At 67.5% G+C, this 56,698-nt stretch carries 54 protein-coding genes (1 of these 54 cut by a window edge); 34 read left to right on the top strand and 20 right to left on the bottom strand.

Annotation, left to right across the window (positions count from 1 at the left end):
• From Q7V15_RS13820 to Q7V15_RS13805, 4 genes are all read left to right on the top strand, one after another.
• Window positions 1-532, top strand: the 3' end of a protein-coding gene (locus Q7V15_RS13820; RefSeq protein ID WP_304756291.1) for an NAD(P)/FAD-dependent oxidoreductase. The gene continues 818 nt to the left of window position 1, outside the view; the window shows 532 of its 1,350 coding nt (coding positions 819-1,350); its start codon lies beyond the left edge, outside the window; it ends in the stop codon at window positions 530-532.
• A complete protein-coding gene (locus Q7V15_RS13815; protein ID WP_304756290.1) occupies window positions 529-1,323 on the top strand; it encodes a DUF1365 domain-containing protein in 795 nt (264 codons plus the stop codon). The genes Q7V15_RS13820 and Q7V15_RS13815 overlap by 4 nt, the downstream gene beginning before the upstream one ends.
• A 187-nt stretch (window positions 1,324-1,510) precedes the next feature.
• Complete coding sequence (locus Q7V15_RS13810; protein ID WP_304756289.1) at window positions 1,511-3,355, top strand: ABC transporter ATP-binding protein; 1,845 nt, start codon at window positions 1,511-1,513, stop codon at window positions 3,353-3,355.
• Window positions 3,352-5,235, top strand: a complete 1,884-nt coding sequence (locus tag Q7V15_RS13805) for an ABC transporter ATP-binding protein (protein ID WP_304756288.1) — start codon at window positions 3,352-3,354, stop codon at window positions 5,233-5,235. The genes Q7V15_RS13810 and Q7V15_RS13805 overlap by 4 nt, the downstream gene beginning before the upstream one ends.
• Window positions 5,236-5,245: 10 nt before the next feature.
• Here the strand turns inward: Q7V15_RS13805 and Q7V15_RS13800 are convergent, their stop codons facing one another.
• Window positions 5,246-5,719, bottom strand: coding sequence for a helix-turn-helix domain-containing protein (locus tag Q7V15_RS13800; RefSeq protein WP_304756287.1), 474 nt, complete (start codon window positions 5,717-5,719; stop codon window positions 5,246-5,248).
• A 91-nt stretch (window positions 5,720-5,810) separates the two neighbouring features.
• On the opposite strand from Q7V15_RS13800, the gene Q7V15_RS13795 reads away from it, so the two are divergent.
• The 9 genes from Q7V15_RS13795 to Q7V15_RS13755 all read left to right on the top strand — a co-directional run bounded on the left by Q7V15_RS13795 (window position 5,811) and on the right by Q7V15_RS13755 (window position 14,512).
• Window positions 5,811-6,551, top strand: a complete 741-nt coding sequence (locus tag Q7V15_RS13795; RefSeq protein ID WP_304756286.1) for an SDR family NAD(P)-dependent oxidoreductase — start codon at window positions 5,811-5,813, stop codon at window positions 6,549-6,551.
• Window positions 6,552-6,568: 17 nt separating this feature from the next.
• On the top strand, window positions 6,569-7,171 hold the full coding sequence (locus Q7V15_RS13790) for a 2-hydroxychromene-2-carboxylate isomerase (RefSeq protein ID WP_304756333.1): 603 nt from the start codon (window positions 6,569-6,571) through the stop codon (window positions 7,169-7,171).
• Between the two features lie 85 nt (window positions 7,172-7,256).
• A complete protein-coding gene (locus Q7V15_RS13785; protein ID WP_304756285.1) occupies window positions 7,257-7,946 on the top strand; it encodes a LemA family protein in 690 nt (229 codons plus the stop codon).
• Complete coding sequence (locus Q7V15_RS13780) at window positions 7,943-8,746, top strand: YgcG family protein (RefSeq protein WP_304756284.1); 804 nt, start codon at window positions 7,943-7,945, stop codon at window positions 8,744-8,746. Before Q7V15_RS13785 ends, Q7V15_RS13780 begins: the two co-directional genes overlap by 4 nt.
• Window position 8,747: 1 nt before the next feature.
• Window positions 8,748-9,443: a TPM domain-containing protein gene (locus Q7V15_RS13775; RefSeq protein ID WP_304756283.1), complete on the top strand. Its 696-nt coding sequence runs from the start codon at window positions 8,748-8,750 to the stop codon at window positions 9,441-9,443.
• A gap of 138 nt (window positions 9,444-9,581) precedes the next feature.
• The gene (locus tag Q7V15_RS13770; RefSeq protein ID WP_304756282.1) at window positions 9,582-10,043 is read left to right on the top strand and encodes a (2Fe-2S)-binding protein; all 462 of its coding nucleotides are present in this window, start codon (window positions 9,582-9,584) and stop codon (window positions 10,041-10,043) included.
• A gap of 5 nt (window positions 10,044-10,048) precedes the next feature.
• Window positions 10,049-12,235: a xanthine dehydrogenase family protein molybdopterin-binding subunit gene (locus Q7V15_RS13765; RefSeq protein ID WP_304756281.1), complete on the top strand. Its 2,187-nt coding sequence runs from the start codon at window positions 10,049-10,051 to the stop codon at window positions 12,233-12,235.
• A 152-nt stretch (window positions 12,236-12,387) separates the two neighbouring features.
• Window positions 12,388-13,539, top strand: coding sequence for a hypothetical protein (locus tag Q7V15_RS13760; RefSeq protein ID WP_304756280.1), 1,152 nt, complete (start codon window positions 12,388-12,390; stop codon window positions 13,537-13,539).
• Between the two features lie 46 nt (window positions 13,540-13,585).
• Entirely contained in the window at window positions 13,586-14,512 is a 927-nt protein-coding gene (locus Q7V15_RS13755; RefSeq protein ID WP_304756279.1) for a hypothetical protein, read from the top strand.
• Window positions 14,513-14,519: 7 nt separating this feature from the next.
• Here Q7V15_RS13755 and Q7V15_RS13750 read toward each other — a convergent pair whose 3' ends face one another.
• The 4 genes from Q7V15_RS13750 to Q7V15_RS13735 form a co-directional block, all read right to left on the bottom strand.
• Window positions 14,520-15,902, bottom strand: a complete 1,383-nt coding sequence (locus Q7V15_RS13750) for a VWA domain-containing protein (RefSeq protein WP_304756278.1) — start codon at window positions 15,900-15,902, stop codon at window positions 14,520-14,522.
• Between the two features lie 10 nt (window positions 15,903-15,912).
• A complete protein-coding gene (locus tag Q7V15_RS13745; protein WP_304756277.1) occupies window positions 15,913-16,848 on the bottom strand; it encodes a MoxR family ATPase in 936 nt (311 codons plus the stop codon).
• Window positions 16,849-16,999: 151 nt separating this feature from the next.
• A complete protein-coding gene (locus Q7V15_RS13740; protein ID WP_304756276.1) occupies window positions 17,000-17,938 on the bottom strand; it encodes an alpha/beta fold hydrolase in 939 nt (312 codons plus the stop codon).
• 69 nt (window positions 17,939-18,007) lie between these two features.
• Window positions 18,008-19,090 carry a hypothetical protein gene (locus Q7V15_RS13735; protein WP_304756275.1) on the bottom strand — a complete coding sequence of 361 codons (1,083 nt, stop codon included), beginning with the start codon at window positions 19,088-19,090 and terminating at the stop codon, window positions 18,008-18,010.
• Between the two features lie 187 nt (window positions 19,091-19,277).
• Here Q7V15_RS13735 and Q7V15_RS13730 point away from each other — a divergent pair, with 187 nt between their 5' ends.
• From Q7V15_RS13730 to Q7V15_RS13710, 5 genes are all read left to right on the top strand, one after another.
• Window positions 19,278-20,552, top strand: coding sequence for a cytochrome P450 (locus tag Q7V15_RS13730; protein WP_304756274.1), 1,275 nt, complete (start codon window positions 19,278-19,280; stop codon window positions 20,550-20,552).
• 2 nt (window positions 20,553-20,554) lie between these two features.
• Complete coding sequence (locus Q7V15_RS13725) at window positions 20,555-21,583, top strand: phosphotransferase family protein (RefSeq protein ID WP_304756273.1); 1,029 nt, start codon at window positions 20,555-20,557, stop codon at window positions 21,581-21,583.
• Window positions 21,580-22,026: a hypothetical protein gene (locus Q7V15_RS13720; RefSeq protein WP_304756272.1), complete on the top strand. Its 447-nt coding sequence runs from the start codon at window positions 21,580-21,582 to the stop codon at window positions 22,024-22,026. Before Q7V15_RS13725 ends, Q7V15_RS13720 begins: the two co-directional genes overlap by 4 nt.
• A gap of 95 nt (window positions 22,027-22,121) precedes the next feature.
• Window positions 22,122-22,529, top strand: a complete 408-nt coding sequence (locus Q7V15_RS13715; protein WP_293316211.1) for a Zn-ribbon domain-containing OB-fold protein — start codon at window positions 22,122-22,124, stop codon at window positions 22,527-22,529.
• A 10-nt stretch (window positions 22,530-22,539) separates the two neighbouring features.
• A complete protein-coding gene (locus Q7V15_RS13710; protein ID WP_304756271.1) occupies window positions 22,540-23,676 on the top strand; it encodes a hypothetical protein in 1,137 nt (378 codons plus the stop codon).
• 53 nt (window positions 23,677-23,729) lie between these two features.
• Here the strand turns inward: Q7V15_RS13710 and Q7V15_RS13705 are convergent, their stop codons facing one another.
• The 12 genes from Q7V15_RS13705 to Q7V15_RS13650 are packed head-to-tail and all read right to left on the bottom strand — an operon-like array spanning window position 23,730 to window position 33,628.
• Entirely contained in the window at window positions 23,730-24,209 is a 480-nt protein-coding gene (locus Q7V15_RS13705) for a hypothetical protein (RefSeq protein ID WP_304756270.1), read from the bottom strand.
• Window positions 24,206-24,802 carry a response regulator gene (locus tag Q7V15_RS13700; protein ID WP_304756269.1) on the bottom strand — a complete coding sequence of 199 codons (597 nt, stop codon included), beginning with the start codon at window positions 24,800-24,802 and terminating at the stop codon, window positions 24,206-24,208. Before Q7V15_RS13700 ends, Q7V15_RS13705 begins: the two co-directional genes overlap by 4 nt.
• A gap of 11 nt (window positions 24,803-24,813) precedes the next feature.
• Window positions 24,814-25,194: a hypothetical protein gene (locus tag Q7V15_RS13695; protein WP_304756268.1), complete on the bottom strand. Its 381-nt coding sequence runs from the start codon at window positions 25,192-25,194 to the stop codon at window positions 24,814-24,816.
• Window positions 25,194-25,751, bottom strand: a complete 558-nt coding sequence (locus Q7V15_RS13690) for a chemotaxis protein CheD (protein ID WP_304756267.1) — start codon at window positions 25,749-25,751, stop codon at window positions 25,194-25,196. The genes Q7V15_RS13695 and Q7V15_RS13690 overlap by 1 nt, the downstream gene beginning before the upstream one ends.
• Window positions 25,748-26,137 carry a response regulator gene (locus Q7V15_RS13685; RefSeq protein WP_304756266.1) on the bottom strand — a complete coding sequence of 130 codons (390 nt, stop codon included), beginning with the start codon at window positions 26,135-26,137 and terminating at the stop codon, window positions 25,748-25,750. Before Q7V15_RS13685 ends, Q7V15_RS13690 begins: the two co-directional genes overlap by 4 nt.
• Window positions 26,137-27,174: a chemotaxis response regulator protein-glutamate methylesterase gene (locus Q7V15_RS13680; RefSeq protein ID WP_304756265.1), complete on the bottom strand. Its 1,038-nt coding sequence runs from the start codon at window positions 27,172-27,174 to the stop codon at window positions 26,137-26,139. The genes Q7V15_RS13685 and Q7V15_RS13680 overlap by 1 nt, the downstream gene beginning before the upstream one ends.
• Window positions 27,171-28,061 (bottom strand): protein-glutamate O-methyltransferase CheR, encoded by an 891-nt coding sequence (locus tag Q7V15_RS13675; RefSeq protein WP_304756264.1) that lies wholly within the window; start codon window positions 28,059-28,061, stop codon window positions 27,171-27,173. Before Q7V15_RS13675 ends, Q7V15_RS13680 begins: the two co-directional genes overlap by 4 nt.
• The gene (locus Q7V15_RS13670) at window positions 28,058-28,525 is read right to left on the bottom strand and encodes a chemotaxis protein CheW (protein ID WP_304756263.1); all 468 of its coding nucleotides are present in this window, start codon (window positions 28,523-28,525) and stop codon (window positions 28,058-28,060) included. Before Q7V15_RS13670 ends, Q7V15_RS13675 begins: the two co-directional genes overlap by 4 nt.
• 2 nt (window positions 28,526-28,527) lie before the next feature.
• Complete coding sequence (locus tag Q7V15_RS13665) at window positions 28,528-30,900, bottom strand: chemotaxis protein CheA (RefSeq protein WP_304756262.1); 2,373 nt, start codon at window positions 30,898-30,900, stop codon at window positions 28,528-28,530.
• Between the two features lie 47 nt (window positions 30,901-30,947).
• Entirely contained in the window at window positions 30,948-31,313 is a 366-nt protein-coding gene (locus tag Q7V15_RS13660; protein ID WP_304756261.1) for a response regulator, read from the bottom strand.
• The gene (locus Q7V15_RS13655; RefSeq protein WP_304756260.1) at window positions 31,310-31,609 is read right to left on the bottom strand and encodes an STAS domain-containing protein; all 300 of its coding nucleotides are present in this window, start codon (window positions 31,607-31,609) and stop codon (window positions 31,310-31,312) included. The genes Q7V15_RS13660 and Q7V15_RS13655 overlap by 4 nt, the downstream gene beginning before the upstream one ends.
• A gap of 45 nt (window positions 31,610-31,654) precedes the next feature.
• On the bottom strand, window positions 31,655-33,628 hold the full coding sequence (locus tag Q7V15_RS13650; protein WP_304756259.1) for a methyl-accepting chemotaxis protein: 1,974 nt from the start codon (window positions 33,626-33,628) through the stop codon (window positions 31,655-31,657).
• Window positions 33,629-33,720: 92 nt separating this feature from the next.
• On the opposite strand from Q7V15_RS13650, the gene Q7V15_RS13645 reads away from it, so the two are divergent.
• Together Q7V15_RS13645 and Q7V15_RS13640 are read left to right on the top strand one after the other, a co-directional pair.
• On the top strand, window positions 33,721-34,176 hold the full coding sequence (locus Q7V15_RS13645; protein WP_370689819.1) for a PleD family two-component system response regulator: 456 nt from the start codon (window positions 33,721-33,723) through the stop codon (window positions 34,174-34,176).
• Window positions 34,173-34,649, top strand: a complete 477-nt coding sequence (locus tag Q7V15_RS13640) for a hypothetical protein (RefSeq protein ID WP_304756258.1) — start codon at window positions 34,173-34,175, stop codon at window positions 34,647-34,649. The genes Q7V15_RS13645 and Q7V15_RS13640 overlap by 4 nt, the downstream gene beginning before the upstream one ends.
• Before the next feature lie 25 nt (window positions 34,650-34,674).
• Here the strand turns inward: Q7V15_RS13640 and Q7V15_RS13635 are convergent, their stop codons facing one another.
• Window positions 34,675-35,136 carry an Lrp/AsnC ligand binding domain-containing protein gene (locus Q7V15_RS13635; RefSeq protein WP_304756257.1) on the bottom strand — a complete coding sequence of 154 codons (462 nt, stop codon included), beginning with the start codon at window positions 35,134-35,136 and terminating at the stop codon, window positions 34,675-34,677.
• A 105-nt stretch (window positions 35,137-35,241) separates the two neighbouring features.
• Here Q7V15_RS13635 and putA point away from each other — a divergent pair, with 105 nt between their 5' ends.
• From putA to Q7V15_RS13615, 4 genes are all read left to right on the top strand, one after another.
• The gene (gene putA / locus Q7V15_RS13630) at window positions 35,242-38,319 is read left to right on the top strand and encodes a bifunctional proline dehydrogenase/L-glutamate gamma-semialdehyde dehydrogenase PutA (RefSeq protein ID WP_304756256.1); all 3,078 of its coding nucleotides are present in this window, start codon (window positions 35,242-35,244) and stop codon (window positions 38,317-38,319) included.
• Between the two features lie 151 nt (window positions 38,320-38,470).
• Window positions 38,471-40,039: an FAD-dependent oxidoreductase gene (locus tag Q7V15_RS13625; RefSeq protein WP_304756255.1), complete on the top strand. Its 1,569-nt coding sequence runs from the start codon at window positions 38,471-38,473 to the stop codon at window positions 40,037-40,039.
• Window positions 40,040-40,094: 55 nt separating this feature from the next.
• Complete coding sequence (locus tag Q7V15_RS13620; protein WP_304756254.1) at window positions 40,095-40,583, top strand: RidA family protein; 489 nt, start codon at window positions 40,095-40,097, stop codon at window positions 40,581-40,583.
• Window positions 40,584-40,682: 99 nt separating this feature from the next.
• Window positions 40,683-41,939 carry an SLC13 family permease gene (locus Q7V15_RS13615; protein ID WP_304756253.1) on the top strand — a complete coding sequence of 419 codons (1,257 nt, stop codon included), beginning with the start codon at window positions 40,683-40,685 and terminating at the stop codon, window positions 41,937-41,939.
• Between the two features lie 15 nt (window positions 41,940-41,954).
• Here Q7V15_RS13615 and otsA read toward each other — a convergent pair whose 3' ends face one another.
• Both otsA and Q7V15_RS13605 read right to left on the bottom strand, forming a co-directional pair.
• Window positions 41,955-43,337, bottom strand: coding sequence for an alpha,alpha-trehalose-phosphate synthase (UDP-forming) (gene otsA / locus Q7V15_RS13610; protein ID WP_304756252.1), 1,383 nt, complete (start codon window positions 43,335-43,337; stop codon window positions 41,955-41,957).
• Window positions 43,337-44,545, bottom strand: a complete 1,209-nt coding sequence (locus Q7V15_RS13605) for a mechanosensitive ion channel family protein (protein WP_304756251.1) — start codon at window positions 44,543-44,545, stop codon at window positions 43,337-43,339. The genes otsA and Q7V15_RS13605 overlap by 1 nt, the downstream gene beginning before the upstream one ends.
• Window positions 44,546-44,764: 219 nt before the next feature.
• On the opposite strand from Q7V15_RS13605, the gene Q7V15_RS13600 reads away from it, so the two are divergent.
• From Q7V15_RS13600 to Q7V15_RS16520, 10 genes are all read left to right on the top strand, one after another.
• Window positions 44,765-45,568, top strand: coding sequence for an ion channel (locus tag Q7V15_RS13600; RefSeq protein WP_304756250.1), 804 nt, complete (start codon window positions 44,765-44,767; stop codon window positions 45,566-45,568).
• Window positions 45,569-45,866: 298 nt separating this feature from the next.
• Entirely contained in the window at window positions 45,867-47,351 is a 1,485-nt protein-coding gene (locus Q7V15_RS13595) for a hypothetical protein (RefSeq protein ID WP_304756248.1), read from the top strand.
• A gap of 77 nt (window positions 47,352-47,428) precedes the next feature.
• Complete coding sequence (locus tag Q7V15_RS13590; RefSeq protein ID WP_304756247.1) at window positions 47,429-50,020, top strand: TonB-dependent receptor domain-containing protein; 2,592 nt, start codon at window positions 47,429-47,431, stop codon at window positions 50,018-50,020.
• Between the two features lie 174 nt (window positions 50,021-50,194).
• A complete protein-coding gene (locus Q7V15_RS13585; protein WP_304756245.1) occupies window positions 50,195-51,004 on the top strand; it encodes a type II secretion system protein N in 810 nt (269 codons plus the stop codon).
• A complete protein-coding gene (gene gspD / locus Q7V15_RS13580; RefSeq protein WP_304756244.1) occupies window positions 51,001-53,019 on the top strand; it encodes a type II secretion system secretin GspD in 2,019 nt (672 codons plus the stop codon). Before Q7V15_RS13585 ends, gspD begins: the two co-directional genes overlap by 4 nt.
• Window positions 53,020-54,513, top strand: a complete 1,494-nt coding sequence (gspE, locus tag Q7V15_RS13575; RefSeq protein ID WP_370689818.1) for a type II secretion system ATPase GspE — start codon at window positions 53,020-53,022, stop codon at window positions 54,511-54,513.
• Entirely contained in the window at window positions 54,500-55,705 is a 1,206-nt protein-coding gene (gene gspF, locus Q7V15_RS13570) for a type II secretion system inner membrane protein GspF (protein WP_304756243.1), read from the top strand. Before gspE ends, gspF begins: the two co-directional genes overlap by 14 nt.
• Window positions 55,706-55,732: 27 nt before the next feature.
• Window positions 55,733-56,179 carry a type II secretion system major pseudopilin GspG gene (gene gspG, locus Q7V15_RS13565; protein WP_304756242.1) on the top strand — a complete coding sequence of 149 codons (447 nt, stop codon included), beginning with the start codon at window positions 55,733-55,735 and terminating at the stop codon, window positions 56,177-56,179.
• Entirely contained in the window at window positions 56,154-56,651 is a 498-nt protein-coding gene (locus Q7V15_RS13560; protein ID WP_304756241.1) for a GspH/FimT family pseudopilin, read from the top strand. Before gspG ends, Q7V15_RS13560 begins: the two co-directional genes overlap by 26 nt.
• Window positions 56,611-56,698 (top strand): prepilin-type N-terminal cleavage/methylation domain-containing protein (locus Q7V15_RS16520; RefSeq protein WP_370689820.1); only part of this gene is annotated, 88 nt, incomplete at its 3' end. The genes Q7V15_RS13560 and Q7V15_RS16520, both read left to right, overlap by 41 nt.

The raw sequence follows: 56,698 nt of genomic DNA, 5'->3' as shown, positions 1-56,698 counted from the left end.
CGCCCTGCTGGAAGACCCCGGCGTCGAAGAGACCCGACTGCTCTCAGCCTTCCGCTACAGCCGCAACCTGACGGTGCTGCACACGGATCAGGCCCTGATGCCCCGGCGTCGGGCGGCCTGGACCAGCTGGAACCATATCGGCCGCCGCGGTTCGGCCGAGGAGGGCTGCGTCACCTACTGGATGAACAAGCTGCAGAGCCTGCCGGCCAAGCCGGAGCTTTTCGTCACCCTCAACCCCACCCGTGAGATCGCCCCGGAGGCGGTGATCCGCACGGAGGTCTACGAGCACCCCCTGTTCGACGCCGGCGCCCTGGCCGCCCAGGATGAGCTTTGGTCCCTGCAAGGCGCCAACCGGACCTGGTTCTGCGGCTCCTATTTCGGCCACGGCTTCCATGAGGATGGGCTGCAGTCGGGCCTGGCGGTGGCCGAACAGCTGGGCGGCGTCCGGCGTCCCTGGTCGGTGGCGGGCGAATCCAGCCGCATCCGGCTGGGCGACCCACCGGCGCAGGTCCCAGCCGAGGCGGCCGCGTGAGCCAGCCGGCCTCAGGCCTCTATCTCGGCCGCGTCGTCCATGGACGGACACGGCCCCGGGCGCATGCCTTGAGCTATCGCATCTTCATGCTGCTCGTGGACCTCGACGAGGGGCCTGACCTGGCCCGGGACTTGCGCCTCTTGGGGTTTGACGCCCCGGGCCTGCTGAGTTTTCACGGCGCTGACCATGGAGATGGCTCCGACCGCCCCCTGAAGGCGCAGGTGGAGGCCCACCTGGCGGCGGCAGGCCTGGAGAGCAGCGGACCTGTGCGCCTGCTCTGTATGCCGCGGATTCTGGGCGCGGTGTTCAACCCGATCAGCGTCTATTTCTGCCACCGCGGGGACGGAAGCCTCAGCGCCATCCTCTATGAGGTGAACAACACCTTTGGCGACCGCCACAGCTATCTGATCCCGGCGCCGCTCGATGCGGCCGGTGCGATGGTTCGCCAGGCGACGGACAAGGTCTTCTATGTCTCTCCCTTCATGGACATGGCCCTCAGCTACGCCTTCACGATCCGGCCGCCGGGGGCGAAGGTGGCGGTGAACATCACGGTGTCCGACGGGGCAGGCCCGCTGCTTTCGGCCAGCTTCGCGGGCGACCGCCGCCCGCTCAGCGACCAGGCCCTGCTGCGCGCCTGGCTCACCCATCCCTGGATGACCCTTGGGGTCATGGGCGCCATCCACTGGGAAGCTCTGAAGATCTGGCTGAAGGGCGAACGGTTGCGGCCGCGCCCCCAGGCGCCGGAACATCCAGTGACCGTGGCGCCACAGGCGCAACCTCAGGGCGCCTGACGCAACTTGTCGGGTCAATCCGGCGCCCCGGGCGGGGACGGATGTCACGTAGGCTGACTATTTGGCGGCGGCGTCAAAAGACGGTGGCGCGACCCCTGGTGGCGCCGCATGATGGCGTCATACCAAGATTGGACATTTTCAGATGAGTGATTCACGCCCCTCCCCCAGGGAAGCGGCGGCGGATTCTGTGTCGATTGACGTCTCGGCCATGCCCCGGGTCCTGCGCAGAATCATGGGATTGGCCCTGCGCTATCCGGGCCTGGTCGCCCTGGCCGTCGGCTGCTCCATCGGCGCAGCCCTGTTCAGCCTCACCCTGCCCCGGCTGTTTGGCCAGGCGGTGGATCAGGCCCACCTGCTGCTGGCCAGCGAGAACGCCAGCGTCGACGATGTGCAGAGCGCCCTGGTCACCACCGCCCTGCTCGTCCTGGGCGCCGCCAGCCTGCGGGGCCTGCTCACCGGCTATGGGGGCTATGTGGCTGAAAAGGTCAGCCAGAAGGTGGCCTATGACCTGAGGCTCGCCTTTTTCCAGCAGCTCCAGCGCCTCTCCTTCGGCTTTCACGACAAGATCCATTCCGGCGACCTGGTGACCCGGGGCATGCTAGACCTGGAGGGCACGCGAGCCTTCATCCAGGGCGGGATGATGCAGACCCTGACGCTCGTCATGCTGCTGTCGGTCTCGGCCTTCATGATGTTCTCCACCGACGTGACCATGGCCTTCCTGGCGCTGGCCTTCGTGCCGATCGCCGGCTGGTTCCTGGCGCGGATGGGCTTTCTGCTGCGGGTGACCTGGCTGCGGGTCCAGCAGCTGATGTCGGTCCTGACGCTGACCATGGAGGAGAACCTCCAGGGCATCCGGGTGGTGCGCGCCTTCTCGGCCAAGGCCTTCGAGATGGCCAAATTCGACGTCGCCGCCGACAACGCCCTGCAGTATTCGTTCAAGCGCATCACCCTGCGCTTCCGCGCCATCACCGCCATGACGCTCAGCTATTACGGCTCCATGGCCCTGCTGCTCTGGTATGGCGGCCATCAGGTGATCGCCGGCGCCATGTCGGTGGGCCGGCTCACCGAATTCCTCACCTACATGACCCTGTTGCAGGCCCCGATCCGGCAGATCGCCATGATCTTCGCCTCGGCTGCTCGGGCCACCTCGTCCGGCGGCCGGGTGTTTGAGGTGCTCGACCTGGAGCCCGAGATCGCCGATGCGCCCGGCGCCCAGCCGCTGGCCCCGACCCAGGGGATCCTGCGCTTCGAGCATGTGGACTTTTCCTATGACGAGGGCCGCCCGGTGCTCAGCGATGTCAGCTTCGAGGTCCGGCCCGGCCAGACCCTGGGCGTCGTCGGCGCGCCGGGCAGTGGCAAGTCGACCATCGCCAACCTGATCCCCCGCTTCTACGACGTCACCGGCGGTAGGATCACCATTGATGGCCAGGACATCCGCGAGGTCAGCCTGGCCTCCCTGCGGGAATATGTCGGCCTGGTGCAGCAGGAGGCCTTCCTGTTCGACACCACGGTGACCAACAATGTCGCCTATGCCGATCCCTGGGCCGAGGAGGACCGCATCGTCGGCGCCGCCCGCACCGCCCAGCTGCACGACTATATCGCCGGCCTGCCCGTCGGCTACACGACCCGGGTCGGCGAGCGGGGCGTGGCCCTGTCCGGCGGCCAGCGCCAGCGGATGTCCATCGCCCGCGGCGTGGTGCCGGGTCCGGGCGTGATGATCTTCGACGACTCCACCGCGGCCATCGACGCGGTGACCGAGCGCAAGGTCCGCGACGCCCTGGCCAGCGCCACCAAGGCCAAGGCGACCGTGATCATCGCCCACCGCCTGTCCTCCCTCATGCACGCCGATCAGATCATCGTGCTGGACGAGGGCCGGGTCGTGGAGCGGGGCGACCACCAGAGCCTGGTGGCCGCCGGCGGCGTCTATGCCGACCTCTACGCCCTGCAGACCCGGGCCGATGGCGGCGCCCTGACGGAGGATCCGCCCCCTGACGCGCTCGCCGCCAATCAGACCGAAGGGGTGCGGGCATGAGCGACTTTGTCTTCGACCGCGGAACCGACGTCGCCTCTCAGACGCCGCGCAAGGCCCGGGCGACGCTCGGCAGCGACGACGCCGAGGAGATCTTCGCTTCGATCAATCCGAAGATCCTCGGCCGCTTCGTCCACTATCTGAAGCCGCACAAGGCCTTCGTCATCGGCGCCCAGATCGCCGTGCTGATCTCGGCGGCCACGGCCATCGCCATCCCCTACATGATCGGCCAGGCGGTGAACGCAGCGGTCGGCGGCGGCGATGACGCCCGCCTCGACACCATCATCGCCATCTTCGTGGGCGTGGTGATCCTCAACGCGGCCGCCTTCTTCCTCGAGCAGTGGATGAGCTCGCGGCTGGCCCAGCGGGTCATTTTCGATGTCCGCCGCTCCATGTTCAGCCACTTCCAGGACGTGTCCCTGTCCTTCATGGACAAGACCCATGTGGGCCGGATCATGGCCAGGCTTCAGGGCGACGTGAACGCCCTGCAGGAGTTCCTGGAGAGCACCACAGGCGCTGTCGGCGACATCGCGCTCTTGATTGGCATCACCGTCGCCCTGCTCAGCATGGACCTGCAGCTGGGCCTGCTGACCCTGACCGTGATCCCGGCCCTGATCGTGGTCCGGGCCATCTGGCTGCCCTTCTCCAAGAAGACGTTCCGGGAAGCCCGGGACGCCTCCTCCACCGCCAACAGCGCGCTGGCCGAGAACATCCAAGGCGTCCGCACGGTCCAGGAGAGCCGCCGCGAGGCGATGAACTTCAAGCTCTATGAGGAGAAGGCCCGGGAGAACATGACCGCCCAGAACGGCTCGGCGGCCATGACCCAGGTGATGGTCCCCACGGTCGACGTCCTGACCGGCCTGGCCATGGGCATCGTCATCGTGGTCGGCGGTAACGCCGTCCTGGGCGGACGCCTGGATGTGGGCGTCATGGTCGCCTTCATCTTCTATGTGCAGCGCTTCTTCGATCCGGTCCGCATGCTGTCCATGCAGTACACCATCATGCAGCGGGCCATGGCGGCCGGTCACCGCATCTTCGAGGTGCTGGATGTGCCGGTGACCATCGTCGACAAGCCCGGCGCCGAGCCCCTGGCCGACTTCGAGCCGACGGTGGAGTTCCGCGATGTCACCTTCGGCTATGACCCGGCCCGCCCCGTCCTGCACAATGTGAGCTTCGAGGTGCAGCCCCGCCAGGTGGTCGCCCTGGTCGGCCCCACCGGCTCGGGCAAGACCAGCATCATTGCGCTCGCCCACCGCTTCTATGAGGTGGACCAGGGCCAGGTGCTGATCGGCGGCCGCGACGTGCGCGACGTGACCCTGGAGTCCCTCGGCCGCAATATCGGCATGGTGCTGCAGGAGCCCTTCCTGTTCAGCGGCACCATCGAGGAGAACATCCGCTACAACACTGAGGGCGCCACCCGGGAGGACGTGATCTCGGCGGCCAGGTCGGTCTCGGCCCACGACTTCATCATGCGTCTGCCCGAGGGCTACGACACCCAGCTCGGCCAGCGAGGGCGCAACATCTCGCTCGGCCAGCGGCAGCTGTTGTCCTTCGCCCGCGCCCTGGTCGCCGACCCGCAGATCCTGATCCTCGATGAGGCCACGGCCAATATCGACTCTTTCACCGAACAGGCGATCCAGAAGGCGCTGAAGGTGCTGTTCGCAGGGCGCACTTGCATCGTCATCGCCCACCGGCTGGCCACCATCCGCGACGCCGACAAGATCATCGTCCTCCAGCAGGGCCACATCCTGGAGCAGGGACCCCATGACGTGCTGATGGCCAACCAGGGGCTCTATTCCCGGCTCTATACCTCAGCCCACGCCTCCTTCGACGACGCCCAGGTGGCGGCCACCGGCGATGCGGAGTTCGCCACGCGGACCTGAGGGCGGATGCTCAGGCGACCGGCTTGGCCTCTGGGGCCACGCCGGGTCCTGGCCGCGCCTCCACGTCGCGGGCGGTGACGGGCTCGCCGCATTCGGAACAGACCTGGACGGCGTGGAAGTCGCAGCCGCAGCCCTTGTGGCGCCGCAGGATCGGCGGGCCGACCGCGCCAGCATAGTGGCGGTCGCCCCAATCGACGAGGGCCATGATCACCGGATGCAGGTCGAGGCCCTTGTCGGTCAGGCGGTATTCGTGGCGCACCGGCCGGTCCTGATAGGGGCGACGCTCCAGGACGCCTTCGGCGACCAGCAGGTTCAGCCGTTCGGTGACGATGCTGCGGGAAATGCCGAGCCTGGCTTGGAAGGCCTCGAACCGTCGGACGCCCAGAAAGACGTCGCGCAGGATCATCAGGGTCCAGCGGTCGCCGATCACCGCCAGGGACCGCGCCACCGAACAGGGCTCGCGGGCCAGATCATCCCATTTCATCGCGCGCCGCCTCCAGTCGCTGAGCCATGATGCGATTGACTCCATCCAGATTCAATACGAACCTAAGTTCAGATAATGAACGGAGTAGCCCATGGCCGATGAACCGAGAGGCGCTTGTGTCGTCATTGGCGCCGGGGACGGGGTCGGCGGGGCGATCGCCAAGGCCTTCGCCGCCGAGGGCCTCGTGGCCTGTGTGACGCGGCGGCCCCGCAACGGCGACCAGCTCCAGAGCCTGGCCGATGAGATCATCGCCGCTGGCGGCCAGGCTAGGGCCTATGGGGTCGACGCCCGGGACGAGGCGGAGATGGCTGCCCTGTTCGACCGCATCGAGGCCGAGGTCGGTCCCATCGAGGTGGTGGTGTTCAACATCGGGGCCAATGTCCGCTTCCCCATCCTGGAGACCACCAGCCGCGTCTTCACCAAGGTCTGGGAGATGGCCTGTTTCGCAGGCTTCCTCACCGCCCGCGAGGCCGCCCGGGTGATGACGCCCCGGGGACGCGGGACGATCCTGTTCACCGGCGCCACGGCCTCGGTCCGCGGTCGCGAGGGGTTCGCCGCCTTCGCCGCGGCCAAGCATGGCCTGCGCGCCATCGCCCAGAGCCTGGCCCGGGAACTGGGGCCTCAGGGGATCCATGTGGCCCATGTGGTGGTGGACGGCGCCATCGATGGCGTCTTCAGTCGCGCGAACATGTCCGACATCGAGCAGCGCCTGGCCGATGATCGTGTGCTCAAGCCCGCCGATATCGCCGCCACCTATGTGGCCCTGCACCGCCAGGCCCGTTCGGCCTGGACCCACGAGCTTGATATTCGTCCGTGGACGGAGACCTGGTGAGCAAGGAGAGAGCGCCGATGGCCGCCACCCTGGAATTCCTGTTCGATTTCGGCAGTCCCAACGCCTACCTGTCCTGGAAGGCCCTGGCGCCCATCCTGGCGCGCACCGGGGCGAAGCTGGAGGTGAGGCCGGTCCTTCTGGGCGGGCTGTTCAAGCTGACCAACAACCGCTCGCCCATGGAGGCGTTCGGCGAGGTCAAGGGCAAGCTCGCCTATGAGAACCTGGAGACGAAGCGCTTCGTCGCCCGCCATGGCCTCGCCGCCTTCCAGATGAACCCGCACTTTCCGGTCAACACCCTGCTGATCATGCGCGGCCTGGTCGCCGCCCGGCGAGCCGGCGTTGAGGCCCCCTATATGGAAGCCGTGCTGGCGGCCATGTGGGAGCAGGGGCGCAAGATGGACGACCCGGCCGTGGTCGCCGAGGTCCTCTCCGCTGCGGGCCTGGACGCCCAGGCCCTGCTGGCGGCCACCCAGGATCCGGAGGTCAAGGCCGAGCTGATGGCTGCGACCGAAGCCGCCGCCGCCCGGGGCGCCTTCGGCATCCCCACCTTCTTTGTGGGCCAGGAGATGTTCTTCGGAAAGGACCGCCTGGACCAGGTGGAGGAGGCGCTCAGCGCCTGAGACGCGCGCCCCCCATTGCGTCAGGTCAAGGCGCAGCCCACATTCGCGGCGAAACTGCGCCATCGCCGCTTTGGAGCGCCCCGCCTTGTCCAGACTGTTCGCCCGCCTCGCCCGCGCCGCCGTCCTGATCGCCGTCCCGCTGGCGCTTGCCGGCTGCGGCATCAACACCATTCCCACCAAGGATGAGCGGGCCAAGGCCGCCTGGGCCGAGGTCCAGAACCAGTATCAGCGCCGCTCGGACCTGATCCCCAACCTGGTCTCCACCGTCCAGGGCTTCGCCGCCCAGGAACGTGAGGTCCTGGTGGCCGTCACCGAGGCCCGCGCCTCGGCCACCCAGGTGCAGGTCAATGCCGACACCATCACCGATCCCGAGCAGTTCCAACGGTTCGCCCAAGCCCAGAACCAGCTGTCGGGGGTGCTTGGCCGGCTGATGATGATCCAGGAGCGCTATCCGGAGCTGAAGTCCAACCAGAACTTCCTGGCCCTGCAGAGCCAGCTGGAGGGCACCGAGAACCGCATCGCCATCGCCCGGCGCGACTACAATGAGGCCGTGCGCGACTACAACACCGAGATCCGCACCTTCCCGGGCGCCATCTGGGCCAACACCGTCCATGGCTGGGCAGAGCCCATGCAGACCTTCGAAGCCGCCGCCTCGGCCCAGACCGCGCCGACGGTGACCTTCGAACAGCCCGCAGCGCCGGCGCCTGCGCCCCTGCCGGCCCCTGCGCCAGCCCCGCTTCCGGCGCCTGCGGTTGAGCCTGCGCCCGCCCAATGAGGTCGTTCGGCGCCGCCTGCGCCCTGGCCATCGGTCTCGTCCTGGCGCTTGCCGGGACGGGACACGCCCAGACCGCGCCCAGCTTTCCGGCGCTGAGCGGCCGCGTCGTCGACGGCGCGAACATGCTCTCGCCGCAGACCGAGGCCCAGCTCACCGAACAGCTCGCCGCCCTGGAGACCGCCAGCGGCCGCCAGCTGGTGGTGGTCACCCTGGCCGATCTGCAGGGCTATGAGATCGAGGACTTCGGCTATCAGCTGGGCCGCCACTGGGGGATCGGCGAGGCCGAGACCGACTCCGGCGCCCTGTTCATCGTCGCCCCCAACCAGCGCAAGGTCCGCATCGAGGTGGGCTATGGCCTGGAGCCGATCCTCACCGACGCGCTCTCCTCCACCATCCTGCAGGCCGTGGTCCTGCCGCAGTTCCGCGCCGGCGAGATGGAGGCCGGCGTCATCGCCGGAACCCAGGCCATCATCGACCAACTGGCCCTGCCGGAGGACGAGGCCCTGGCCCGCGCCGCGGCGGCGGCCGAACAGTCCCATGGGGAAGAGGGCCTGACCGCCCCGATCATCTTTGTCCTGTTCATCGTGCTCTGGATCATCGGCGGCTTCATGGGCGCCTTCGGGCGGGGTCGCGGACGCCGCGGCCGGGGCTCCAGCCTCTGGTGGCTCCTGCCTCTGCTGATCTCCAGCAGCAGCGGTCGTGGCGGCGGCGGCTTCGGGGGTGGCGGCGGCTTTGGCGGCGGGGGCTTCTCCGGCGGCGGCGGCGGTTTCGGCGGCGGCGGATCCTCGGGGAGCTGGTGAGATGCTGAACGATCAGGAAACCCAGGCGGTCAAGGCCGCCGTCCGCGCCGCTGAGACCCGCACCCGCGGCGAGCTCTATTGCGTCATCGCCGAGGAGTCCTCGGACTATCGCGAGACCCCCTTCCTGTGGGCCGGGCTCACGGCCCTGGCTGCGCCGGCCATCCTGCTGCTGGCCGGCGTCCAGGTCTCGGTGCCCGACGCCTTCGCCCCCTGGACCGCGGCCCAGGCCGGGGCGGCGGTGGAGCTGGCCGTGCGCGGCGCCCTGACCACCACGCTCGTGCTGCAGGCGGTGCTGTTCATCCTGGTGGCGGTGATTGGCTCTGTGGGCCCCGTGCGCCGTTTCATGACGCCTCGCAGCGTCAAACTCGACCGCACCCGCCGTCACGCCCAGGAGCTGTTCCTGGCCCGCAACCTGCACCAGACCCGGGAGCGCACCGGGGTGCTGATCTTCGTCTCCCTGGCCGAGCATGGGGTTGAGCTGATCGCTGACGAGGGCGTCGCCGCGGTGGTCGACCAGAGTCGCTGGGACGCCGCCATCGCCGCCCTGGTGGCGCAGGCCAAGGCCGGGCGCACGGCTGACGGCCTGGTGGCCGCCGTCACCCAGGTGGGCGATATCCTGGCCGAGCACTTCCCCGCCGACCCCACCGACAACCCCAACGAGCTGCCTGACGCGGTGATCCTGATCCCCCGCCTCTAGAGCGCGTTCCGAAAAGCGGGCGCCGGCTGTCGGATGAAACGCGCGCAAGGCTAGAGCGCAAATTCGAACAGCCGTTTACCTGCAGGCCCGGCGCCCGTACTCTTGGTATCTGAGGAAACCAGAACAGGGGAACGGGGCATGGCCTACCAGCTCAACGTCAACGGCAAGGCGATGACCGCCGATGTCGAGCCCGACACCCCACTCCTGTGGGTGCTGCGCGACACCCTCGGCCTGGTGGGGACCAAGTATGGCTGCGGGATCGCCCAGTGCGGCGCCTGCACCGTCCATGCTGACGGCGCCCCCATCCGCGCCTGCATGACCCCCATCGAGGTCATCGGCGACGCCAAGATCACCACCATCGAGGGCGCCAGCGCGCTGCCGGTCGGCGCCCGGGTCCAGAAGGCCTGGAGCGAGCTGGACGTGGCCCAGTGCGGCTACTGCCAGCCGGGCCAGATCATGTCGGCCACGGCGCTCCTGTCCCAGAACCCGAGCCCCACCGACGACGATATCGACGCGGCCATGGCGGGGAATATCTGCCGTTGCGCCACCTATGTTCGCATCCGCGCCGCCATCAAGCGCGCCGCCGGCCAGGAGGCCTGAAGACCATGGGCGTCATCTCCAACATCACTGAAGGCTTCTCCCCCTCCCGCCGGGCCGTGCTGGCCTCGGGCGCCGCGGGCGGCCTGGTCCTGGCCTTCTCCTTCGCGGGCAAGGGCGCAGCGGCCGATAGTCTCGCCAAGCTCAACGCCTATGTGCAGATCGCCCCGGACGGCATCGTCACCATCGTCTCGAAGAACCCGGAGATCGGCCAGGGCATCAAGACCTCCCTGCCCATGCTGATCGCCGAGGAGCTGGACGTGGACTGGGCCAATGTCCGCACGGTCCAGGCCGGCAATGATCCGGTCGCCTATGGCCGCCAGTTCGCCGGCGGCTCCATGGCCACCCCCCTGCACTGGGACCAGCTGCGCCAGGTGGGCGCCGCCGGCCGGGCCATGCTGATGGCGGCGGCGGCCGCCGACTGGGGCGTGGACGCCGCCAGCCTGACCACTGAGCCGGGCGTCGTGGTTCACGCCGCCAGCCGCCGCCGGGCGACCTATGGGTCGCTCGCCGCCAAGGCCGCCGCCCAGACCGCGCCGGAGCTGTCGAGCCTCAAGCTCAAGGACGCCTCGGCCTACCGCATCATCGGTCAGCCGATTCCGCAGGTGGACACCGCCGCCATCGTCACCGGACAGCCCCTGTTCGGCATCGATATGCGCCTGCCGGGCATGCTCTACGCCGCCTACGCCAAGGCCCCCGTGTTCGGGGCCAAGGTGGCCAGCGTCGACCTCGCCGCCGCGCAAGGGATCAAGGGCGTGCGCAAGGCCTTTGTGGTCGAGGGCGGGACCGAACTCGACGGCCTGCTGCCCGGCGTGGCCGTGGTCGCCGACTCCTGGTGGGCGGCTGAGAAGGCCCGGCAGGCTCTGAATATTCAGTGGGCCGATCATCCCACCTCCAGCCAGTCGACGCCGGGCTATGCCGGCCAGGCTCGCAGCCTCACGGCGGCCAAGGGCGGCAAGACCCTGCGCAGCGACGGCGATGTGGAGGCCGCGCTGGCGGCCTCAGCCAAGACGGTGGAGGCCGACTACTTCTATCCCTTCCTGTCCCACGCCACCCTGGAGCCGCAGAACTGCACGGCCCACTTCCATCACGGCAAGATGGAGATCTGGGCCCCGACCCAGCTGCCCGAACCCGGCCGCCAGCTGGTGGCCACGACGCTCGGCATCGCGCCGGAAAATGTCATCGTCCACATGACCCGCTCAGGCGGCGGCTTCGGTCGCCGGCTGATGAACGACTACATGGTCGAGGCCGCCTGGATCGCCCGGGAGGCCGGCGCCCCGGTCAAGCTGGTCTGGACCCGGGAAGACGACATGCGCCACGACTTCTATCGTCCGGCCGGCTTCCACCACTTCCGCGGCGGGGTCGACGCCTCAGGCAATATCACCGCCTGGGCCAATCACTTCGTCACCTTCGGCGAGGGCGAGGCCACCGCCCGCAGCGCCGGCATGGCCCCGACCGAATTCCCCGCCCAGTTCCTCGGCAACTACAAACTCGACGTCTCCATGATGCCCCTGGGCGTGCCGACGGGGCCCCTGCGGGCGCCGGGCAGCAACGCCATCGCCTTTGTGGTGCAGTCCTTCATCGACGAGCTGGCCCATGCCGGCGGGGTCGATCCGGTGGAGATGCGCCTGCGCCTGCTCGGCAACGCCGCCGCGGCCGACGGCCAGGGCGGCCTCAACGCCGAACGCATGGCCGGCGTCGTGCGCCTGGCCGCTGAAAAGGCCGGCTGGGGCAAGACCACGCTCGGCCCCCGCCAGGGCCAGGGCATCGCCTTCCACTACAGCCATCTGGGCTATTTCGCCGAGGTGGCCCAGGTGGCGGTCGCTGACGATGGGACGGTGAAGGTGGAGAAGGTCTGGGTCGCCGCCGACGTCGGCCGCCAGATCATCAATCCCGTGGGCGCGCTCAACCAGATCGAAGGCTCGGTGATCGACGGCATCTCGGAGATGTTCGGCGAGATCACCATCAAGGACGGTCAGGTCGAACAGGCCAATTTCGACACCTTCCCCCTGCTGCGCATCCATGACGCCCCGGTGATCGAGACCCACTTCCTCAAGTCCGACAATCCGCCCACGGGCCTCGGCGAACCTGCCCTGCCGCCGGTGGTTCCGGCCGTCACCAACGCCATCTTCGCCGCGACCGGCAAGCGGGTGCGGAGCCTGCCGCTGAAGGCGTCGGAGCTAGCGGCGGGGTAGGGCCCGGCGGCGCGCGAGAGAGATGTTCCTATTTTGTTCTGGACGCTCGTTCTCTTTGTGGCAGGATTAGACCGCTGACGTGCTGAACGCACGCCGAGTGTAAGCCTTCCACACCTTGAGGGACGGCTGGCTGCGCCAGCCGCAGAATGTCCATGTTAACTCAGGCGGTTGCCCTTCGAGAGAAGTTGGCAAAAGTCGAAGCTGCGCGCTTGAATGCGCAAAGAAAGCTCGCCGTAGCGGTTCGAGGATCTCCGACCCTGCGCAAGGCTAGCGCTTTGGCTCAGCAAGGGGCGATGCAGATCGATACGGCCGTGAGGGGGGCGGCAAATGTCATGACCCTCGGAGGCGCGGACCGACTTGCCGCCGGAGCCAATGCGCTCTTCCAGGCGGCAAATGGGGCAGATCTGGGAGAGAGCTTCCGTTCAAACCTTCGGGATGAGCAGACGAGAGGTCGTCTGGACGCCGATCAGCGTCCCATCGCCAAGGGCGTAGGCAATGCAGGCGGCGCTGTCATGGGTGTCGCCGCGACCGCTGCGGCAGCGCCTGCCATGGGCGTTGTCGCCGCCGCCCCTCGACTGGCTGGCGCAGCCGCACTGACAGGCAGAGAAATCGCCGCCATTGTCGGCGGCGGAGGCGTGGCGGGGCTTGGCGTGCAGATTGGCACGGATACCCTACAGGGGCGGACATCGACCGCCGCCGATAGCGTCGGCGCCGCTATAGGCGGTGCCGTCGGCGCAGCGGCGCTGCCGGCAGGCCCGGTCCGCGCTGGTGCATTCGGCGCGGCGGCTACAACAACGGCGCAAGACTATTTGAATGGTCGAACTCCGTCATCGGAGAATGCGGGCCAGGCGGCGGTTCTGGGCGGTGCATTTGGTGGATTCTCTGACGGCTTCGCTCAGCGTTGGTCCAATGGGCTTTCAACGAAGGGGAAGGGGAATCTCGGCGATCTTCTCGGCATCACGCGAAGTAAATTGAATGGAGAGCCCAGGCCATTGGTTGGCTATTGGCCAAGAAATGGTGATGAAGTTCTTGATGCAGAAGATTGGATGCCTATAACAAAAAAACGGGATTTTCTCAATGAAGAAAGAACGCGGTATTGGTATCCGGATGGTGTATCGGAAAACCTGATCCGGTTTGAGGATAAATTTGGTTTTGACGTGCGTCTGACTCCAAATCAGATTTTGGCCCAAGAGCTTCTTGGGGATAAATTTATTCTATATCATACCGTGCCGCCAGACGTGGGCAAAGCCGCTTCTGCTGTTTCGAGTCCTTTCGCACCTCCAGTATTGGATCAAAGAAAGTAATAGCCGTAGACGGCAAACCATGTTCCTGGGGAAAAGGGGGCGACCGATGGGCCTTAAGCTTAGCTGGGTGGCGGTGAAGGCGGAGCGGCGGCAGGCGCTGCTGGAGTGTCTGAGGCTGGAGGTCGCGGGCGAGGTGAGCCAGGAGGTCGGCGTGGGGCTGGTGATGGCTGACCTGCCGTCCGGCTGGCTTGTCCTGGTTGGAAGCGCCTCTGACGATCTGCTGGCCGAACTTCCCCGCGTTTCTGGGGCGTGTGGGGAGGCCCTGGGGGCCGAGATCATCGATACCGCGAGCTTCACCCGGGCGAAGGCGTATCGGGATGGCCAGCTTCAGTGGTTGCTAGCTTCCGCGGAGGACGCAGGCGAACCGATGTCGATGGGCGAGCTGCCCCCCATTCCGCCAGACGCGGATGAATACGAGGCGCCCCTCGTCTTGGCTGAAAGCCTGTGTGGTTATCGTGCGGGGGAGACGGACGGTCTCGAATGGATCAGGCTGGCGCGGCGAGCCACGTCCCGCACGACGCCGCCTGAGACCTCCCTACGCGAAGCCATGCGGGCGGAATTGCTGCCCCTGTTGCAGGATCTCGGCTGGTCATTTCCGCCCCGGCCGGCCATGGCCGAGGCCGGCGTCATCACCCGCGAACTCCATGGCCGACAGCAGTCGATCTGGTTCGGCTACAGCAGCGGCGTAGAGACCTACATCAACGTCCGCTTTCGGAGCCAGGAGGTCAACGATGGCGAGGCGTCCGGCGTATCGGGCGGTGTCGGGCCGCCGCGGGTCAAGCTTTCTTTCTGGCAGAGGTTCAGCTGGAAGCGCCTGGGCGAGGCGACCAGCTATCCCTCACCGTCTACCGACCGGATCGGTGCGGCGATCGCTAAGGCGCGGGAAGAGATCGCCGTGGCCGACGCCTATCTCCGCGGCGGGTTCACCGACAGCCGGATCTACATTTCCCACCGCTGGCCGCGCCGGGACTGACCACCCCTCAGTGCGGGACGTACTGGCGCAGGACGTCTTCGATGATGCGTTCGAGCTGGTCGAGCGTGTTGCAGGTCTTGGCCAGGTGGCAGAAGGGCAGGTAGCGGTTCATGACGCTGTCGCCCTGGTTCCAGTAGCTCTCCGGCTCCGGGTTCAGCCAGATCACCGAACGGGACCGCTCGTGGATGGTGCGCATGATGTCCAGGCGCGGATCGGCATAGTTGGACCGGGCGTCGCCTAAGAAGATCACCGTGGTGTGGCGGTCGAGCTTGTCGAGATGGTTCTCGGCGAAGTCCTGCAGGGCGCGGCCATAGTCGGTCTGCTGGAAGCCGATCAGCTTCAGGACCTCCAGGATCGCCTTGTCCACCCCGTGCTCGTCCAGGATCTGGTTCACCGGGATCATGCGGCCGGAAAAGGCGTAGGCGTCCATCCGGTCGACCACCTCATTGAGGCTGTAGAGGAAGGTCAGCAGGAACTGGGCGGCCGCAGCCACCGACTTGGAGACGTCGCAGATGGCGATGATCTTGGGTTTGTCGACCCGCTCGGTCTTCCAGACGACATTGAACGGCACCCCGCCATAGGCCATCGACTGGCGCAGGGTCCGGCGCACGTCCAGGTGACCCCTGCGGGCCCGGTTGCGGCGACGCGAGTAACGGTCGGCCAGGCGCTTGGCCATCTTGCGCACCAGGGCCTGCATCACCTGCAGGTCGACGGGATCGATGCCGCCCTCGGCGTTCAGCGCCTTTCGGGCCAACAGCTCCTCGCGCAGCTGGCGGCCGCTCTCCGACGCATAGAGGTCATGCTGGCGCTGGACATAGCGCTGGGCTTCGGCCGCCACGATCTTGCGGCCGGCCTCCAGCCGGTCGGCCAGGGCGTTTCCGCCTTCGCCTTCCAGCCTGCGGGCCTGGCTGATGATCTTCTCGATCTCGGCCACGCCCATCTCGTCCAGCAGCCGCCTCGTCAGGCGGCTCTTCTGGGTGGAAAGCCTGATCTCCGAGACCTGGGCGGCCTGGGCGGCGCGTTCCATGGCCTGGCTGAGCGCGGTGGAATCGCCCGCCAGAATGATCTGGGCGAGTTCTGAGCCTGCGGCCTCTTCGGACACGTCTTCCAGCCTCGCCTCGGGCGGCGGGGCCTCGCCCCCCTCCGGCGGCGGGGGCGGTGTGGCGAAGTCGAAGGGATCGCGGGCGAAGAAGTTGTCGAAGGCTCGGTCGAACCGGGCCACCTCGTCCTCGCTCTTGGCGAGCGTCGCGCACAGCGCGTCCTTCAGCAGCTCGCGATCGGCGTAGCCGATGCGGGCCACGGCCTCGTGGGCGTCGATGGACTCAGCCGGCGAGACCTTCACATCGGCGGCCCGAAGGGCGCGGATGAAGTCCTCCATCTGGTGCTGCATGGCGCGGCGCCTACGGTGTCGTCTGGGCCGTCCGCAGCAGTTCGCTCACCTGCGGCTCGACCATCTGAATATCCTGCTCGTATTTCAGGATCACGTTCAGGGTGTCGCGCACCATGGCCGCGTCCAGGCTGTCGGCGTGCATCAGGATCAGCGCCCGGGCCCAGTCCACCGTCTCGGAGATCGAGGGCGATTTGCGCAGGTCCATCTGCCGCAGGGCCTGGACGAAGCCGACCAGCTGGTGGGTCAGGCGTTCTTCGATATTCGGCACCCGGCTGGCGACGATGCGGCGCTCCAGGCTGGCCTCGGGCAGGGGGATGTGCAGGTGCAGACAGCGGCGCTTCAGCGCGTCGCCCAGGTCGCGCACATTGTTGGAGGTCAGGAAGACGATGGGCGGGGTCTTGGCCTTGATGACGCCGAGCTCAGGCACCGAGGCCTGATAGGCCGACAGCACCTCCAGCAGGAAGGCCTCGAAGGCCTCGTCGGACTTGTCGATCTCGTCGATCAGCAGGACGCAGCCATCGTCTTCCCGCAGGGCCTTCATCAGGGGCCGGGGCTCCAGGAAGGGCTCGGAGAAGAACATGTCGCCCATGCCGTGCAGGCGCTCCATGGCCTCGTCCATGCCGGCCGCATCCGCCAGTTCGGCCCCCATGCGGTCCTTGAGGATCTGGGTGTAGAGGAGCTGCTTGCCGTACTTCCACTCGTACAGGGCCTTGGACTCGTCCAGGCCCTCATAGCACTGCATGCGGATCAGCGGCAGGCCGAGCAGGGTGGCGGTCGACAGCGCCAGTTCCGTCTTGCCGACGCCGGCGACCCCTTCCACCAGGATCGGCTTCTGCAGGTGGACCGACATGTAGAGCGCCGTGGCGATACGGCGCGAGGCGATATAGCCGACGCCAGCCAGCCCCTGGACGAGGGCGTCCACCGAGGCGAAGGAATCCGAATCCATCGACGGCGAGGCGTTCGCCGCCTGAGCCAAAATCGTCAAAGTCTCAATCTCTCAAAAATTGGGCCGGCGCTTGAAAAGTGCGGCCCCCTTCGGTGCAATCTGACGATAGTGCCAAGGCCAGAGCCCCAAAGGCAAGCTGCATCGCCTCGGGTCAGGGGGCGTCGGCCAGGAAGTCGGTGATCGCCTTGCGGGCGGCGGGCTCATCCAGGGTGGGGGCGTGGCCAACCCCGTCGATGTCGATCCGGCGCAGCTGCGGGGCCAGGGACTGCATGCGCGCGGCCGTGTCCTCGGCCAGCAGGTCCGACGCCCCGCCACGCACCAGCAGCATCGGCCGGTTGATGGCCAGCGCCATGAACAGGGGCCAGAGGTCGGGACTCGGGGTTCCGGCCGGGGCGGCGGCGAAGGCCTGGGCGATGGCCGGGTCGTAGTCGAGCACCAGCTTGCCGGGCTCGGCCTCCCGCCAGGTGCGCCTGGCGAACCGGTCCCAGTCGGCGTCGGTCAGGTGCGGCTGGGCCGAGCCATTGATCGCCCGGGTCCGCTCGGCGGCCTCGGTCCAGCTGGCGGCGGGACCGCCAGAGCCCACATAGCCGCTGATCCGGGTCAGGCCCTCGGTGGCGATCTCCGGGCCGATGTCGTTGAGGATGGCGCCGGCGATCAGGTCTGGCCGCATCGTCGAGAGCGTCATGGTGATCAGCCCCCCCATCGACGTGCCCAGGAAGATGGCCCGGGCGATCCCGGCCTCGCCCATCAGGCTCGCCACGTCGCCTGCATAGACGGCCGGGTTGTAGTTGGTCGGGTTGGGGTCATAGGCAGAGCGGCCGCGGCCCCGCACGTCCAGGGCCAGGACCCGGCGGCCGGTGGCGGCGATCGCCGGCGCTACATCCTCAAAGTCCCGGGCATTGCGGGTCAGGCCGTGGATGCAGATCACCGGCAGCCGGGCTGGCCCCCCTGCGCCGCCATAGTCCTGGGCCGACAGCCTCAGGCCATCGCTGGAGACCCAGGTGCGCTCGACGCCGGCCGCATCCGTCGCCGCCGGCCGCGGCGTGGCGCCCGCCTGTGGCCCGAACATCTTGGCGAAAAAACCCCGCATGGATCACCTCCCTCTGCGATGAAGGCTCAGCCGATCAGTCCAGGGGCCGCTTGGCAAGTCCCGCGGGGCTCAGCCGAGACCGTAGGGCTTGTAGGGGCCGGCGATCAGCTGCTCGAACACCCCCATGCCCGACTGCTCGGTCCCGTCGGGCTCGATCAGGGTCACCCGGGACAGGGCCTGGATGTGGACATGCTCAGGCGCCCCCATGTCGGCGGCGGCCAGGTCGATGTCTTCGCGCTCGACCACCAGCTCACCCTTGTAGGCGCCGTGTCGCCAGGCGCCGGAATAGCCGATTCCGCGCATCAAAAAGGTCAAAAATGGCGCGAAATGCACCCTTTTGAGCCCCCCCTCAGAGGGGATTTCCAGCACCCCGCCCCGGGCGTGCCGCGTGCCGGGAACCAGTTCCACCTCCGTCATCCGCGCCGCTGAGGTGTGAAACCCGCTCCCCTGCGGCGCCCCGTCCGGCAGGATCACCGCCCGGGTGTTCCAGGCGCTCCCGTCCGGATCGGCGTTGACGTGGAAGAAGACGCTGCGGTCGGCGAAGTTCAACGGGGTCCACTGCCAGAAAAAGCCGCTCATGGTCATGGGGACCGGCGGCTGGGGATCAGGCGCCCCCACCGGCCGGATGCCCCAGGAGCGGTCGCGGGAGCCCACGGTTCCCGCCGGCAGGTCCTGACGATAGCCGTCCACCTCGATCCAGCCGGCGCAGCGGACGTTCTGGGTCAGGCGGGTATAGTCCATGAAGGCCCGCGGGCCGATGCGGCGGGTGAAGCGCGGCTCCTCGATGGGGAAGGCGCGGCCGCTGAAGGTGATCTCGGCGGCCAGGCCCTCGCCGTCCTTCACCGTCACCTTCAGGGTCTGCAGCGGCTCGACCACGGTGATGGAGATGGGCCCGACCTGAAGATCCAGCCGTTCGGAATGCAGGACCTTCGAGGCGTGCACACAGTGCTGCACCCCGTCGCGGATGACGCTGAAATGGGCGTCGGCGATGTTCAGGTGCGGATAGACCCCGAAGGCGATGGCGAAATAGGTGGCCCCGTCAGGGCTGTAGCCGTTGAAAAAATAGCGGTCGTAGAAGTTCCGGTCGGTCCCCGCATGGGCCACCGGCTCCGGCGTCTGGTGGATGGGAAAGTCGTCGGCCTTGGTCAGCATGGGCGGTTCCTCCGGACGCAATTTCTACAGCGGTTTGATTGTCGGTATTGCGACGTCGCCTGTGCTGGCAGTATCAATTGTTCAAGTAGAACAAGGCAAGGGAGGCGTCGGCGTCCTAACGTTACGGAACGAAATTGCTGCCCTTGGGTAAGCATTCCGCAGCGTAAGGGGTCCCGCAGGAGCGATCATGACTGAGTCAAACGTGCGCATACCGCAAGAACATGCGCAAACTCTGGTGGACCCCAAGGCCTATGCCGATGGGCGCATACACGAAACCTATGCCTGGCTGCGGGCCAATAACGCGTTCGGACGGGCCGAGCCGGAGGGCTACGAGCCCTTCTGGGTCGCCACGCGCCACGCCGACATCCTGGAGATCAGCCGGCAGAATGCGCTCTTCCTGAACGGCGCCAAGTCGCCGACCATCGTCAATCAGGAAACCGACGCCAAGATCCGCGAGATGACCGGTGGCAGCCCGCACCTGCTGCGCACCCTCATCCACATGGACGAGCCCGATCACCACAAATACCGCGCCCTGACCCAGGCCTGGTTCATGCCGCAGAACCTGCGGTCCATGGAGGATCGCATCCGCGGGGTGGCCAAGGCGGCCGTGGAGCAGATGGCCGCCACCGGGGGCAGTTGCGACTTCGTCCGCGAAGTGGCCCTGCATTATCCCCTTCGGGTGGTCATGGAGATCATGGGCGTGCCCCGCGAAGACGAGCCGCGGATGCTGATGCTGACCCAGGAGCTGTTCGGCGCCGCCGATCCGGAACTGGCCCGCAAGGAAGAGGTCGATCCAGGCGCGAAGCTGACCCCGGGCGTCATCACCGACTTCTTCGAGTATTTCCGCAAGCTGTCGGCCGACCGTCGGGCCAATCCGACGGACGACCTGTCCAGCGTGATCGCCAACAGCATGATCGATGGCCAGCCGATCTCCGAGTTCGAGGCGATGAGCTACTACATCATCGTCGCCACCGCCGGCCACGACACCACATCCTCCTCCACCGGCGGCGCGATCTGGGGCCTGGCGGAAAATCCGGGGGAGCTGGCCAAGCTGAAAGCCGATCCGTCCCTGATCGCGGGCCTGGTGGATGAATCCATCCGCTGGACCACCCCGGTGAAGACCTTCATGCGCACCGTGGCCGAACCCACCGAAATCGGCGGCCGGGCCCTGGCGGCCCAGGACTGGCTGATGCTCTGCTATGCCTCGGGCAACCGCGACGAGGCGGTGTTCGACGATCCCCAGGCCTTCCGGGTGGACCGCAAGCCCAACAAGCATCTGGCCTTCGGCTATGGCGCCCATCTGTGCCTGGGCCAGCACCTGGCCAAGATGGAGATGCGGATCCTCTGGGAGGAGCTCATTCCGCGCCTGGAGTCCCTGGAACTGGCCGGCGAACCGCAGATGTCCCAGGCGGTGTTCGTCAACGGGCCCAAGACCCTGCCCATCCGCTTCAAGATGAGCTGAGCATGGAGGAGCCTGAGCTCGTCCAGCGCCTGGGCGCCTACGCCGCGGCGAGGATGCCGCAGGCGCAGGGCGTGGCGGTCACCGAGATCGCCCGCATCACCGGCGGCGCCTCGCGCCAGACCTATCGCTTCACCCTGGTCTGGACCGAGGGCGGGGAGACCCGGCGACGGGGGCTGATCCTGCGACGCGATCCGGCCGACAGCCTGATCGACACCGAGCGACGGGTGGAGTTCGAGGCCTATCGCGCCTTCCATGGCACCGAGGTGCCAGTGCCCGAAATGCTCTGGCTGGAGGAGGGGGACACCGCGCTTGGCAGCCCCTTCTTCGTGGCCGAGGAGATCGCCGGCTTCCAGGCCGGGACCGGCCCCCTGTGGACGACGCCCTATCTGGACAGCCTGCCGGCGCTGGGGCGGCGCAAGTGGACGATCCTGGGCCAGATCGCCCGGGCCGATCCCGCAGCGCTCGGCCTGGCGGCGGTTCTGCCCGCCACCCAGGCCGACAGCGTCTGGCTTCGCGAACTCGACCATTGGGAAGGGGTGCTGGACGCCGACGAGACCGAGCCCCTGCCGGTGATCCGGGCGGCCGTTCGCTGGCTGCGGGCCAACCCGCCGCCGCCGGCCCAGAAGGTGGCGGTGGTGCATGGCGACTACCGCACCGGCAACTTCCTCTATGACACCGAAGGCCAGATCCACGGCGTCCTCGACTGGGAAATGTGCCATCTGGGCGACCCGCTGGAGGACCTGGGCTGGAGCTTCAATCCCGTCTGGTCCTTCGGTCGCGGGCATCCCGGCGGGCTCCTGCCCCGGGATGAGGCGATCGCCGCCTGGGAGGCCGCCAGCGGCCTCACCGCCGCGCCGGAAGCCCTGAAATGGTGGGAGCTGTTCGCCTGCGTGAAGGGCCAGGCCATCTGGGTGTCCAGCGCCAAGACCTGGCTGGACGGGGCCAATCGCGATCCGATCCTGGTCTATCCGGCCTGGGCGCTGATCGACGCCCAGGACCGGGCCGCGCTGAAAGTGATGGGACACCTATGACCCCTGCCGTCTCCCAGGTGCTGGCCGATCTGGCCGGCCGCGTGGCCCGCAACGCCGCGCCCAATATCCCGGCCGCCGAACGGGCCGGGGAGCTTGGTCTCTCGGCGCTCCTGCTGGGTCTAGCCGCCGAGATGTGGGACGGGGCGGCCGAGATCCTGGCCCGTGAAAACGCTGACCTCCGGGCCCTCCTGGGGGCGGGGGCCAAGGTCTGGGATGAGGATTCCCGCCGCCGCTGGCTGCACGCCCTCGCCGAGGGACGGGACGAAAGCCTGCGGCTCAGCGCGCTGCAAAGCGCCAATGGCGAGCTGAAGGTGGCCCTGATCGCCCTGCACGCCGAGCTGGAGCGCAGGGACGATCCCGCCGCCAAGGCCCTGGAGTCTGAGGTCTGGCGGGCCCTGGTCGCGGCCAGCGACCGGCGACGTCTTTCGGGCTCTCCGGTCTAAGCCGGTCGACAAGCGCCTCGCACTCGTCTTTTCTGGCGCCCGCTCGGCCGGAACAGGTCGGGATTTTTGAAAACATTTTTGAGGGATGGAGACGTATGCCGCCTCGCATTTTGCCGGAGCCGACTCCGGAGACCCAGCATTTCTGGGACGGGACCCGCAACGGGGAGCTTCTGCTCCAGCGTTGCAAGGAGACCGGTGAAGCCTATTTCCCCCCGCGCCCCTTCGCGCCCAAGACCGGCTCGCGCAATGTCGAGGTCTTCAAGGCCAGCGGTCGCGCCACCCTCTATTCCTACGTGATCAACCATCGCCCCCGCCCGGACATGGGGACCGAGCCCTACGCCATCGCCGTGGTGCAGCTTGAGGAAGGCCCGCGGATGATGACCAACATCGTCGGCTGCCCCCAGACGCCTGAGGCCCTGGTGCTCGACATGCCGCTGGAGGTCGTCTTCGAGAAGATGAGCGACACCATCACGCTGCCGTTCTTCCAGCCGGCCAAGGGGTAAGGCGACCATGATGCAGAAATCTGTTGCGGTCGTAGGCGCCGCTGAGACCACCAAGATGGGCAAGATTCCGGACGTGTCCGTGATCGGCCTGCACGCTGACGCGGCGCTCAACGCCCTGGCCGACGCCGGCCTGAAGCCCACCGACATCGACGGCGTGGCCTGCGCCGGCATCTCGCCGGTGGAGCTCGCCCAGTATCTGGGGATTACGCCCACCTATGCCGACGGCACCAGCGTCGGCGGCTGCTCGTTCATGCTGCATGTCCGCCATGCGGCCGCGGCCATCAATGCGGGCCTGTGCACCACCGTCCTGATCACCCACGGCGAGTCCGGCCGTTCGCGGGTCGGCGCCGGCGGCTTTGGCCGGGCGCCGTCCAGCCTGATGGGGCAGTTCGAAATGCCCTATGGGGTCACGGCCCCGCCGACCATGTTCACCATCCCGGTGCTTCGCTACATGAAGACCTATGGGGTGACCGAGGAAGACCTGGCCAATGTGGCGGTGATCCAGCGGGAGTGGGCGGCCAAGAACCCGCGCGCCTCCTATCGTGACCCGATCACCATCGATGATGTCCTCAACTCCGACATGATCGCCTGGCCGTTCCGCAAGCTGATGTGCTGCCTGGTCACCGACGGCGGCGGCGCGCTGATCCTGACCAGCGCCGAGCGGGCCAAGGACTTCCCGCAGAAGCCGGTCTATGTGCTGGGCACGGGCGAGAGCGTGGAAACCCCCCTGGTCAGCCAGATGGAGGACTTCACCACCTCCAAGGCCTTCCGCGTCTCGGGCAAGAAGGCCTTTGACGAGGCCGGCATCAGCCACGGCGATGTGGATCACCTGATGATCTATGACGCCTTCGCCCACCTGCCGCTCTATGGGCTGGAAGACCTCGGCTTCTGCAAGCCGGGCGAGGCCAAGGACTTCATCAATGGCCGCAACACCGCCATCGGCGGCAAGCTGCCGCTGAACACCAATGGCGGCGGGCTCTCCTACATGCACTCAGGCATGTACGGCATGTACGCCCTGCAGGAGAGCGTGCGCCAGATGCGCGGCATTGCGCCGGCCCAGGTGGACGGCGCGAAGATCAGCGTCTGTCACGGGGTCGGCGGCATGTTCGCCGCCTCGGGCACGGTGATCTTCACCAACGAGGCCTGATCGGCCGCAGGTTTGTCGCCGGGGGCCTGAGGGCTTCCGGCGACAACTCGTGCTCAGGCAGCCGGCGCTTCGGCCTCGCCGTCACCGATGCTCAGATGTTCGGTCAGGCTCCAGAGGCCTTCGACCATGGCGTTCAGACCCTCGCGGTCCGCCTCGGCGGTGTTCCAGATCAGCCGCATGCCGTTCACATGGATCTTGATCGGCGCCCAGTCCGCCGCGCCCCGGGTGCGGAGCTTGTCGGCCAGTTCGCAGAGGCTGTAGGCGGCGCGGCACAGCTGCTTGTCATCGAACAGCCCGGCGATATCGAGCACGGTGGTCGACAGGTCATAGACCGAATCCATCGGCGCGGACTTGTCCTGGCAGAGCCATTCCAGGGTCTCCAGGGCTTCGCCGATAGCCTCATAGGACTTGCCCTGCTGGGCGGCCAGCTCACGGGCGGCGCGCGAGCCGGCCATCCCGGCGGTCATGCCCCCCGGCTCGCTCACATGGTTGGCCAGGCGGTTGCGGACCTTGAAGATCTCGGCGTCGCTCATAGGGCGGCCCTTTGCGGCTTCAGCAGGTTGTCGATCTCGTCCTGGTCCATGTTCGGATCCTTGGCTATCCCGACGTGGGCCGACAGATCGTCCTTACGGCGGCCCTTGACGCCGAGCGGCGGCCCTACGTTCCGGAAGCGGCGGTCGGGGCCCACATAGGAGTCGCTGCGGACCATGGAGCGTTCATCCTTCGCCACCCAGTAAATCCGCTGCAGCAGGACTTCGGGTGTGAAGGGTTTAGAGACGATGAAATTGGCGCCGCAGTCGCGGCTGCTTTCGATGGTCGAGCGCGCCGCGTGGCCGGTCAGCATGATCACAGGGGCGAAGCGCGCCTCCTCAGGACCTTCCCGCCGCAGCCAGCGGACGAAGCTGTAGCCGTCCATGTCGGGCATGACCGTGTCGCAGACGATCAGGTCGATCTCGCGGCTACGCAGCACCGCCTGGGCGTCGGCGGCCGAGCCGCACTTCACCTGCCGGTGGACGCCAAAGCCGCGGAAGATGGAGGCGAGCACTTCCAGGGCCTGTTCATTGTCATCGATGAGCAGGACATTGGAGCGTGCCAGGTTCAGCCGGACATCGGGGTGGAGGCTCACGGCGGCCCCCCTTAGAACAGGTCGAGATCGCCGGACGCGCCGTCTGGCGTCGGCGGGATCTGACTGGCGTTGTAGAGCACGCCGCGAAGCCGGCCGGCGAGCTCACTGAGCGGCACCAGGGCCAAGACCGCATCGGGATCGACCGACCGGGCGGTGGTCAACTGCTCCGACATGCCGCGCATGAACACCGCCACGGCGGACAGGTGCTGGGTCAGGACGTCGAGGGTCTGGGCCTCGCTCAGCGCCAGCTCCCGGGGTTCGCCCTCCACGGCGGCGGCGAGACGGGTGACCAGCTCCTCCAGCCGGGCGCACAGGTCGCCGGCGTGGTCCATCTCCGCGGCCAGGGCGGACAGAAGCGGCGGCGCAAGGACGGCGACCTGGCCGGGACGCATCAGAATAGCTCCACCGCGCCGTCGTCGACGACCACGGGGGCGGGCTTGGGGACCTCTTTCAGGTTGGTCAGTTCATGGGTGTCGGTCACGGTCTTCTGCTGGGCTCGGCCCGTGGTGGGCCAGAACTGGATGCGCCGGGCGCCAAAGCCCCCGAGGCTGGTGCCCATGACCGGAATGCCTTCATCCCGCATGAAACGTTCGGCGAAGGCGATATTGGAGGCGCCCACGTCCGACAGACCGCTGAACATGCGCGCGCCGCCGAACAGCTTGGCCTGCAGGCGTTCCCGACGGGCGCCCAGGCGCAACAGTTCGTTGATCAAGAGCTCCATGGCGAAGGCGCCATAGCGGCGGCCCTCGTTGGCGCCCTCGGCCTTACCTTCCGGCAGCAGGAAGTGGTTCATGCCGCCGACGCCCCGTTCGGGATCCCATAGGCACACGGCCACGCAGCTCCCCAGAATGGTGGTCAGGGTGACCTCCGGGTCGTCGGTGACATAGTGCTCGCCCTGGACCACATGGATCCGCCGGCCCGCCCGATTCGAGATGTTCTCAACGATCATTCAAGGGGCCCGAAAACGGCTTCGATCTTTTCCTTCAGGATCTGCGTCGTGAAGGGTTTGACCAGATAATTGTTCACGCCGAACTGCACCGCCCGCTGCACAAGCTCGCGGTCGGCGCGGCCGGTCAGCATGATGACGGCGGTCTTCGAAATCGGACCGTGGGCGCGGATGGCCCGCAGCAGCCCCAGCCCGTCGAGCTTGGGCATGTTGAAGTCGGTGATCACCAGATTGGCCGGCTGGGCCAGCAGGGCGCGCAAGGCGTCCTCGCCATCGGCCGCCTCCCGGGTCTGGGTGATCCCAAGGGCGTTCAGGCTGGTGCGGATCAGCGAGCGCATGGACTGCTGATCATCGGCGATCAAGGTCTTGATGGCTCCGGGGGCGGGCATCAGGCGCTCCTCTGCGGCTCAGTCGCCGCGCATAGACCAAGGATTGCCGCGCTCATGCGAGCAAGCGGCGACTGCTTTTCCACCGCTCCGATCTCGTGGGCGGCGCGGGGCATGCCATAGACGACGCAACTGGCCTCGTCCTGTCCCAGGGTGCGGCCGCCGGCCTGGCGAAGGCTCAGGAGGCCCTGGGCGCCGTCCCGTCCCATGCCGGTGAGGATCACCCCCAGGGCCGGACGGTTCAGGCGCGCGACAGACTCAAACAATACGTCCACCGATGGGCGATGGCCATTCACCGCCTCGTCCTGGCGAAGGCGGCAGGTGGGGTGGGTCGTGCCGGTGACTTCCAGATGCGCGATCCCACCCGGCGCCAGATAGACATGACCGGGCGCCAGGCGGGCGCCGTCCCAGGCCTCGGCCACCTTGGCGCCGGAAATCCGGTCCAGGCGCTCGGCGAAGCTCTTGGTGAAGGTGGCCGGCATGTGCTGGGTGATGACGGTCGGCGGGCAGGTGGCCGGGAAGCCGGAGAGGATGGTCATCAAGGCCTCCACCCCGCCCGTGGACGAGCCGATCGCCACGATGATGTCCTCAGCCCGGTAGGAACGGTTTTCCTCGGCGCGGACGACAGGGCCGGCGAAGGGGCGAACCCGGGCCCGGGCGGCGGCCTTCACCTTATCGGCGAGGTCGGCGAAGGCTTCCGACGCCGTGTTTCCGGCGCCAGGCTTGCCGACGCAATCGACGGCGCCGAGCTCCATGGCCGACAGGGTGGCGTCGGCGCCGGCCTGGGTCAGGGTGGACACCATCACCACCGGCATGGGCCGCAGGCGCATGATCTTCTCGAGGAAGTCCAGGCCGCTCATATGCGGCATCTCGACATCGAGGGTGATCACGTCGGGGTTCAGGCGCTTGATGGCCTCGCGCGCTTCCAGGGGATCATTGGCGAACCCCAGGACCTCGATCTCGGGATCCTGACGCAGGGTCGCGGCGATCAGACTGCGCATGGTGGCCGAGTCATCGACGATGAGGACGCGAACAGTCATGGCTTGGCCCTCAGACGATAGGTGGTCAGGCCGGCGGTCTCCAGGGTCGAAACGGCCGGGCCGGTGACGCGCTCCGAGTGGCCGATATAGAGGGTGCCGCCAGGGTTCATGGCTGGCACGAAACGGCTCCAGATGCGCTCCTGGGTGGGTTCGTCGAAATAGATCACCACGTTGCGGCAGAAGATGGTGTCGAACCGGCCGCGCATGGGCCAGTCGCCAATGAGATTCAGTTCACGGAACGCCACCAGGTTGCGCAGTTCGGGCGAGACCGACCAGATGCGCCCGTCTGGCGCGGAGACCTTCTCGAACCAGCGGCGGCGCAGCTCCAGGGGTACGGGAGAAACGGCGTCTTCGCGGTAACAGCCGGCCTTGCCCTCGGCCACCATGTTGGGGTCGATGTCGGTGGCCAGGATCTTCACGTCCAGCTTGGCGGCCTCGGGCAGGACCGACAGCAGGGTGATGGCCATGGAATAGGGTTCCTGGCCGTTGGAGCAGGCGGCCGACCACATGCGCACACGACCGCCAGCCCGGGCGCGGGCGGCGAGCTCGGGCATCACCTGGTCGCGCAGGTGGTCGAAATGGTGCGGCTCGCGGAAGAAGCGCGTCACATTGGTGGTCAGGGCGGCCATCATCGCCTGGCGCTCGTCCAGGGCCTCGGCGTCCTCCACCAGGGCGCAGTATTCCCGGAAGTTCCGCAGGCCGAGGGTGCGCAGACGCTTGGCCAGGCGCGAATAGACCAGGGCGGCCTTGCCTTCGTTGAGGGCGATGCCGGCGTGGGAATGCAGGATCTGGGCGATCTTGCGGAAATCCTCAGCTGTCAGCAGGAACTCGCCGTCAACCAGACCCTCATTCTTTGCGCCGCGCCGGGAGTCGGGGGTCTGCGTCATGCCGCCTCTGCTTCGGTCTCGGGCAGGACGCGATCGAGGGCGATGAGGCTGACCATACGGCCGTCCAGGGCGAACAGACCCTTGACGAAGGTCTTCACCTGGTCGCTGGCGACGTCAGGGGTCGGTTGCACCAGGTCGTCGCTCATATTGATGATGTCGGAGACCGCATCCACCAGCAGGCCGATGGTCCGCTCACCGATATGGACCACCATGATGACATGGCGGGCGGTGGGCTCTGAGGTGTCCAGACCCAGGCGGGCGCCCAGGTCGATGATCGGCAGGACCGCGCCGCGCAGGTTGATCACGCCCTTCACGAAGGACGGGGTGCGGGGCAGGGGGGTGGCCGGCGCCCAGCCGCGGATCTCTCGCACCGACATGATGTCGACGCAGAACTCCTGGTCGCCGATTCGGAAGGCGATCAGTTCGCGCCGCTGAGCGACGCCTTGGGTCACGGTGTCAGTCATGGTCAACCCGCCATTCGCTTCTCGATACGTGGCGCCTTTCGGCGCGAGGTCGTCACCAGGGCGTCCACGTCCAGGATCAGGGCGACGCGGCCATCCCCCAGGATGGTCGCCGCGGCGACCCCGTGGATATGCTGGTAGTTGGCTTCCAGGCTCTTGATCACCACCTGGCGCTGGCCCTGGATGGCCTCGACCAGCAGGGCGGCCTTACCGCCCCCTTCGCTTTCCACCAGCACGGCCACCCCGGAGGCGGGCGGCAGCGGCGTATCCCGGAAGCCGAGGGCGACGCCCACATCGATCAGCGGCACGAAGGTGTCGCGGATGCAGATGACCGCATCGCGTCCGCCGATCAGGTGAACATCCTCGGCCCGCGGGGTCAGGCTCTCGACGATGTTGGAGAGCGGCGCCACCAGAGTCTGGTCAGCGGCCGAAACCACCATGCCGTCAAGGACGGCCAGGGTCAGCGGCAGGCTCATGGAGAATTTCGAGCCCTTGCCGGGCTCAGACGTGATGGAGATCCGTCCGCCAAGCGCCTGAATGGAGCGCTTGACCACGTCCATGCCCACGCCGCGACCGGAAATGTCCGAGACCACGTCAGCGGTGGAGAAGCCGGGCAGGAAGATCAGGTTGTCGATCTCGTCGTCGGACAGGACCGCATCCTCGGCGATCAGGCCCTTGGTCACGGCGATGCCGCGGACCCGCGGGCGATTGATCCCGCGGCCGTCATCCTGGACCTCGATGACGATGCGTCCGCCCCGGTGCAGGGCGGCCAAGCGGACCGTGCCTTCGACGCCCTTGCCGCCGGCCTCCCGCTCCTCGGGCGTCTCCAGCCCGTGGTCGATGGCGTTGCGCAGCATATGGGTGATGGGATCGGACAGGCGCTCGATGACGGTCTTGTCGACCTCGGTGTTCTCGCCGTCCATGACCAGGCGGACCTTCTTGCCCACCAGATCGGCCACTTCACGCACCAGGCGCGGCATCCGCTGGAAGACCGACTTCACCGGCTGGGCGCGGATGGCCATGACGCTGTCCTGGATCTCCCGGGTCAGCAGCTCCAGGTCTTCCAGGCCAAGGGCCACGTCGGAGGAGCGGGCCAGACCGCTCTCAAAGACCCGCTGAGACAACATGGCCTGTTGGATGACCAGTTCGCCGACCGCGTTGATCAGCCGGTCGACTCGGTCGAGATCAACCCGGATCGTCGGGGTGGCGGCGGTCGGGGCGCCGGCGCTGGCGCGGGCCTCGGTCTTCACATCGACCTTGGGGGCGGCCGGGGGGGCCGCCTGAGCGTGGTCCTGGGAGGCCTTCTCGGCCAGGGCGATAAGGCCGGCCACATCCAGTTTGGCGGGATCAGGGGCGTTTGTCTCGGCGGGCGCCGTCTTCGCAGGTTCGGGAGAGGGCGGGGCCGCATCGGCTGGGGCGGCCTCGGACGGGGGCTGAACCCGGGCCAGGAGGGCGTCGAGATCCAGCGGCGCCGCGGCGGCGGCCTCGACGGCGCTGGCCGAGGCGTCGCTGTCGTCGTCAATAGCCAGGTCGGGAGCGGAGGCGTCAGCGGCTTCGCCGTCGCGGACGACGCTCAGCTCGCAGTCATCCTCAACAAATTCAAAGGCTTCGCGGATGTCGGCTTCACTCCTGTCGCCCGCCAGCCGGATCGTCCAGCAGAGATAGGCCTGTTCGGCCGAGAGCTGGTCCAGGGGCGGCACGGCCGAAGCATCCAGGCTGACCTCGATCTCGCCCAGCCGCGAGAGCTCGCGCAGGACCAGAGCGGCCTCATTGGCCTTGGCGTACATGTCGGCCTTGGGCCGGAAGGTGACGACCCAGGTGGGGTTGGTCGCCGGTTCGGGATCGGAGGCGGCCGCCATCAGGGCGGCGACATCCACCTCTGGGGCGTCGCTGGCCGGTTCGTCGAGGCTGAGCACGATCGGCACGAAGCCGAAGTCCTCGTCGGCGGGGGCGCTGGCGTTGTCGTCGTGCAGACCCAGTTCGGCGGCGCGATCCTGATCGATGAGCGCTTGAAGGTCGGCGATCATGCCGACAGTCCGGCCTTCGTCGACCCCCCCGCCGCTGCGGGCGGCGGCCACATGGTCGGCCAGGACGTCGGAGGCGCGCAGCAGGACCTTGGCGACCTCGTCCGTCAGGTGCAGCCGGCCCGAGCGCATCTCATCCAGGACCGTCTCGAAGACGTGGGCGAAGCGGATCAGCTCCTCGAGCCCAAAGGCCCCGGCGCCGCCCTTGACGGAATGCACCGCCCGGAAGACCGCATTGATGGTCTCCGAATCGTCGTCGCCCTGTTCCATGGCCAGAAGCCCCGACTCCATGTCGGTGAGCAGCTCCTCGCACTCCTGGAAGAAGGTCGCCTTGATACTCTCGAATGGATCCACGGGGTGCTCCGGACTCAGGTCAGCTTAGGTCGCAGGCGAAGGCCGCCTCAGGCGGCGACGCGGCGGATGGCGTCCACAAGCTTGGTCGGGTTGAAGGGCTTGACGATCCAGCCGGTGGCTCCGGCGGCCCGGGCGCGTTCCTTCTTGGTGGCGTCGCTCTCGGTGGTGAGGACGAGGATCGGGGTGGCCCGGTGGGCCGGATCGGCGCGGACGCCTTCGATGACGCCGAAACCATCCATGCGGGGCATGTTGATGTCGGTGATGACCACGTCGGCCCCTTCGGCGCGAAGCACCTCAAGGCCCTCAATGCCGTCAACGGCCTGGATGACCCGGTAGCCGGCCTGGACCAGGGCCATGTTGAGCATTTCGCGCATGGTCCGGGAATCGTCGATGGTCAGGACAGTTTTGTTCACAGGTGTGCCCCCTCGGGTTCAAAGTTGATCTGCGGTCCGCCGAAGGCGGCCAGTTGTTCAAGGAAACCGTCAGAGGCCTGCTCAACGCGCAGCGGCAGTCCGTCCTCCGCCCAGGTCATTCGCGCCGACAGCAGGACCTGCAGGCAAAGTCCGCCAATCCGGCTGACCTGGGACGCGTCCACTTGCAGCGGCCGCCCGCGCAGAGCCATGAGCTCTGCGCGCAACGGTTCGGCGGCTTGCAGGTCGAGCACCGGACAGAGGCTAACCTCAGCGATGTTGGCGTCTGCGTCCGTCATCCGACTTTCCCCCCAGACTTGTTGGTTTAGTTAAGAGCGAAATTCTTAAAACTCTTCCCACCCTTCGGCGTCGGTGGTGGGCTCGGGCCGGCGGGCTGCGCCGCCGTCGCGAGAGGTGGTTTTCATCTGGGGAACGTGCCGGTTGGCGAAGCTCTCGCTTCGGGCGGAACGCGCCGGGGCTTGCGCGGGAGCCCGCGACGGGGCCGCTGAGGCTTCGGCCGTCGCGCCGATTTTGAAGCGTCCGACGCTCTGCGACAGGCTCTCGGCCTCCGTGGCCAGGGAATGGCTGGCCGCGGTGGTTTCTTCGACCATGGCCGCGTTCTGCTGGGTGACCCGGTCCATCTCGTTAACCGCGGTGTTCACCTGATGCAGGCCGGTGGCCTGTTCCTGGGCGCTGGCGGCGATCTCGGAGACGAGGCTGTCGATCTCGGCGACCTGGGACACGATCCTTTGCAGGGCCTCGCCGGTCTGGCCGACCAGGCCGACGCCCTGGGCCACCTGCTGGGAGGAGGCGCTGATCAGGGACTTGATCTCCTTGGCGGCGTCCGCCGAGCGCTGGGCGAGCGCCCGGACTTCGGAGGCGACGACCGCGAAGCCACGGCCGGCATCGCCGGCGCGGGCGGCCTCGACCCCGGCGTTCAGGGCCAGAAGGTTGGTCTGGAAGGCGATTTCGTCGATCACGCCGATGATCTGGGTGATCTTTTCCGAAGACTTCTCGATTTCGCTCATGGCCTGGACGGCGTCGCCGACCACGTGGCCGGTCTTCTCGGCGTCCCCGCGGGAGGTGGCGACCACGGCGGAGGCCTGCTTGGCGCCGTCGGCGGACTTGCGCACAGTGGCGGTGATCTCGTCCAGGGCTGCGGCGGTTTCTTCCAGGCTGGCGGCCTGTTGCTCGGTGCGACGCGACAGGTCATCGGCGGCCTGACTGATCTCGCCGGCGCCCGAGCGCATGGCCCGGACATTGACGGCGACGATCGACATGGCTTCCTGCAGCTGGGCGATGGCGGCGTTGAAGTCGTCGCGCAGCTTCACATAGTCGCCGGGGAAGGGCTCGGCGATCCGGAAGGTCAGGTCGCCCTGGGCCAGATGATCAAGGCCTGCGGCCAGGCCAGCGACGACCTTGGCCTGTTCCTGAGCAGTGGCGGCGCGATCGGCCTCGTTGCGGGCGCGCTCGGCCTCGGCCACGCGGCGCTGTTCGTCCGTCTGGCTTTCCAGGCGGGCCTTCTCGATCGCGGCTTCCTTGAAGACCTGAACGGCCTCGGCCATTTCGCCGACCTCGTCCTTGCGGCCGCGGGCTGGGACCTCAACCGAGGAGTCGCCCTCGGCCAGGCGGCGCATGACGGTGGTCATGCTGTTGATCGGGCTGGCGATCATCTTGGTCAGCATCCAGCCGAGCAGGGCGGCCGCCAGGGCGGCGAGGACGAGGGCCGAAGAGACCATGATCGTCGTGTTGCGATTGATGCTCGTCAGTCGATCATTGGCCGAGGCGACGAGCGCCGCCTCGTACTCCGTGATCGCCTCCATCGGCCCCTCAACCTTGTCCATCAGCTCGTCGGCCAAGCCTGACTGGCCGACCATGTTGGCGGCGTCCGAATAGGTGAGGGGATTCATCGCCAGTTCAGCGCCGGTTTCGACGATCTGGACGAACCACTCATCGCCGGCTTTCAGGGCCTGGTCGATCTCCGCAACCGTCTCAGGTTGGTCGGCGACCTCGACGCGAAGCTCAGCCATCACCTTCTTGAAGTTGGCGCGATGGCTCTCGGCTCGCTCAATATAGTAGGGGTCCAGGGAGATCAGGAATCCCCGGAAGCTGTTTTCCTGTCTGGCCAGGAAAAACTCCGCGCGACTGACGCTGTCGAGGGCCAGCTTGCTCTTGGTGAGGTCTTCGCGCGCATTGGTGAGCTGCCCGAGGTTGTAGAAGGTGATGGCGCCCGTGGCGCAGATCACCAGAACCATCAGGGCGAAGCCCGCGGCGAGTTTGCGAGAGATTTTCCAGTCGTTAAACGACACGTCAGCCATCCCAGTCTTCAGTCGCGCCGCCTGCGGCGGGGCGAGAGATTGCGGCCCGCAACGCCGGCCTCGGGGCAAAGACCCTGCACCGTTGCCATACGGTGGCCGAGGCCCAGGACGTGGTGAAACGCAACTCCATCGATCTGATCATCGCCGACGCCCTGTCGCCGGCTGGCGAGGGCTATGAGTTCGTTTCCTGGCTTCGCCGGGACGGGGGAGACCCCAACGGCTTCACCCCAGTCGTGGTCACGGCCGCGCACACTCCGGTATCGATGGTGCAGAAGGCCCGCGACTGCGGCGCGCACTACATCGTCAAGAAGCCGCTGACTCCGGTGGTGATGCTGGAGCGCATCCTCTGGATCGCCCGGGAAAGCCGGCCGTTCATCGAATGTGACGCCTATGTCGGTCCAGACCGACGACACAAGAATGAGGGGCCGCCCGACGGCGTCCCCCGTCGGCGGGATGACCTGCCGGCGGAGGTCGGAGTCGCCCAAGAGCCGAACATGAGCCAGGACCAGGTCGACAATCTGTTTTCCACCCGAAAGGTGACCCTGTGAGCTCGGTCCGAATTCATCGCCCGAAATACGCCCTGGCCACCATGTTGCGAAAGCCTGGCGGGACCACCGTGGCCCAGGCCGTGGAGCAGGCTGAAACCAATCTCGAAGGCTTGCAGGAGGCGGGCCTGCTGCAACTCGACAGCGGGCTGGCGGCGGTGGAGGCAGTGTTCGTGCGCTATGGCGAGGCCTTTGACCGCGCGCTGATCACCGAACACTACGCGCTCGCGGTGAAGCTGATCGGCCTGCCCAGCCTGTGCGGTTTCGACGCCCTGGAGAACGCCGCCCACAGCCTCTGTGACCTGTTGGACCGTCTCGGCGCCACGGGCCGATGGGACCGGGACGGGGTGCAGGTTCACATCCGCGCCCTACGTCTCCTGCGGAACCTGCCGGCCGGGACCGACGATGTCGCCGAGCCGGTGCTGGATGGCCTGCGGCGGGTGCGCGAGCGACACGCGATCCAATCGTCCAACTGAGGGCCGGTCGCTCCAACTTCTGACTCTAGAGGGGCAGGCGCACCGTGTTCTTGACCTCCTCCAGCACCGCATAGGTGCGGGTTTCCCGGACGCCGGGCATCTGAACCAGCACCTCCCCCAGGAAGCTGCGATAGTCGGCCATGTCGGCGACCCGGGCCTTGATCAGATAGTCGAACCCGCCCGCCACCATGTGACACTCCATGATTTCCGGAGCAGCGCGGGCGGCGGCGGCGAACTCGGCGAACAGGTCGCCGGTTGTGCGATCGAGCTGGACCTCGACAAAGATCAACAGAGCGCGATCAATCGCCTTGGGGTCCAGCAGGGCGGCATAGCCTTGGATGACGCCGGAGTCCTTCAGTCGCCGGACGCGTTCATGACAGGCGGCCGGCGACAGATTGCATCGGTTGGCCAGGGCCTGATTGGTGATCCGCCCGTCGGCCTGCAGAAGCCGGAGTATCCGCAGGTCTGTCTCATCAATCTTCGTCATATGGGTGCTCTGAGCAAGATTTCTTCCAGCAGCATCTTAATGTTGCGAAGCACATTCGGCGATAGGGGCGATACATCGGCTTGGCGGGTCTGAGCGGAGGTGGCGATGAACTGGGACGAGCTGGACGTCGGCAAGTATGAGGACGAGGCGCATGCCGTCCGCGCCCTGCTGGCGAAGCGCCCCTTGGGCCCCGTCGAACAGCGGCGTGCGCGCGTCGCGGCCGAGGGCCTGGTGCGGGTCGCCCGGCGCAAGGCCGACCGCCAAGGGGTGGTGGAAAGCTTCCTGCAGGAGTTCAGCCTGGGCACCCGGGAAGGTCTGGCGCTGATGTGCCTGGCCGAGGCTCTCCTGCGGACCCCTGACGATGACAGTCGCGACAAGCTGATCGCCGAACGCATCGGGACCGCCGACTGGGCGGCCCATCTGGGACAGTCCGACAGCTTGTTCGTCAACGCCTCCACCTGGGGGCTGATGCTGACCGGGCGGCTGGTGGAGGTGGATGACGAGGCCCGCCGCGACCTGGGCGGTTTTCTCCGGCGTCTCACGGGACGCCTCGGCGAGCCGGTGATCCGGGCTGCGGTGGCCCAGGCGGTCCGCATCATGGGCGAACAGTTCGTTCTCGGACGAAATATCGAGGCGGCTCTGAAGCGGGCCTTCGCCGAGGGCTATCTCTGCTCCTTCGACATGCTGGGCGAAGGCGCCCGCACCGCCGCTGACGCCGCGCGCTATGAGGCGGCCTATGCAGGAGCCATCGAGGTTGTCGGACGGGCGAATGAGGGCGGCGAGCCGGAGACCGGGCACGGGATTTCCGTCAAGCTCTCGGCCCTCTCGCCCCGCTATGAAGCCACCCAGGCCCCCCGGGTCTGGAGCGAGCTCTACCCCCGGCTAAGGCGGCTCGCCCTGCTCGCCGCCCATCACAACTTGAACCTGACCCTCGACGCCGAGGAGGCTGACCGGCTTGTCCTGTCGCTGAAGCTGCTGGACCGGCTGGCGCGGGAGCCGGAGCTGGGTGACTGGCAGGGTCTGGGCCTGGCGGTCCAGGCCTATCAGAAGCGCGCGCCTGAGGTGATCGCCGCCCTGGCGGACTTGGCCCAGGATAGCGGCCGGCGCCTGATGGTCCGGCTGGTCAAGGGCGCCTATTGGGACACTGAGATCAAGCGCGCCCAGGTGAATGGGCGGCCGGACTATCCGGTCTATTCCACCAAGGCGGCCACAGACCTGTCCTACCTCGTCTGCGCCAAGGCCCTCATTGCGGCGGCGCCGCACCTCTACGCCCAGTTCGCCACCCACAACGCCCATTCCCTGGCGGCGGTGCGGAATATGGCGGCCGACGCCGGGGTGGCGATCGAGTTCCAGCGTCTGCACGGCATGGGCGAAGCGCTGTACGCAGCCGCGCAGGCTGAGGCGCCCCTGCGCCTGCGGGCCTATGCGCCGGTGGGCGGTCATGAGGACCTGCTGCCCTATCTGGTGCGCCGGCTGCTGGAGAACGGCGCCAACACCTCCTTCGTCCACGCCCTGCTGGACGACCGCGTGCCGGTGGAAAAGGTGGTGGCCGATCCCCTGGAGCAGATTGCTGAAGGCGGGCCAGGGCGGCACCCGAAGATACCGGCGCCCAAGGACATTTATGGCTCTACACGGATCAACTCGCAGGGGTCCGATCTGAGCATCGCCGCCACCGCTGGTCGACTGGCCGCCGCGGCGCGGGATTTGGCGCCCATGGCCGCCGGTCCTGTGGTGGCCGGGCGCCTGACAGGATCGACGGGGATTGCGACCTACAGTCCTGCGGCAAGAACCCATCTGGTCGGCCATGTGGGCCAGGCGACGAACGCCGACATCGACGCCGCCTTCGCCGCGGCGCGAAAGGCTCAGCCGGCGTGGGACGCCCTTGGCGGCGCCGGCCGCGCCCGGGTTTTGCGGGCCATGGGCGAGGCCCTGGAGCGCGAAAGCGACCAGCTGATCGCCCTTTGCGCCTGTGAGGCGGGCAAGACCCTGGCCGACGGCATCGCCGAGGTCCGCGAGGCGGTCGATTTCTGCCGCTACTACGCCCACCTGGCCGAGAGCCGCTTTGGCGCGCCGGAGATTCTTGCCGGTCCGGTGGGGGAGACCAACACCCTGGCCCTGCATGGCCGGGGTGTCTTCGTCGCCATCAGTCCCTGGAACTTTCCGCTGGCGATCTTCACCGGCCAGATCTGCGCGGCCCTGGCGGCCGGAAATGCGGTGCTGGCCAAGCCCGCCGAGCAGACCCCGCTGACCGCCACGGCGGCTGTGCGCCTGTTCTATGGCGCCGGCTTGCCCCCGGAACTGCTGTCCCTGCTGCCGGGCCCGGGCGGCGAAGTGGGGGCGGCCCTCGTCGCCCATCCCGAGTGCGACGGCGTCGCCTTCACAGGCGGGACGGAGACCGCCTGGGCGATCAACCGCGCCCTGGCCGAACGGCAGGGTCCCATTCTGCCCTTCATCGCCGAGACGGGCGGGCTGAATGGCATGTTCGTCGACACCACCGCCCTGCGCGAGCAGGTGATCGACGATGTCATCCTCTCGGCCTTCGGTTCTGCGGGCCAGCGGTGCTCGGCCCTGCGGATCCTGTTTCTGCCGGCTGAGACGGCTGAGGGGCTGATCGAGGGCCTGATCGGGGCGATGGACGCGCTGGTCATTGGCGACCCCGCTGATCCGGCCACCGATGTCGGTCCGGTCATCGACGCGGCGGCCCGCGAGGCCCTGGAGGCCCATGCCGAGCGGTTGGACAGGGAGGCCAAGATCCTCCATCGCCTGGCGGCGCCCGCCGGTGGAACCTTCTTTGGCCCTGTGCTGGCCGAGATCCCGCGACCAGGCTTCCTGCAGCGGGAGGTCTTCGGCCCGATCCTGCACGTGGTCCGCTACGAGGCGGGCCAGCTGGAGGACATGGCCAGGGCGCTGGGGGGGCTGGGCTATGGGCTGACGCTCGGGGTCCACTCGCGGCTGGACGGGTTCGCCCGGCGGGTGCGCGAGCTGGTCCCGGCCGGCAACGCCTATGTGAACCGTGGCATGACCGGCGCAGTGGTGGGGGTGCAGCCCTTTGGCGGCGAGGGCCTGTCGGGAACCGGTCCCAAGGCGGGGGGCCCCAACGCCCTGTCGCGCTATGCCGTGGAGCGGGCGATGAGCGTCAACATCGCCGCCCAGGGGGGCGATCCGGCCCTGCTGAACCTCTAGGCGCTGCGGAAAATCCGGGCGCAGGACAGGGCGCGACGCCTCTAATCCGCGCGGACCCCGGGGAGGTTCGCCCGAGAGCTTCAGCACGCCTTGTCAGGGCAGGCGTCGAAGGCCGCTCTTGGCCCAGCAGGTTGCTGGGGGTTTGAGTCTCATGGGTGTCAGTCGGCGTCTCTTTCTGCATCGTCTGGGGGCGGTCGGGGGATTGGGGGCCGCCTATGGCGCCATGACGGCGCTCGGCCTGAACGCGGCGGTCGCCGCCATCCCGCCCGCCCTGCCGCCGCAGCTAGGCCAGGGGCGCAAGGTGGTGATCCTGGGCGCCGGGATTGCGGGTCTGGTCTGCGCCTACGAGCTGGAGCGCGCCGGTTTCGAGGTCACGGTGCTGGAGGGGCGCGATCGGCTGGGGGGCCGCAACTGGACCTTGCGCGGGGGCGACAAGGTGGAGATGGTCGGCGAGGCCGACCAGACAGTCACCTTTGAAAAAGACGTCTATCTCAACGCCGGACCGGCCCGGATTCCCAGCCACCATGAGGGCCTGCTGGCCTATTGTCGCAAGCTCGGGGTGCCCCTGGAGGTCGAGATCAATGTCAGCCGCAGCGCCTATATCTGGGGAGACGGCGTGCATGGGGGCAAGCCGATCCAGATGCGCCAGGGGATCAATGACACCCGTGGCCATGTCTCCGAACTCCTGGCCAAGGCCATCAACAAGGGCGCCCTCGATGGGGAGCTGACCCTGGAGGACAAGGAAAGGCTGCTGCCCTTCCTGCGCGCCTACGGGGACCTGTCGGAGGATATGAGTTTCCAGGGCACCGAGCGTTCGGGGTTCGCCCAGGCGCCGGGCGCGGCCGATCAGTTTGGCCAAAGGCGTGCGCCTGTGCCCCTGCGCGACCTGCTGGCCAATCCTCAGATCCGCGCCACGGTGTTCGAAGACAATATCAACATGCAGGCGACCATGTTCCAGCCGACCGGCGGCATGGACCAGATCGTGACCGGTTTTGAGCGGGCGATCTCCAGCCCGGTGATCCGCAACGCCAAGGTGACCCGCATCGCCCGGTCCGGGCGCGGGGTGGAGGTGGCCTACCAGCAGGCCGGCGGCCGCCGGACGGTCAGCGCCGACTATACGGTCATCACCATTCCTCTGGCGATCCTGACCGGGATCGAGAATGAGTTCAGCCCCGTGGTGAAGACCGCCGTCGGCAGCGTCCCCAACGCCTTCTCCAACAAAATTGGCTTCGAAGCCCCGCGTTTCTGGGAGAAATCGCAGATCTATGGGGGGATTTCCTGGGTCGGCGGCGACACGTCCCTGATCTGGTACCCCAGCAATGGCCTGCACACCGAGCGGGGCATGCTGCTGGCCTGTTACGGATCAGGCCCCCGGGCGGAGGGATTCGCCGCCCTGCCCCTTGACGTCCAGATCGCCGCGGCGCGGGCCGCCGTCGGCCGGGTTCATCCGGGCCACGAGGGTGAATTGACCAAGCCGGTGGTGGTCAACTGGAGCAAGATTCCTTTCAGCGAGGGGCCTTGGCCCAACTGGGAAGGCCATGGGGGCCAGGAAGGAAGCATGGACACGCCGGCCTATCGGCTGTTGAATCAGCCCGATGGTCCCTTCCACTTCGCAGGGGCTCATCTCAGCCAGATGCCCGGCTGGCAGGAGGGGGCCGTGCTTTCGGCCCACAGGACGATCAAAGCCCTGGCCGCCCAGGTCCAGGCCGCCGCATCCTAGCCGCGCCCTGTTCACACTCGCGCTCCTATCCCGACGCCAAAAAAAGGAAACGCCTATGCGCCGCCTCGCCCTGCCCACCGTCCTGGCTGTTCTGATCGCCACCCCTGCCGCAGCTGAGATCAAGCGAGTCGGGTCGGAGACCTCGCCCATCGCCAGCGCCGTCGTCGTCCCTGCCGGCTATGACATCATCTATGTGAGCGGCATCACGCCCCCGGTGACCAACCCTGAGGCCCCTGAGGGAACCCCACGGGAGTTCGGCGACACCAAGACCCAGACCATCGGCGTCATCGAGCGTATCAAGGCCATCCTGGAGTCCCAGGGGGCCAGTCTGGGTGATGTGGTGATGATGCGCGTCCTGCTGGTGGGGGATCCGGCCCTGGAGGGCAAGATGGACTTCGCCGGCATGATGGAGGGCTATCGCCAGTATTTCGCCAACGCCGACCAGCCCAACCGGCCCGCCCGCATCACCTCTCAGGTCTCGGCCCTGGTGGCGCCAGGTATGATGGTTGAGATTGAGGTCCAGGCGGCCGTGAAGCCTGACTAGCCGATGGGCCTTTCGCAAGCCGAAGGCCCCCACTAGGATCGGGGCCGTCGACGGCCAGCGGACTGGGCGAAGGCGGCGCGTCCCCGGGGAAGGTCCTTCGTGAACTTCGAACAACTCGCCACCCTTGCAGTGCTGGCCGCCGTCGTCGTGGCCCTGCTGAGCGATCGGGTTCGCGTCGACGTGGCGGCCATGGCGGCTGCAGCGGTGCTGATGGGGCTCGGGGTGATCACGCTGGAGGACCTGGGCCGCGGTCTCGCCAGCCCGGCCCTGGTGGCCCTGGCCTCGCTGTTCATCATCGCCAGGGCCCTGGATGTGACCGGCGTCATGGGGGTCATTATTCGCTCTGCGGCCAGAATGACCGACCGCATGGGGGCGGCCTCGGCCCCGGTGATCATCACCCTGTGTGGTTCGCTTTCGGCCTTTCTGAACAATACGCCCCTGGTGATCCTTGCCGCTCCGATCATGCAGGACTCCGCGCGTCGGCTCGGCATCTCTCCCAAGCGGCTGCTGATCCCCCTGTCCTACGCCTCGATCATGGGGGGCGCCTGCACGCTGATCGGCACCTCCACCAACCTGCTGGTGGACGACATGGCCCAGCGGCAGCACCTGGCGCCTTTCACCCTGTTTGAAATCACCGGGGTCGGCCTGGCCATCGCCGCTGTGGGCGCCGTCTATCTGGCCTTTGTCGCACCGCGTCTGCTGCCGACCGATGAGGCCCCGAGCGACAAGGGGGCCGACATCCTGCCTGAGGCGCCGCCGCCCCTGCGGCTGATCCCGGCCCTGGTCAGCGTGACCGTCTTCGCCTTCGTCCTGGGCGCCGCGGCGGGGGGACTGCCGATCGCCGTGGTGGCCTTTATCGGCGCCATGGCCCTGCTCGCCTTCCAGGTCATGAAGCCAGAAGAGGCCTATTCGGGGCTGCGTCCTCAGGTGTTGCTGATGATCGGCGGCATGCTTGTGGTGGGCGAGGCCCTGGGCAAGACTGGCCTGGCCTTTCAGGCGACCAACACCATGGCGGCCTGGACGCAACCCCTCGGTCCCATTGCAGCGCTGGCCCTCATCTATGTGGCCACCTCGGTCCTGACCGAGATCATGTCGAACGCCGCCGTCGCCGTTCTGATCACCCCGCTGGCCATTGGCCTGGCGGAAAACCTGGGGGTCGACCCACGGCCGTTCGTGGTGGCGGTGATGATGGCGGCCAGCGCGTCCTTCGCGACGCCTGTGGGCTATCAGACCAACGCCATCGTCCATCAGGTGGGGGGCTACGCCTATATGGACTTCGTGCGGGTCGGGCTGCCCCTGAACGTGATCTCGGCCATCGTGGCCGTATGGATGATCCCCAGGATGTTCCCCTTCTAGACCCTGGGGCGCTCTTCAGCCCGGCTGACCCGTCATGAGCGCGCGGACGAAATCGTCCCGCCAGGCCGAGACGTCCGAGGTGCGGAGGTCGGCCATCAGCCGGTCCCAACGCCGACGCCGCTCGGTCAGCGGCATGGCCAGTCCGCGCAGGATGGCGTCGGAGACATCCTCCCGGCTGAAGGGGTTGACGATCAGGGCCTCACCCATCTGCTCGGCGGCGCCGGCGAACCGCGACAGGATCAACACGCCGGGATCCTCCGGGTCCTGGGCGGCCACATACTCCTTGGCCACCAGGTTCATGCCGTCCCGCAGCGGCGTCACCAGCCCGAGCTTGGCGGCGCGATAGATGCCGGCCAGCTGGTCGCGGCGGTAGGCCCGATTGACGTAGCGGATCGGCACCCAGTCGACGGTGGAGAAGGCGCCGTTGATCCGCCCCGACACCCCGTCCAGCCGCCCGCGAATTTCCTGATAGGCCTCCACATCCTCGCGGCTCGGCGTGGCGATCTGCAGCAGGAAGACCTTCTCGTGCAGGTCCAGATTGTCCTGCAGAAACTGCTCATAGGCCAGGAACCGCTCCTCCAGGCCCTTGGAATAGTCCAGCCGGTCGACGCCGATGATCATCTGCCGGTCCAACATGCTGGTCTGCATGCGGGCATATTCAGCCTTGGCGGTCTCGCCATCGAGGGCGGCGGTGAATTCGGTGACGTCCATGCCAATGGGAAAGGCGCCGAAATCAGCGGTGCGGCCAAAGGCGGTGAGCCGGTGGTTATCGCCCACCGAGCCGCCGGCCTCATGACGCACGTAATCCTCGAAAGCCTCCACCGAGTCGTTGGTCTGGAACCCGACGAGGTCGTAGTCGAACAGGGCCTCCACCAGTTGCGGATGGCGGGGGAGGGTGGTGATCAGATGGCGGGCGGGCCAGGGGATGTGGAGGAAGAAGCCGATCCGGTTCTTCACCCCACGGCGACGCAGTTCCTGGGCCAGGGGAATCAGGTGGTAGTCGTGGACCCAGACGAAATCGTCCTCCTCGATCAGGGGCAGGACGGTCTCGGCGAAGCGGGCGTTGACCCGGGCATAGCCCTCGCCGAAGGAGCGCTCGTAGGCGGTCAGGTCCACCCTGTGATGGAACAGCGGCCAGAGCGTCTTGTTGGCGTAGCCATTGTAATATTCCTGAACGTCCTGTTCCTCGAGGTCCATGGTGGCCACGGTCACCCCGCCCGCCCGCTGAACACCGACCTGGCCCGTATAGGTCTCGGTGGTCTGGCCGCTCCAGCCAAACCAGATTCCGGAGTGCTCCCGCAGGGCGGCGGCCAGGGCCATGGCCAGCCCCCCCTGGGTTCCGCCGCCGGCGTCGCTGGGCGGGCTTACACGATTGGAGATGACGATCAGGCGTCCCATCAGGTCTTGGTCCTGTCTGCCGCTGGGGGGGCTTCGGGCGCGGGTCTGGCCGCGGGGGCGGATTGGGGCATGACCAGGTGCATGTGCGGATAGGGAATCTCGACCCCTGCGGCGTCCCAGGCGGCCTTGATCCGGCGATTGAACGCGCGGCCGATCCCCCATTGGGCGCCCGGCGGCGTCTTGATCCTCGCCCGCAGAACGACCCCGCTGTCGGCCAGGTCGCTGACGTCCATGACTTCCAGCGGCTCCAGAATCCTTGGCCCAAGGGCAGGATCGGCGCGCATCTCCTCGACCACCTGGTTCATGACCTCGAACGCCTGGTCGATGTCCGACTCGTAGGACACCCCCAGTTCAATGACATGATAGGAGAACACATTGGTCATGTTGTGGATGATCTGCGCCTCGCCATAGGGCAGGACATGCAGGGTTCCGTCCAAGGAGCGCAGGCGGATGGTGCGGATGGTCATCTGCTCGACGACCCCGCTGGAGCCGGCGATCTCCACCACGTCGCCGACAGCGACGATGTCCTCCGAAATGAGGAAGATGCCCGTCAGCAGGTCCTTCACCAGGGTCTGGGCGCCGAAGCCGATGGCCAGGCCGATAACGCCGGCGCCCGCCAGCAGCGGACCGATGGCCAGGCCGACCTCGGCCAGGATCATCATCGCCCCGATCACCAGGATGACGCCGCGGGCCACCCCGTGCAGCAGCGGGCCGATGGTGTTCATCTGCGCCTCGCCCCGGACCCCCCGCGCCTTGCGCTGCGCCAGGCGGGCCAGCAGGCGGTTGACGAGGAGGGTGACGAGCTCGGCGGCGGCGAAGGTGATGACGCCCAGGATGGTGATCCGGACAATGGCCTCGACCACGCGCTGGCCAAGACCGGCCGTCAGCCAGCCGAGGATGTCAAATCCCCAGATGGAGGCCAGGGCGAAGAAGGCCGAGAGGACCAGGCCGGTTTCGAACACGACCCAGGTCACCTGGGTGACGCGGCGGGTGCGAATGGTCTTTTCCGCGTCCGGAGGCCCGGGCACGGCTCGGGCGCCATGCTTAAGAAGCCGCCGCACGACGACTCCGAAGCCAAAGGCCAGGAGGACCACCAGGGCTGAGAGGGCGATATTCAGGGCGAGCGCGCCAGGACCGAGCCGGAGGAGGGCGTTCCAACTTTCCTGGAGCCCAAGGATGACCTGTTCGCTTGCCGTGCTGAACTCCACCCTGGAGCCTCCTGTGACAGTTGATCTGGCGGCGACGCCTTCCGGCGCGATCCCGGGGCCTCTTGCCGTAAGGCCTGAGCCGGTTTTGGGTTCACCCTGGCCCGGCGGGTCGGCTAGAGCTAACACGGGGCGGCCCCCTGGGGGGCCGGTCTCACGGACCTGTGAAGGCCGCGACGGAGCACCGACGATGCACAGCCACCTCTCAGGTCAACCGGCGCCTTGACTGCGGCGGACTCCAAACCCACGGCGAGACAGCGCGCCCTGTGGCGCCTGAGAGCCAAGCTGCGCGCCCTCTATCACGGGGAGTCGCCCGGCGCGGTGCGGTTCCGGCTGGGGGTGATCGGTGTCGACCTGGTCCTCATCGCCTTCTTCATCGCCGCCCCCTTCCTGAGGGACACCCGCGCCTTCCTGCCCCTGGACCTGGCCGTGGCGGCGATCCTCGCCGCCGATATGACCGCGCGCGCCCTGGCCTGGCGCAGCGTGAAGAGTTGGATCAAGCGGCCGATCGTTCTGGTCGATCTGTTCGTCCTGCTGACCCTGCTGTTCCCGACCATCCTGATCAACCTGGCCTTCCTGCGCGTGCTGCGCATCTGGACCCTGTTTCACAGCGACTTCTTCTGGGAGACGGTGGGCCACCGGTTCGACGACACCCGCTGGGAGGATGTGATCCGGGCGGCGGCCACCCTGGTCACCTTCGTCTTCGTGGCCACGGGCTTCGTCTACACCATCTATGTCGGCGATGAGGGCGGGGTCAGCGGCTATGTCGACGCCCTCTATTTCACCGTCACGTCGCTGACGACCACTGGCTATGGCGACATCATTCTCCCGGGAATCACCGGCCGGCTGATCTCCATCGTCATCATGATCTCAGGGATCACCCTTTTTGTTCGGTTCGCCCAGGCCCTGTTTCGCCCCTACAAGGTGCGCTTCACCTGCCAGGTCTGCGGCCTGATGCGTCATGAACCAGACGCGGTGCACTGCAAGGCCTGCGGCGCCTTGATCAACATTCCCAACGAGGACTGATCGGCGCGCCAAGGCGACAAATGTCGATTTCGCCTGCGAAATCCGCACGGATCACCTTTGGCCGGGTTCGCCGAACGCCGCTCGCGCCCGCCCTAAAATCCAGAAAATTCAACAGGACGACGCCTGGCGTGTCGTGAATGCCGCACCCGGTCGCCTGCACAGAACTGTCACTCAATCGTTGGTGAGCTGTCACGGAGCCTACCTAGAACGGCGCTCGGGCAAGCGGGCGTTCAGGTTCCACGGTGGGATTTGGGGACAGCCGGCGCCTGCGCATTTCATCGCCACGGCGGAGAGCAAGATGACCGGCACGACCACTTTCAGAAACCTGCTGATCATGTCGATCAGCTCCATGGCCCTCGCCGCCTGCGGCGGCGGCGCGGACAATGTCGCCTCGCCCGGCATCGGCGCCTTCCCGCCGACCGCGCCGACGACCCCGACCACGCCCACCACGCCCACGACGCCTGGCACGGGCACGGCCGCGGCTGACTGCCCGACCGGGTTCACCAATGCGGGCGTGATCGTCAACGGCACCCTGCGCAACTGCCAGCTGCCCAACAAGATTATCGGCAACTTCGTCGTTCCGGCCCGCGCCGGCACCGTCTATTCCGTCAGCGGCCGCACCGATGTGGGCGACGACCGCGGCGCTGATCCGGCCAACCCGATCGCCGGCGCCCAGCAGGGCATCCTGACCATCGAGCCCGGCGTTCGGATCTTCGGTTCGGCCGGCCTCGACTACATCAATGTCCAGCGCGGATCGCAGATCTTCGCCGAGGGCACCTCGACCAACCCGATCATCTTCACCAGCCGTCAGAACATCGAAGGCGCCACCGGCGCCGACTCCATCGGCCAGTGGGGCGGCCTGGTGATTTCCGGCCGCGCGCCCATCGCGTCCTGCCCGGCCGGCACCACCCCGCCCAACATCAACTGCGTGGCCACCTTTGAAGGCGGCGTCGCCCTCTATGGCGGCAACAGCCCCAACGACAATTCCGGCCGTCTGCGTTACGTGCAGGTCCGCTATCCCGGCTTCGAAATCCAGCCGAACCGCGAGCTGAACGGCATCACCTTCAACGGCGTCGGCGCCGGGACCACCCTGGAGTACATCCAGGTCCACAACAGCTCCGACGACGGCGTCGAGTTCTTCGGCGGCACCGCCAACATGAAGTACGTCGTCATCACCGGCGCCGATGACGACAGCGTCGACACCGATGAGGGCTGGCGCGGCGGCATCCAGTACCTGATCGCCCGTCAGCGGGCGAACGGCGGCGACCGGGTGTTCGAAATGAGCTCGGTGGGCGTCCAGGCGGCCCTGAACTCGCAGCCCAAGATCGCCAACTACACCGCCATCGGCTCGACCCGGGCCGGGGCTGGCGACGTCCAGATTCTGAACACCGGCACCGGCGGCCGTTTCATCAACGGCATCCACGTCTCGACCAATCCGTCGACCGCCTGCCTCGACGTGGACACGCCCTCCACCGTGGCCGCCGCGCCGCGTTGGGACTCGGTGGTCTTCGCCTGCGCCATCGCCTTCCGTAATGACAGCGATGTGGATGGGGCGGCGGCCGCCGCCCTGTTCAACGCCGGGACCAACAACAACTCCAGCTTCACTTCCAGCCTGGTGAACGGCTTCGTGAACGGCCCGAACGAGGCCGCCCGTCCGGCGACGGATCCGAAGACCATCTACGCCTACTTCGACTCCACCAACTACGTCGGCGCCGTTCGCGATGCGAACGACAACTGGTGGCGGGGTTGGACCTGCGGCCTGGAGAGCGGAAGCAGCTGCTGATCCGAGCCGAAGCGGGGCGGTTCCTGGAAGGGGCCGCCCCATTTCTCCGCGTCCGTCGACAATCGAGGCGAACCTCAATGAATATGCTGCTCCGCCCGCTTTCGGGCCTCCTTCTCTGCACCACGGCCCTGATGGCGCCTGCGGTGGTCTTTGCTCAGGCCGCCGATGGCCCAGAGGTTCAGGAACTGGTCGTTCGGGGGCGTTACATCCCCGAAGTGATGCGCGAGACCGCCGAGGTGGCCTCCATCGTCACCGCCGAGGACCTGGTCCGCCAGGGCGACGGCACGGCCGCCGAGGCCCTGACCCGCCTGACCGGCCTCAGCGTGGTCAGCGGTCGCTTCGTCTATGTCCGCGGTCTTGGGGAACGTTACTCCTCAGCCCTTCTGAACGGCTCGCCCCTGCCGAGCCCCGAGCCCCTGCAGCGGGTGGTGCCCCTCGACCTGTTCCCCAGTGGAATTCTGTCGAGCGTGAACGTGCAGAAGACCTATTCGGTCAACTATCCCGGCGAGTTTGGCGGCGGGGTCATCGATCTGCGCACCATCGCCGTGCCCGACTCGCCCTTCCTGGCGCTGAGCTTCAGCCTGGGCGCCAATGACGAGACCTCCCTGAAGCAGGGGCTGACCTATTACGGCGGCGACTACGACCTGGCCGGCTTCGACGATGGCACCCGGGACATTCCCGACCCCATCCGCGCCGGCATCGCCACCGGCAAGCGGATCGATCAGGCCAATTTCGACGCCGAGACCCTGGCGAACATGGGGCGCAGTTTCCAGAACGCCAATGTGCGCCTGCTGCAGTCCACCAATGACATTCCCATCGATGGCAGCTTCGGCATTTCGGCCGGCTCCCGCTGGAACTACGATTGGGGCTCCCTGGGCGTGATCGGCGTCGGCGGTTACAGCCGCGGTTGGGACACCCGCCGGGCGGTCCAGCAGGCTGGCGTCGTCAGCCTGGGCGGCCTGTCGATCACTGAGGACCTCATCTCCAACTCCACCGAGATGGACGTGGAGTGGCATGGCCTGGGCAGCATCGCCCTCGACCTGGACGCCCACAAGTTCCAGTGGACCAACTTCTATGTCCGCAATGTCACCAAGGAAGCCCGTTCCGTTGAGGGCGAAAGCACCCTCTCCAGCAACTTCATTCGGGACGACTACACCGCCTGGTATGAGCGGGAGCTGTTCAACACCCAGCTGACCGGGATGCACAAGTTTGGTGATCTGGAGGTCGACTGGCGCGGCTCCTACGCCAACACGACCCGGGATGCGCCCTATGAGACACAGACCCGTTTCCGGCGCCTCAGCGACGGCCTTTTCTACCATAACCCCCAGTCGGACGCGAACTTCCTGCGGTTCAGCAGCCTGGAGGACACCACCTACGGGGCGGGCGTCGACGTCCGGTACCGTTGGGACAATCCGCTGATCGTCGATTTCACGGTCTCGGCCGGCTATGCCTATTACGAGAACGAGCGCTACTCCGACTCTCGCGTCTTCCGCTTCACCATGGACCAGACCCCCTCCCTGGCCTTCCAGCGGCAGCGGGTCGACTTCCTCTATTCCAACTACAACATCGGGCCGAACAGCCTCTTCCTGCGGGAAGTCACCGGTTCGGAAGGCGCGGCTGCCTATGAAGCGTCCCTGACCTCCAACGCCTTCTATATCCAGGGCGAAGGCGAGGTCCTGCCGGCCGTCCGGGCCAGCGTCGGGGTGCGTTATGAGGAGGCCGATCAGAGCGTCCAGGCCCTGGACCTCTTCTCGACCAACGACCCGGCTCCGGTGGTGCTGAAGAACGACTATGTGCTGCCCGCCGGCACGGTCACCTGGAACTTCGCCGACGACCAGCAACTGCGCTTCGGGGTGTCCAAGACCATCGCCCGGCCGCAGTTCCGCGAGCAGGCGCCGCAGATCTATCTGGACCCGGAATCGGATCGCACCTTCATCGGCAATCCCTATCTGGTGGATAGCGAGCTGGTGAACGTCGATCTGCGCTACGAGCGCTATTTCGACCGCGGCCAGTTCGCCACCATCGGCGCCTTCTACAAGGACATCGACAAGCCGATCGAGTCGGTGGTCAACGAGACGGGCGGCGGTCTGCAGCAGACCTTCCTGAACGCGCCGAGAGCCGTCCTGTATGGGCTGGAAGCCGAGTTCAAAAAGTACTTTGAACCCCAGTTCGGCATGGGCTGGATCGATGACAAGCGTTGGCTCATCGGCGCCAACTACACCTGGACCAAGGCCGAGGTTAAGGTGAGCGACGGCGACCAGGTCTTCCCCCTGACGGGGCTTGGCCAACCGGCGCCGGCGGCCAACTTCGTCATCGACGGCAGCCGTCTCCAGGGCACCTCCGAGCACATCGCCAACCTGCAGTTCGGCTTCGAGACGCTGGACGGCGGAACCCAGGCGACGATCCTGGCCAACTACGCCAGCGAGCGCACCACCGCCCGCGGGGGTTCGGGGGCCGCCGACTTCCTGCAGGAGCCCGGCGTGATGCTGGACTTCACCTTCCGCCAGAAGGTGAAGATCTGGGGTCCGGAATTCACCCTCGGCTTCGAAGCCCGCAACCTGCTGGGCGAGGAGTATGATGAGTTCCAGGCCCAGGGTGGCGACCGCGTCATCCTCAACAACTACGGGCTCGGCCGCAGCTACTCCCTCAGCGTGTCGACCCGCTTCTGACGACGGGGCGGGGATGGTCGATGGGCCATCCCCGCCTGATCTTCGAAGGCGCCTCGCAAAGCGTCATCAAATCCGGACGCTGTCACGGGCCTGTCATCGAAATTACACATGAAGGCCCCGACGGGATGGCGCCTGGGGCCCATCCCACCGCCCTGGGACTTCGGAGACTTCCCTTTGAACCTTGCCGCCGTTCGTCACGGCGTCGCCTTGCCGCCCCGGACCCTGCTGGGGTTGGCGGAGATCGCCCTCGTCTTCCTGCTGGCATGGCAGGCCGCACGGCTGGTCTGGATTCTGGCGGCGCCGGCCGAGGGTCCAATCGGCGGGGCGCAGACTGTGCGGTCGGTAGCGGCGGCGCAGACCGGCATCCTCGGACGGTTCGATCCCTTTTTCAGGCTGGCGGACTCCGGCATGACGCGCCCTTCAGGTCAGCCCAGCGACCTGCAGCTCTATGGCGTCCGCACCGGCGGGGTCACCGCCTCGGCGATCCTCGGGCCTCCCGGGGGGGCTCAGACCCTGTATGTGGTGGGCGAGCAGGGTCCTGACGGGGTGACCCTCATAGAAGTGTCCCATGACCATGTGGTCGTCAGGCAGGGCGCGATGCGGCGACGGATCGGCTTTCCCGTCGCGGCCGGCTCGCCGTCGATGACTGCGCCGCAGCCCCAGAGCCAGGTCTCCCCGGCGGGGGAGACCAGCGCCGATGTCACCGGCGCCGAACTGATGGCCGCCCTGGCGCTGGCGCCGCGTCTGCGCGAGGGACGCCCGGCAGGCTATTCGATCACGCCCCGAGGCGCCCAGGGCGCGGCGGTCCTGGCCCGGGCCGGGCTCCAGCCGGGGGACGTCATCCTGGCCATAGACGGCTCTGAGCTCAACCGCGAGCGCATGAGCGAACTGCCTGAGCTTCTCGCCGCCGCCACCCATGTCGATCTCAGCTATGAGCGCGGCGGCCAGACCCTGACCACCCGACTGCGGATGTCTGCCCCGTGAAGAGACTGATCGCCCTGTTCTTCCTGATAGGCCTGGGGACGGCCACGGCGCCTGCGCCCGCCGCCTACGCCCAGTCTCAGGTCCTGAACCTGCAGGACGCCGATATTCGGGTGTTCATCCAGGATGTCGCCCAGGCCACCGGCCAGACCTTTATCATCGACCCCCGGGTGCAGGGCAGGGTCAGCATCAGCAGCCGCGAGCCCCTGTCGAGCCGAGAGCTCTTCGAGGTGATGCTCTCGACCCTGCGGGCCAATGGGCTGGTGGCGGTGCCGGCCGGCTCCGGGGTCTATCGCATCACGCCCGAAGAGGGCGCCGCCGCTCAGCCCTCGAGCCTCAGCGGTTCTGGCGGCTATGGCTTCTCCACCCAGGTCTTTCGTCTGCGGAACATCGACGCGGCCTCGGCCGCCGAGACGCTCAAGCCCCTCATCGGCCGCCAGGGGGTGGTGATGCCCAGCCCCAGGGGCAACCTGCTGGTGGTCGCCGACTATGCGGACAATCTGGCCCGGATCCGGAGCCTGCTGGCCCAGGTGGACCAGGACCGCACCCTCACCGAGACCGTCACCCTGCGCTCCAGCTCGGCCCGGGAGATCGCCGGCGTGGTCAATCAGGTGCTCAATCCCCCGGGCGCCGATCCGGGGGCGCGCAACCCGATCGTCTCCCTGGTGGTGGTGGAGAGCAGCAACTCCCTGATCCTGCGCGGCGAACCCGACGCGGTGCGCCCGATGCTCGACCTGATCCGCGACCTTGATGGCCGGGCCGAGACCAGCGGCGATGTCCGGGTGATCAATCTGCAGCATGCCAGCGCCGAACAGCTCCTGCCGGTCCTTCAGCAACTTGTGGGCCAATCCCCGGTCGCCGCCGAGGGCGCATCCCAGGGCGACGGCGCAGCCGCCACAGGACCGACCACCACGGCCGGGGGGGCGGGCCGCCGCGCCAATATCGCCCGCTATCCCGGCGCCAACGCCATCGTCATCGCCGCCGATCCCGACACCCAGCGTGTGCTTGGGGAGGTGATCCGCCAGCTTGACACCCGCCGCCGTCAGGTCCTGGTCGAGGCGGTGGTGGTGGAGCTTTCCGACAACGCCGCCCAGCAGCTGGGGGTCCAGTTCGCCCTGGCCGGGGTCAATGGCTCGAGCATTCCGTTCTCGGCGACCAACTACTCCAACGCCTCGCCCAACATTCTGGCCCTGGCCGGGGCCGCAGCGGGCGAGCGGAACCTGCCCGAGGACTCCGCGGCCCTGAACGCCCTGCGCCAGACCGCCCTGGACTCTCTGCTCGGCGCCCGGGGCATGATCACCGGGGGCTACGGCCGCAGCGGTGACGCTCTGTTCGGTTTCATCATCAATGCGGTGAAGAACGATACGGCGTCGAACCTGCTCTCGACTCCATCGGTGATGACGCTGGACAACCAGGAAGCCACCATCCTGGTCGGCCAGGAAATCCCCATCACCACCGGCGAGGTGCTGGGCGACTCCAACAGCAACCCCTTCCGCACCATCCAGCGCCAAAACGTCGGCATCCAGCTGGACGTAAAGCCGCAGATCAATGCTGGCGGGGCCATCACCCTCTACCTGCGTCAGGAGGTCTCATCGATCTCCGGACCGCTGAGCCAGACCAATAGCGAGCTGATCCTCGACAAGCGGGCCATTGAGACCACCGTGGCGGTGGATGACGGCGCCATCGTTGTTCTGGGGGGCCTGCTGGACCGCAATGAACGCACCACCGTGGAGCGCACGCCCCTGCTGGGGGACATCCCGGTGCTGGGCAATCTGTTCAAGGCCACCTCCCGCCAGAACGTCCAGCGCAACCTGATGGTGTTCATTCGGCCAACCATCATCTCCAGCGCCGCCGACGCCCAGGCCCTGACCGTCCCGCGCTATGGCTATATCCGCGACCTCGAGGCCTCCCGCAGCGCCAACGGGTTCAGCAATCTCGACGCCATGGTTCGCGACTATATGCAGGCCGCGCCGATCACCGCGCCGCCGCCCCCGCCAACCCCGCCGCCGGGCCTCTAGGTGGAGATCCAAGGCCCGCCCCTGTTGCCCTATGGGTTCGCCAAGCGTCATGGCGTGGTGCTGCTTGGCGTCGACGAGGTGGCCCATGTGGGCCTGCGAGACGGGGCTGACCCCCTGGCGCTCATCGAGGCCCGCCGAACCCTGGGCCGGGCCCTGAAGGTCCAGACCCTGCCGCGGGCGGAGTTCGAACGCCGCCTCTCGGAGGCGTATGCCGATGACGGCCTGCCGGCCGGCGGCGCCGATGATCTGGACATGCCCGGCGGCCTCGACAGTCTGGCCGAGGACATCCCTGCCGCCGCCGATCTGTTGGACAGCCAGGATGACGCCCCAATCATCCGCCTGATCAATGGGGTCATCGCCGAGGCCATCCGCCGCGGCGCCTCGGACGTTCATGTGGAGCCCTTCGAGACCGCTCTGATAATCCGCCTACGGATTGATGGGGTCTTGCGTGAGGTTCTCAGCCTGTCGCATCGCCTGAGTCCGCTGATCGTCAGCCGGATCAAGGTCATGGCCCGCCTCGACATAGCCGAGCGCCGAATCCCTCAGGATGGCCGCATCTCCCTGGCCCTTGGCGGCCGGAGCCTGGACGTGCGGGTCTCCACATTGCCGTCCCGGGCGGGCGAGCGGGTGGTGATGCGGATTCTGGATCAGGAACAGGCCGGCATCCCCCTGCCGCAACTGGGCATGCGGCCGGCCGTGCTGTCGGCCTTCCAGCGGGCGCTGGCCGAACCCAACGGCGTGATCCTGGTCACCGGGCCGACGGGCTCGGGTAAGACCACGACCCTCTATGCCGGTCTTGGCCTGTTGAATGATTCCAGCCGCAACATCCTGACCATTGAGGACCCGGTGGAATACGCCGTGCCTGGTGTGGGTCAGACCCAGGTCAACACCAAGGTCGGCATGACCTTCGCCGCCGGTCTGCGGGCCATACTGCGGCAGGACCCCGACGTGGTCATGGTCGGCGAAATCCGCGATGTGGAGACCGCCCAGATCGCTGTCCAGGCCAGCCTGACCGGACATCTGGTGCTATCCACGGTCCACACCAACGACGCCGCAGGCGCGGTGACGCGACTGCGCGACATGGGGGTCGAGCCCTTCCTGCTGGCCTCGACCGTGCGGCTGATCGTGGCCCAGCGCCTGCTGCGGCGGCTTTGCCCCGCCTGCCGCCGGCCAGAGCCGGCCGACTCCAGCGCCGCCCGTCAGGCCGGAGTGGCCGAAGGCCAGATCCTCTACCGCGCTCAGGGCTGCGCCGAGTGCGGCCAGACCGGCTATGCGGGTCGGGTCGGGATCTATGAGGCCATCTGGATCGACGACCATGTTCGCCGCCTGATCGGCGAGAATGCTGACGAAGCCGCGATCGCCGCGGCCGGCGTCGCCGCCGGCGGCGGCAGCCTGTCAGCCGAGGCCCGGACCTGTGTGGTCGAAGGCCTGACGACGGTGGAGGAAGCCCTGCGGGTGACCCGCCAGGAAGGCGGCGATCTTGGCCAGCTTTGACTATATCGCCCTTGACCTCGCCGGCCGCACCCGCAGGGGCAGCCTGACCGCGGCGGACGAGGCCGAGGCCCGGGGGCTGCTGGAACGCCGTCGCCTTTCGCCGGTTCGCCTGACCCAGGGCAAGGCCAAGGCGGGACCGGCCGGCATCTTTGGCGGTCGCCTGGACGCCCGCTCCCTGGCGCTGGTGACCCGCCAGTTGGCGACGCTGGTGGCTGTCGCCCCCCTGGAGGAGGCCCTGCGCACCATCGCCGTCCAGGCCGAGAAGCCGGCCGTGCGCCAGGCCCTGATGGGCGTCCACGGCGGCGTGTTGGAGGGCTATCGCCTGTCGGACGCCATGGCGCGACAGGGCCGGGCCTTCCCGCCGCTCTACCGGGCCATGGTCGCCGCCGGCGAAGGCTCCGGCGCCCTGCCGTCGATCCTCGAGCGCCTGGCCGACCTGCTGGAGCGGGACCAGCAGGCCCAGAGCAAGGTGACCGCGGCCCTGGTTTACCCGGCCGTCCTGGCGGCCACCGCCCTTTTGGTGGTCCTGGCCCTGATGACCTATGTGGTGCCCAAGGTCGTCGACCAGTTTGAGTCCATGGGCCAGACCCTGCCCCTGTTGACGCGGCTGGTGATCGGGACGTCGGACGTCCTCCGCAGCTATGGGCTGATCCTGCTGGTGATCCTGCTGGTCGCAGGGTTTCTCACCGCCCGGGCCCTCCGCCGGCCAGACATCCGCCTGCAGGCGGACGCGCTTATGCTGCGGTTGCCGGTTCTGGGGCGGCTGATACGCGACCTGCATGCGGCGCGCCTGGCCCGCACCCTCTCGACCATGATCGCCAGCGGCCTGCCGATCCTGGAGGGCCTGCAGATCACCGCGCCCACCATCCACAACCACGTCCTGCGCCGGGCGACGACGGACATGGCCGAGATGATCCGCGAGGGCGGGTCCCTGTCTTCGGCCATGCGCAAGGTGGCGGTCTTCCCCCCGCTGCTCGTCTATATGACCGCCAGCGGCGAGAACAGCGGCCGGGTCGAGCTGATGCTGGGCCGGGCGGCGGAATACATGGAGCGCGAGTTCGCGACCTTCACCGCCGTGGCGCTCAGCCTGCTGGAGCCGGCGATCATCATCCTTATGGGCGGGCTGGTGGCGGTGATCGTCCTGTCCATCCTGCTACCCATCCTGCAGATCAACACCCTGGCTCTGGGCTAGGGACTTCATGCGTTCGAAGGAGCCCACATGACCCGACGCAAGCTGCGTTCCCGCCCGGCCTCAGAGGCCGGCTTCACCCTGGTGGAGCTCATGGTGGTGGTGGTCATCATTGGCCTGCTGGCCACAGTGGTGATGATCAACGTCCTGCCCAGTCAGGATCGGGCCATGCGAGAAAAGGCCAAGGTCGACATCTCCACCCTGGAACAGGCGGTCGAGACCTACCGGCTGGAGATGCTGGCCTATCCCACCACCGACCAGGGTCTTTCGGCCCTGGTTCAAGCCCCGCCGGGCGGTGCGCGCGCCGACCGCTATCGGGACGGCGGCTATATCCGCCGCCTGCCTGAGGATCCCTGGGGCAACCCTTATCAGTACGCCTATCCCGGCGAGCGGGGCCGGTTCGATGTCTATTCCTTCGGCGCCGACGGGGCCAAGGGCGGCGAAGGCGAGGATGCGGACATCGGCAACTGGAACTGAGGCCGTCCCCCGGACGTCCCGCCGCGCCGAGGCCGGCTTCACCCTGGTGGAGCTGATGGTGGTGCTTGTCATCCTGGGCCTGATGGGCGCCGCCGTGGTGATGACCGCCCCTGACGGTCGCGGGGAGCTGCGGCGAGAGGCGGAGAATCTCGCCGGGCGCCTCGTCCGGGCGCGGGAAGAGTCGTTGCTCACCAACCGCGCCGTTGAGGTTCGGCTGGACAATGAGGGCTATGGATTCCGGGTGTTGCGCCGGGGTCAGTGGGAGCCGCTGGAGGCCGCCCCTTTCGAGGACCATCCCTGGCCCGCTGGGGTTCAGGCCCGTCTGCACGGGGCGCCGGGCCGTGACGCCGTGCGGTTTGATCCCACTGGCTCGGCCGAGCCCGCGACGGTGACCCTGTCGCGGGCCGAACAGAAGATGAGCGTCTCAGTCGATGAGACCGGCGAGGTGCGGCTCGATGCGCCGGCCGGCTGAACAGGGCTTCACCCTGATCGAGCTGCTGGTCGCCCTGGCGGTCTTCA

The organism is Phenylobacterium sp. (assembly GCF_030651755.1).
GTDB lineage: Bacteria > Pseudomonadota > Alphaproteobacteria > Caulobacterales > Caulobacteraceae > Phenylobacterium.
Note: the sequence above shows the minus strand (reverse complement) of the source record. Positions and strands in the feature narration are given on the sequence as shown.

What these genes read in the sequence shown, in the direction of transcription:
- Q7V15_RS13620 (WP_304756254.1), top strand. Translation starts at nt 40,095, where the DNA reads ATGCGCCGCCTCGCCCTGCCCACCGTCCTGGCTGTTCTGATCGCCACC.
- Q7V15_RS13670 (WP_304756263.1), bottom strand. Translation starts at nt 28,525, where the DNA reads ATGACTGACACCGTGACCCAAGGCGTCGCTCAGCGGCGCGAACTGATC.
- Q7V15_RS13775 (WP_304756283.1), top strand. Translation starts at nt 8,748, where the DNA reads ATGCTGAACGATCAGGAAACCCAGGCGGTCAAGGCCGCCGTCCGCGCC.
- Q7V15_RS13760 (WP_304756280.1), top strand. Translation starts at nt 12,388, where the DNA reads ATGTTAACTCAGGCGGTTGCCCTTCGAGAGAAGTTGGCAAAAGTCGAA.
- Q7V15_RS13745 (WP_304756277.1), bottom strand. Translation starts at nt 16,848, where the DNA reads ATGGATTCGGATTCCTTCGCCTCGGTGGACGCCCTCGTCCAGGGGCTG.
- Q7V15_RS13595 (WP_304756248.1), top strand. Translation starts at nt 45,867, where the DNA reads ATGACCGGCACGACCACTTTCAGAAACCTGCTGATCATGTCGATCAGC.
- Q7V15_RS13720 (WP_304756272.1), top strand. Translation starts at nt 21,580, where the DNA reads ATGACCCCTGCCGTCTCCCAGGTGCTGGCCGATCTGGCCGGCCGCGTG.
- Q7V15_RS13805 (WP_304756288.1), top strand. Translation starts at nt 3,352, where the DNA reads ATGAGCGACTTTGTCTTCGACCGCGGAACCGACGTCGCCTCTCAGACG.
- Q7V15_RS13625 (WP_304756255.1), top strand. Translation starts at nt 38,471, where the DNA reads ATGGGTGTCAGTCGGCGTCTCTTTCTGCATCGTCTGGGGGCGGTCGGG.
- Q7V15_RS13685 (WP_304756266.1), bottom strand. Translation starts at nt 26,137, where the DNA reads ATGCCCGCCCCCGGAGCCATCAAGACCTTGATCGCCGATGATCAGCAG.
- Q7V15_RS13560 (WP_304756241.1), top strand. Translation starts at nt 56,154, where the DNA reads ATGCGGACATCGGCAACTGGAACTGAGGCCGTCCCCCGGACGTCCCGC.
- Q7V15_RS13635 (WP_304756257.1), bottom strand. Translation starts at nt 35,136, where the DNA reads ATGACGAAGATTGATGAGACAGACCTGCGGATACTCCGGCTTCTGCAG.
- Q7V15_RS13765 (WP_304756281.1), top strand. Translation starts at nt 10,049, where the DNA reads ATGGGCGTCATCTCCAACATCACTGAAGGCTTCTCCCCCTCCCGCCGG.
- Q7V15_RS13795 (WP_304756286.1), top strand. Translation starts at nt 5,811, where the DNA reads ATGGCCGATGAACCGAGAGGCGCTTGTGTCGTCATTGGCGCCGGGGAC.
- Q7V15_RS13715 (WP_293316211.1), top strand. Translation starts at nt 22,122, where the DNA reads ATGCCGCCTCGCATTTTGCCGGAGCCGACTCCGGAGACCCAGCATTTC.
- Q7V15_RS13695 (WP_304756268.1), bottom strand. Translation starts at nt 25,194, where the DNA reads ATGCGTCCCGGCCAGGTCGCCGTCCTTGCGCCGCCGCTTCTGTCCGCC.
- Q7V15_RS13655 (WP_304756260.1), bottom strand. Translation starts at nt 31,609, where the DNA reads ATGACGGACGCAGACGCCAACATCGCTGAGGTTAGCCTCTGTCCGGTG.
- Q7V15_RS13755 (WP_304756279.1), top strand. Translation starts at nt 13,586, where the DNA reads ATGGGCCTTAAGCTTAGCTGGGTGGCGGTGAAGGCGGAGCGGCGGCAG.
- Q7V15_RS13710 (WP_304756271.1), top strand. Translation starts at nt 22,540, where the DNA reads ATGCAGAAATCTGTTGCGGTCGTAGGCGCCGCTGAGACCACCAAGATG.
- putA (WP_304756256.1), top strand. Translation starts at nt 35,242, where the DNA reads ATGAACTGGGACGAGCTGGACGTCGGCAAGTATGAGGACGAGGCGCAT.
- Q7V15_RS13770 (WP_304756282.1), top strand. Translation starts at nt 9,582, where the DNA reads ATGGCCTACCAGCTCAACGTCAACGGCAAGGCGATGACCGCCGATGTC.
- Q7V15_RS13725 (WP_304756273.1), top strand. Translation starts at nt 20,555, where the DNA reads ATGGAGGAGCCTGAGCTCGTCCAGCGCCTGGGCGCCTACGCCGCGGCG.
- gspG (WP_304756242.1), top strand. Translation starts at nt 55,733, where the DNA reads ATGACCCGACGCAAGCTGCGTTCCCGCCCGGCCTCAGAGGCCGGCTTC.
- Q7V15_RS13705 (WP_304756270.1), bottom strand. Translation starts at nt 24,209, where the DNA reads ATGAGCGACGCCGAGATCTTCAAGGTCCGCAACCGCCTGGCCAACCAT.
- Q7V15_RS13690 (WP_304756267.1), bottom strand. Translation starts at nt 25,751, where the DNA reads ATGATCGTTGAGAACATCTCGAATCGGGCGGGCCGGCGGATCCATGTG.
- Q7V15_RS13735 (WP_304756275.1), bottom strand. Translation starts at nt 19,090, where the DNA reads ATGCTGACCAAGGCCGACGACTTTCCCATCCACCAGACGCCGGAGCCG.
- Q7V15_RS13680 (WP_304756265.1), bottom strand. Translation starts at nt 27,174, where the DNA reads ATGACTGTTCGCGTCCTCATCGTCGATGACTCGGCCACCATGCGCAGT.
- Q7V15_RS13675 (WP_304756264.1), bottom strand. Translation starts at nt 28,061, where the DNA reads ATGACGCAGACCCCCGACTCCCGGCGCGGCGCAAAGAATGAGGGTCTG.
- Q7V15_RS13750 (WP_304756278.1), bottom strand. Translation starts at nt 15,902, where the DNA reads ATGCAGCACCAGATGGAGGACTTCATCCGCGCCCTTCGGGCCGCCGAT.
- Q7V15_RS13780 (WP_304756284.1), top strand. Translation starts at nt 7,943, where the DNA reads ATGAGGTCGTTCGGCGCCGCCTGCGCCCTGGCCATCGGTCTCGTCCTG.
- Q7V15_RS13650 (WP_304756259.1), bottom strand. Translation starts at nt 33,628, where the DNA reads ATGGCTGACGTGTCGTTTAACGACTGGAAAATCTCTCGCAAACTCGCC.
- Q7V15_RS13800 (WP_304756287.1), bottom strand. Translation starts at nt 5,719, where the DNA reads ATGAAATGGGATGATCTGGCCCGCGAGCCCTGTTCGGTGGCGCGGTCC.
- Q7V15_RS13730 (WP_304756274.1), top strand. Translation starts at nt 19,278, where the DNA reads ATGACTGAGTCAAACGTGCGCATACCGCAAGAACATGCGCAAACTCTG.
- Q7V15_RS13740 (WP_304756276.1), bottom strand. Translation starts at nt 17,938, where the DNA reads ATGCGGGGTTTTTTCGCCAAGATGTTCGGGCCACAGGCGGGCGCCACG.
- otsA (WP_304756252.1), bottom strand. Translation starts at nt 43,337, where the DNA reads ATGGGACGCCTGATCGTCATCTCCAATCGTGTAAGCCCGCCCAGCGAC.
- Q7V15_RS13590 (WP_304756247.1), top strand. Translation starts at nt 47,429, where the DNA reads ATGAATATGCTGCTCCGCCCGCTTTCGGGCCTCCTTCTCTGCACCACG.
- Q7V15_RS13790 (WP_304756333.1), top strand. Translation starts at nt 6,569, where the DNA reads ATGGCCGCCACCCTGGAATTCCTGTTCGATTTCGGCAGTCCCAACGCC.